Genomic DNA, 55,914 nt, shown 5'->3' with positions numbered 1-55,914 from the left:
TGGCAGTGGGCCGGCTGGCGGGTCACCCTCCACCGACCCGCGGTGGTGGTGATGCTGGCCGGCTCGGCCCTGGCGACCCTCGCGGTGCCGCTGTTCAGCTACCTCGCCCCGACCGGTCTGGCGGTCGCGACCACCCTCTTCGTCGTGGTGCCGCTGGCCTGCGCAATCCTGTTGTGCGCCACCACCGTGCGCGCCCATTGGGCTGCCGGCGTGGTGGCCGTGACCGGGTATGCCGCGTGTGCGGCGATCGCGATCACGTCGTCACCGCGGCCGCGCATCGACGTCTGGGTCACCCTGCAGCAGGCCGCCGACGGCCTCGGCCGGGGCGAGAACTTCTACGCGATGAACTGGACCGGTTCCCCCGGCATCCAGGACGCGTTCACCTACCTGCCCTGGACCGCGGTGCTGCTCGCCCCGGGGCGCTGGCTGTTCGGCGACGTGCGCTGGGCGCTGGCGTTCTGGACGCTGGTCGCGGTCGCGGGGGTCTGGATGCTCGCCCGCGGCGCGGCCGTGCGGCATACCGGGGCGGGCTGGGTCTGGACCGCTGCGGCGGTCACCGGCCTGCTCGTCCTCGCCCCCGGCACCCTCACCCAGCTCGACCAGGCCTGGACCGAGCCGCTGCTGCTCGCTGGCCTGGTCTGGTGGGCCGTCCTGGTCCAGCGCGACCGGGCGTGGTGGTCGGTCATCCCGCTCGCGCTCGCCTGCGCCAGCAAGCAGCACCTGGCCCTGCTGCTGCCCGTGCTGCTGCTGTGGCGACCGTTCGGGTGGCGCCGGGCCGTGGCGACCGGTGCGCTGACCGGGGTGCTGATCGCCCCGTGGTTCCTCGCGAGCCCGCCGGACTTCGTCCACGACACGATCAGCCTGCTGGTCGGGTTCCACCCCATCAAGTTCGCGAACACGCTCTACCTGCTGGCACTCAACACCTTCGGGGTGACCTTGCCGTTCGCCGTGACCGGTGTCGCGGTGCTGGGCACCCTCGCCGCCGTGTGCTGGACCGTCTGGCGCCGCCAGCCCACCCTCGCCGAGGTACTGCGCTGGCTGGCGCTGGTGCTGCTGGTGGCCAACCTCGTCAACAAGCAGGCCTTCTACAACCAGTTCTGGCTGGTCGGGTCGCTGGTCGTCGTCTCGCTGGCCCTCGCCCCTCGGACGGCCCGGACGAGCTCCTCGAGCAGCACCGGGTAGACCGCTTCGCCGCGGGCGCGGTGCTCGGCCGGGTCGATCCACGCCATCCGGATGGTGGAGCGGACCTCCAGCTCGGCGAAGCCGGCGGGGTCGGCGTCGAAGCGCTCGGTGACCCAGCCGTAGAACACCTGCTGCTGGACGATCGTGCGCCCCTCGAAGGAGAAGGCGTCCTCGTCGTGGTGGACCGGCCCGACGAGCTCGTCGACGGTGACGGTGCGACCGGTCTCCTCCCAGACCTCGCGGACCGCCGCCTCGGGGTCGGTCTCCCCCGGCTCGACACCGCCGCCGATCGTGTACCAGTAGGGGTCGTCCGGGTGGTGCGGGTCGAAACCCTCGATCATCAGGACGTGGCCGTCGGGGTCGACCACGACCACCCGCGCGGCCCGGCGGCGCAGCGGCTCCTCGTCCGTCATCGGGGCAGCGTCCGTCTTCGGGGCAGGGTCCGGGACCGACGCACGGTCGGTCATCCGGCCAGGCCCCGCAGGTAGCCGAGCCACTCCTTGGTGAACGCGCCCTGGCTGGTGCCCAGCACGGTCCGGAAGGCGGCCGCCGCTGCCTGGTCGGGGGTCGCCGAGGACGACCCGGAGGGCTTCGTGGCGACGGTCAGGTAGTAGCGCACCAGGGCCTTGCGGCCGTAGCGGTCGACGATGCGGGTCACGGCCAGCCACGCGGCGTTGTAGCTCGGCGCGATCGTCGTCCGGGAGGGGTCGAAGTCGCCCGCGGTGGGCAGCGACTTCGGACCGTTGCCGGCGCGGACCTTCGCCAGCAGCGCCGCCGCCACCTGCCGGCGAGTGGCCCCGACGTCGCGGTAGCCGACGTAGTCGGCCATCCCCTCGGACAGCCACAGCGGGACCGGTCGGTCGGTCGTGGCCCGGATGGCGACGTGGGTCGCCTCGTGGGTCACGACGACCTGCTGCCCCCGGCTCTCCAGGGTGGCGAACGCCCCGGGGTTCACCACGACCCGGTCGGCCCCGGCCCGGCCCGTGGTGTCGAACGGCCCGTCGGTGACGGCGGCGACCTGGGCCACGGAGTCCTTGTCCTGGCCGACCTGCTCGGCCATCTGGGCCGCCGTGCGTGGCACGACGAGCACCAGGCGGCTGTTCCAGGGGGCGGTCCAGACCGCGTCGACCCGTTTGACGGCGAGGTTGCCGAGGGCGAGGTAGGGGCGCAGCCGGCGCGCCGGACCGGACCCCATGACCAGCGTCGTCGAGCTCCGCACGACCGTGAACGAGGGCAGGTCCCAGGCCTGCACCTGGGTGCCCCCGTCGGTGTCGTCGACCAGCCGCCACCCGGCGTCGCGACGCACCACGGTGAAGTACGACTCGAACTCCCGGGACGCCGTGTCGTAGCCGGCCAGGCTGTAGTGCCCGGCGACGCGGGAGACCCACGCCTGCGGGCCGAGCTGGGCGACGCGGTCGGCCCCGAGCTCCGGGGCGGGCTCGGGGGTGCCGTAGCCGAAGCTGCCCAGGGGGAGCTTGGCGAGGGCGTCGTACTGCGCCAGCTGGCGCAGCCCGAACCCCGACTTCGGGTCGTCGAGGGTTCCGGCGAAGGCGGCCCGGTCGTGGTCCCGCACGGCGGCGGCCCGCGCGGACAGCAACGCGGTGAGGGCGTCCTCGCGGGCCGTGGCGGGATCGGGGGCGTTCTGCTGGGTGGTGGCCGTCTGCGACGCGCGGGCGGTGCCCGACGAGCGCCCGGTCCCGGTCCCGTCGTCGGAGCACCCCGCCAGCAGCCCGACGACCAGGACGGTCGTCGCCGCGACCGCGACCCGGGCCGGCCGGACGCCGCGTCGTCGAGGGGTGGCCCGGGTCATCCGGCCATCGTAGGGACGGCTCAGCCGACGGCGCGGACGTGGGCGGCCCACGGCTCGCGGCGCGCCCTGGCCGAGGAGGCCTCGTGCGCGCTGACCAGCCCGGCCTCGGCGAACCGCGCCACGGCGGAACGCTCGACGGCGTCGAGGGGCAGCTCGGCGCCCTGGGGCACGAGCATGGCCGTCACCATGCAGTCGGCGCAGTGCAGGTCGCGCACGGGGCAGCTCTGGCAGTCGATGATCATCGCGATCACCTCGCTCTCTGTCGGGGAGTCCTTCTGTCGTGTGACCTGTCCACGACGCTAGGTGAGGGCACTGACAACGCCGGCGCCACGGCATACCCGGGACGTCGGCGACGGCCCACCCGCGCGGGCTGCCGACCACGGAACCCGGTGCGGGACAGGCGCGCCTGCCACGGGCTGTCACACCCGCGGCCTACCGTCAGGACCATGCAGACGGCCGGCGACCAGATGGTGCAAGGCACCTTCGACGACCTGGGCACGGCACTGGCCGAGGTCACGTTCGTCGTCGTCGACCTCGAGACCACCGGCGGCAGCCCGGCCGACTCGGCCATCACCGAGATCGGCGCCGTCAAGGTCCGGGCCGGCGAGGTCCTCGGCGAGTTCCAGACCCTGGTCAACCCCCACCTGCCGATCCCGCCGTTCATCCAGTCGCTCACCGGCATCACCACCGCCATGGTCGCCGACGCCCCGCGGATCGAGGCTGCTCTCCCCGCGTTCCTCGAGTTCGCCCGGGGCGCGGTGCTGGTCGCCCACAACGCTGGCTTCGACATCGGCTTCCTCAAGATGGCGGCCCGCCAGCAGGGCATCGAGTGGCCGCGCCACGCGGTGCTCGACACGGTCCACCTGGCCCGCCAGCTGGTCAGCCGCGACGAGGCCCGCAACCACAAGCTCTCCACCCTGGCCGCTCTCTTCGGGGCCACCACGACGCCCGACCACCGCGCCCTGCACGACGCGCAGGCGACCGTCGACGTGCTGCACGCCCTCATCGGGCGGGTGGGCAGCCTCGGCGTCCACACACTCGAGGAGCTCTCCAGCTACACCTCGCGGGTCAGCCCAGCCCAGCGCCGCAAGCGCTGGCTCGCCGACGGCCTGCCCGAGCTGCCGGGGGTCTACCTCTTCAAGGACGGCGACGGCCGGGTCCTCTACGTCGGCACCTCGATCAACATCCGCACGCGGGTCCGCAGCTACTTCACGGCCTCCGAGCAGCGCACCCGGATGGCCGAGATGGTGCGGTTGGCCGAGTCCGTCACCCCGGTCGTGTGCGCCACCACCCTGGAGGCCGAGGTGCGCGAGCTGCGCCTGATCGCCGAGCACAAGCCGCGCTACAACCGGCGGTCCAAGACCCCTGAGCGGGCCACCTGGGTCAAGCTCACGGTCGAGGCCTTCCCCCGCTTGTCGATCGTCCGCGAGGTCCGGGGCGACGGGGCCCGCTACATCGGTCCGTTCGGCAGCCGCGGCTCGGCCGAGGCCGCCGTGGCTGCGGTCCACGAGGTGATCCCGCTGCGCCAGTGCGTGCAGCGGTTGTCGCCCACGCGACGGGTGGGGTCGTGCGCGCTCGCCGACATGGGCCGGTGTGGCGCGCCGTGCACCGGCGCCCAGAGCGTCGAGGAGTATGCCGCGGTCGTGCAGGACGCCGTACACGCCCTCGCGGGCGACTCGCGCGACGTGGTGACCGCCCTGCGCACCCGGATGGGGTCGCTGGCCGACCAGGAGCGGTTCGAGGACGCCGGCACCCTGCGCGACCGGATGCTCGCGCTGGTGCGCGGCATGGCGCGGGCCCAGCGCATCGCCCCACTGGCAGCCAGCCGCGAGATCGTGGCGGCCCGGTCTGCCCCGGCCGGAGGCTGGGAGGTCATCGTCGTCCGGCACGGGCGGCTCGCTGCCAGCACCGTCTCGCCGCGCGGCGCCGACCCGATGCCCTACGTCGACGCGGTCCGCACCAGCGCCGAGGTGGTGCTCCCCGCGCCGTGGCCTTCGCCCGCGGCGATCCCCGAGGAGACCGAGAAGATCCTGCGCTGGCTGGAGACCCCCGGCGTCCGGATCGTCGACCTCGACGGCGAGTGGACCTGCCCGGTCGGCGGCGCCGGCGGGGCGCGGGCCGAGCTCGAGCCGCAGGTGGTGGCCCGCCACGCGGTGGCCGGTTTCGTCGCAGCGTCCTAGCCCTCCGGGGACCCGCCCGCAAACGCCGGGGGCGCGGATAGAGTGGGCTCGTGATCTCCGCCATCGTGCTCATCAACGCCAAGGTCGACCGCATCCCCGAGGTGGCCCAGGCCATCGCCGAGCTCGAGGGCGTGTCCGAGGTCTACTCGGTCGCCGGCGATGCCGACCTCATCGCGATGATCCGGGTCCGCGAGCACGAGCAGCTCAACGACGTCATCGCCGACCGCCTCAACAAGGTGGAGGGCGTCACGGGCACCAACACCCACATCGCGTTCCGCACCTACTCCACGCACGACCTCGAGGCCGCCTTCAGCCTCGGCCTCGACGGCGACTGACCCGGCGACCCCGGATCACCACTGCCTCGGCCGCACGGCCGATCTGAGTAGCAACACGCATCCGCGCAACCCTCCTGACCTGCAGACTCGGGCCATCGAGCGCTGAGCTCCTGCACCCCCCGGAGGACCGATGTCGCCCATCCCCTGCCCCGCCTGCAGCCGCTTCCTGCCCGATTCGCCCACGTCGTGCCCGGGCTGCCACCTCCCCCTGACCGGCCCGGACGCCCTGCGCCTCTGGCGGGTCGACCAGAGCCTGGCGGCGCTCCAGCGCGAACGCACCGAGCTGATCGCGGCGCTGCGAGCGCAGGGCGTCAGCGCACCATCGGTTCCCGCCCCCGCCGACGAGGCTGAGCAGACCATCGCGCCCGCCGGCGAGCCCTTCCCCGGCGCAACGACAGCCGCTCGCCGCACCTGGACCACCCAGCAGACCCTGCTCGCCATCGGCGTGCTCCTGGTCCTGGTGGCCGGGTCGATCGCGCTGGCGATCGCCTGGTTCCGCATCGGCATCGTCGGTCAGCTGCTGGTCATGGGTGGTTTCACCGCCGCCGCGACAGTGGCCTCGCTGGTCCTGTCCCGGCGCCGGCTGCCCAGCAGCGCCGAGGCCCTGTCCCTGGTGGCGGGCGGCCTGCTCCTCCTCGACGTGGCAGCCGCTCGGCGGTTCGGGCTGGCCGGCCTCGACTCCTTCGACGGACGCAGCTACGGCGCGGTCACCGGACTGCTCGCCGCCATCGTCCTCGCCGCCCTGCACCGCAGCGACCGCAGGATCGCCGGCTTCGCCCTCCTCTCGCTGACCGCCGCCTCGCTCGGGTGGGCCGGCGTCGTGGCCTTCGCCGACCACGCCTCCGGGGTCGCCGCCCTCGCCCTGGGCGGCGCGGTGCTGTTCGGCACCCTGCACCTGGTCGTCCCCGCGTCGTTCGGGCTGACCCGGCGCGCCGCCACGGGGCCGGCGGCCGGGTGGACCGCGTTCTCAGCCGTCACCGCCGCCGTCGGCGCGCTGGGCGCCGGGCTCGATGCGCTGTCCTCCTCGACCACTGCGGACCTCGCCGGCCCCGTGGTCCACGGGCTCACCGCCGACGGCCTGGTCAGCGTGGCGATCCTGTCGACCCTCGCAGTGGCGGGTGCCGTCGTCGTGCGACGCGTCGTCGCGGTCCGCGCCGCGCGCCTCGGCACCCGGGCCGCCGTCCGCGCCGACTGGACTGCGCGGGCGTTGACCGGTGACTGGCGCGCGCTCGGGGTGGTCGCCGTCGTCGCCTCGGTGGCCGGCCCCACCGCGGTGCTGGGCCTCGCCCTGCAGCTCGGTGCCTTCTGGGCCGCGGTGCTCGCGGTCGTCGCCGCCGTGGCAGGCACCGCTCTCGTGGTCGCCCGCTCACGCACCACCTCGCTCGGGGTCGCGTGGGTCGAGGCCCAGGCCGGCGCGACGCTGGGTGTCCTCGTGGTCGTCTGCGCGGTCGAGGCCTCCCGGCCGGCGACGACCATCGCCCTGACCGCGACCGCGCTCGTGGCCGCCACGGCCGCAGTGCACCGGCCGACCTGGCGCGCGGCCGCGAGTGCCGTCGGCGCGGTCGCCTCCGTGGGCGCCGCCGCCCTCACCGGCTCGATGTTCTCCGACACCGCCTCGGTGCTCGCGGCCGCCACTGCGGGTGCGGCCTTCGTCGCCGTCGCCCTGCTGCGTCGCGCCGAACCCGAGGAAGCGCCCCTGGCCGTCGTCGGCCACCTCGCCGTGTTCGGCGCGCTGGGCGCAGCCCTGGGGGCAGCTCTCGGTGACGGGGTGGTGATCGCCGTCCTCGCGGTCATCGCGCTCACCGGAGCCGCCACCGCCGTGCTGCGCCCGCACCTGCGCCCCCTCGCCACCGCGACGACGACCCTCGCGTCGGTCTCGGCGCTCTGGTTGGGCGGTGGCCTGGTCGGCCCGCGCTCCCAGTGGGTGCTGCTGGCCGCGGCGGCGCTCGGCCTCGCCGGGCTGGCGCAGTGGCGTCGCCACCGCACCGAGGAGCTGGTCCTCGGTGGCCTGGCCGTCCTCGTCGCGGTCACCGCTGTGGTCGTCGCGGTCGACCGCTCCTGGCCGCACGCCGCCGCACTGGCTGCCGCTGCATACGGGCTTGTCGCCGTTGGGTATGCCGCCCTGCCGCACCGTCGCGCCGTGGTCACCGTCGCCGTGGTCGCACTGACGGCGGCGGTGTGGGTGGAGCTCTGGGACGGCGACGTGACGACCCTGGAGGCGTGGACGCTGCCGCTGGCTGCCTTCCTGCTCGCCGCCGGGTTGTGGTCGCACCGCGAGCTCGGTGACCACTCGTGGCTCACCGCTGGACCGGGTCTGGCCGTCGCGCTCCTGCCCTCGACCCTCTTCACCACGGTCGACGACGGTCTCGCCCGCCCGCTCGTCACGGTCGTCGCTGCCGTCGCCGTCCTGGTGCTCGGCGCGCTGCGCCGCTGGCAGGCGCTCGTCGTGCTGGGTGCCGCCTCGGCCGTCGTGGTCACCCTCACCCAGCTGCTTCCGTATGCCGTGCTGCTGCCCCGCTACCTCACCCTCGGGGCGCTCGGGGTCCTGCTCCTGGCCGTCGGGGCGCGGTACGAGCAGCGCCGGGCCGACGCCCGGCAAGCCGTCAGCTGGCTGGCCTCCATGTCCTGACCCGGCGCGCTCGTGCATCAGGTGCGGGCGTTGGGCCGGGAGGCGGGCGTACCTTCGCGTCATGGACGACCTCACCACCTTGTTCGACCGGGCTGCCCGCGTGGCAGCCGACCACCGCGCGGCGGTGGCCGCTGCCCCGGTTGCGGCCCGGCTGTCCGCGCAGGCGCTGCGTGGGTCCGCGGACGTGGCCCTGCGTGACCGGCCGACCCCCGCCGGGGAGGTCCTGGACGAGCTGGTCGAGACCTTCGGGCCGGGCTTGGTCGGCACCCCGGGTCCCCGCTTCTTCGGCTTCGTCATCGGCGGAGCGCTGCCCGCGGCGAGCGCGGCCGACCTGGTCGCGGTGGGGTGGGACCAGTGCGCGTTCAACGCGACCCTCTCCCCCGCCGCGGCCGTGGCCGAGGACCTCGCGGGCGGCTGGCTCAAGGACCTGCTCGGGCTGCCGGCCGGAGCCACCGTGGGGTTCGTCACCGGGGCCCAGGGGGCCAACACCGTCAGCCTCGCCACCGCCCGCCACCACGTCCTCGGGTCGGTGGGTTGGGACGTCGAGAAGGACGGCCTCCTCGGAGCGCCCCGGGTGCGCGTGGTGGCGAGCGCCGAGCGCCACGCGACGATCGACCGGGCGCTGCGGCTGATCGGGTTCGGGACGGCCGTCGTCGAGGAGGTGGCGACGGACGCCAACGGCGCCATCGAGGTGGCCGACCTGGCGGCCGTCCTGGCGCGCTCCGAACCCGGACCGACGATCGTGTGCCTCCAGTCCGGCAACGTCAACACCGGCGCCTGCGACGACCTGCGGGCGGCGAGCGCGGTGGCGCGGCGGCACGGAGCGTGGGTGCACGTCGACGGCGCGTTCGGCCTCTGGGCGGGGGCCAGCCCCGCGAGGGCACACCTGGTCGACGGGGTCGACCTCGCGGACTCGTGGTCGTGCGACGCACACAAGTGGCTCAACGTGCCCTACGACTGCGGCTTCGCCATCTGCGCGCACCCCCAGGTGCACGCCGGGTCGTTGTCCTACACCGCGGCGTACCTCACCGGACAGGGCGGCCCGATGCCGGCCCTGGGCGACCTGGTGCCCGAGTCCTCACGGCGGGCCAGGGGTTTCGCCGTGTGGGCTGCCCTGCGCGAGCTGGGACGCGACGGCGTCGCCGACCTGGTCGAGCGCTGCTGCACCCTGGCCCAGCGCTTCGCCGACGGCCTCGAAGCCGGTGGGGCCGACGTGGTCAACGACGTCGTCCTCAACCAGGTGCTGGTCGGCTTCGGCAGCGACGAGCGCACCGACCGGATCGTCGAGGGCGTCCAGCGCGAGGGGACCTGCTGGCTCGGCGCGACGACCTGGCACGGGCGCCGGCTGATGCGGGTCTCGGTCTCGAACTGGTCGACCACCGAGCAGGACGTCGACCGCTCGGTCGCCGCCATCCTGCGGGTGGCCGCCGAGGAGGTCGACGGCTGAGCCGCCGGTGGGGGTCAGGCGGAGGTGAGGCGCTGCGTCGCAGCGGCCCACTGCTCGAGCCGGGCAGCGGCGGCGCCCGAGTCGAGGGTGGCCTCGGCGCGGTCCATGCCGAGGCGCACGCTGGCGGCGAACGCCTCGTCGGTGGCGTCGTGCGTGGCCGGCTCCGCACCGCCCTCGAGGTCCCGACCGGCGAGGGCGAGCGCCATCCCGGCGTTGAGCACCACCGCGTCACGCACTGCGCCACGCTGGCCGCCGAAGAGGTCGCGGGCCACCTGGGCGTTGTGCGCGGCGTCCGCGCCGCGCAGGGCCTCCACGGGCTGCCGCTCGAGGCCGACGTGGAGCGGGTCGAAGACGCGCTGGCTGACCACGCCGTCGCGCACCCACCACACGGTCGACGTCGTGCTGAGTGTCAGCTCGTCGAGCCCGTCGTCGCCGCGGAAGACGGCGGCCGCGGAGCCGCGCCCCGCGAAGACGCCAGCGATGAGGGGCGCCATCCGCGGGTCGGCCACCCCCACGGCGGCGTAGGTGGGACGGGCCGGGTTGGTCAGCGGACCGAGGACGTTGAAGGCGGTGCCGACGCCGAGCCCGCTGCGGGCCGCGGCGGCGTGCCGCATGGCCGGGTGGAACGCCTGGGCGAAGCAGAAGGTGATGCCGGCCTCGGCGGCCACCTCGGCCACCTGGGCCGGGGTGAGCGTGAGGTTGACGCCGAGCGCCTCGAGGACGTCGGCCGAGCCCGAGGCAGACGACGCGGCGCGGTTGCCGTGCTTGACCACCTTGACCCCACTGGCCGCGATGACGACCGAGGCCATCGTGGAGATGTTGACCGTGTTCGAGCGGTCCGCACCGGTGCCGACGATGTCGAGGCTCGGCCCCGGCACCTCGATCTGGTTGGCGTGGGCGAGCATGACGTCGGCCAGCCCGCGGAGCTCCTCGACCGTCTCGCCCTTGGACCGCAGCGCGACGAGGAAGCCGGCGACCCGGACCGGTGAGGCCTCGCCGCCCATGATCTCGTTCATCGCCCAGGCGGCCTGGTCGGTGCTCAGGTGCTCACCGGCGATGAGCAGGGTGAGCAGGTCCGGCCAGGTGTGACCGGCCGGCTCGCGTGCGGTCACCGGCTCAGGAGGCGCTGGGACGCCCGCGGCGACCCAGCTCGGCCACGGCCGAGGCCAGGGCGATCGGGTCGAGCGGGTGCGGGACGGCCAGGTCGGCGAGCGACCAGGTGGCCAGCCAGCCGTCCTGCGGGCGACCGGTCAGCACCAGCACCGGGGGGCAGGCGAAGATCTCGCTCTTGAGCTGCCGGCAGAGGCCGAGCCCACCGGTCGGGGCCGCCTCGCCGTCGAGGATGAGGACGTCGAACGAGGCGTTCTCGACGGCCTCGATCACCGCCGCCGCGGTGGCACACTCCCGCCACGAGGAGACCTCGACGTCGCGGGCCGGCCGACGGCCCACGGTGACGCGGACAGCGTCCCGGGTGGTCTTGTCGTCGCTGTACAAGAGCACCGAGATCTGACGGGTCTGAGCCGCTGCTGGTGACCCCGACGAGGTCGGGACGTCAGCGGCGGTCGCGTGCGAAGCGGTCATGGCGCTGATGCTACCGGTGCGGCGTTTCGGCGCGGTCACGCGCCCATCGGGGGGTCGACGGTGTGCCGGACTGGGAATGTGGCTAATCTGGCGCACGTGGCGACCGCATCTCCAGTGACCTCTGAACCCGCTCGCTCGGCCGGCAGCATCCCCGGCCACGGGCCGGTGTCCCGACCCAACATGGTGTCGGTCGGCACCATCGTCTGGCTCTCCAGCGAGCTGATGTTCTTCGCTGGCCTGTTCGCGATGTACTTCACGATCCGCTCGGTCGAGCCGGACCTGTGGCACACCTCGACCGAGGTGCTCAACGTGCCCTTCGCCACCATCAACACGATCGTCCTCGTGGTGTCCTCGGTGTGGTGCCAGCTCGGCGTCCACGCGGCGGAGCACGGCAAGCCGCATCGCGGCGACGCCAGCCTCCTCGCGGTCAAGAACTGGGGCATGCGCGAGTGGTACGTGCTGACCTACATCTTCGGCGCGATCTTCGTGTCCGGGCAGGTGCTCGAGTACTCCGAGCTGGTCCACGAGGGCATCACCCTCTCGTCCACCGCGTACGGCTCGGTCTTCTACCTGACGACCGGCTTCCATGCCATGCACGTGACCGGCGGCCTCCTCGCCTTCCTGCTCATCATCGGCCGCACCTTCACGACCCGGCACTACAGCCATGCGCAGGCCGCGGGTGCTGTCGTGACCTCCTACTACTGGCACTTCGTCGACGTCGTGTGGATCGCGCTGTTCGCGACGATCTACCTGTTGAAGTGACCGGCACGATGCTCCACCCGCACCCCCAGCCAGCCCTGCCCACCTCCGTCGACAGGACCGCACCGTGAACGCCTTGGCCGCCCGCCGCCGACACCCGGCCGCGATCGCCCTGCTCCTGCTCCTGGGTCTGATCCTCACCGGGGTCGCGTACTCGACCTTCGCCCCCAAGCAGGCCGACGCCGCCACTGCCGCGGCCAGCTCGGTCGAGGAGGGCAAGAAGCTCTTCCTGGCCAACTGCGCGACCTGCCACGGCCTGCAGGCCCAGGGCACGAAGGCCGGCCCCGCCCTCCCGGGCGTCGGCGCCGCGGCCGTGGACTTCCAGATGGGCACCGGACGGATGCCGATGGCAGCCCCGAACGTCCAGGCGCCCCGCGCCGACGAGGTCCGGTTCACCCAGGAACAGATCTCGGCCGTCGCCGCCTACATCGCCTCGCTGGCCCCCGGCCCCGCCGTGCCCGACGCGGAGTACACCACTGGTGAGGGTGGCGACGTCGCCCTCGGCGCCGAGCTGTTCCGCGTCAACTGCGCCATGTGCCACAACTTCGCCGGCTCGGGTGGCGCGCTCACCCGGGGCAAGTACGCCCCGGCCCTGCGCGACATCGAGGGCAAGCACATCTACGAGGCGATGGTGACCGGCCCGCAGTCGATGCCCGTCTTCAACGACGACAACATCTCCCCCGAGGCCAAGAACGACATCGTCGCCTACCTCCACGAGGTCGACAAGCAGGAGAACGTCGGCGGCATGGCCCTGGGCAACCTCGGCCCCGTCTCCGAGGGCCTGTTCGTCTGGATCTTCGGGCTCGGCATCATGGTCGGCTTCGCCGTCTGGCTCGGCCGGAAGGCCGCGTGATGACTGCGTCACCATGTCTGGCCACATCCGCCCCGTGCGGCGACACTGGAACTGACCACCGCGACTCGACAGGATCGACGACACGATGAGCGAACACGACACGCCGCACGGCGAGGTCGTCGGCACTGGCGACGGCTACGGCTCGACGGCGGTCCGCCTCGACCAGGGCCACGTCGAGGGCACCGGCGGTCTGCCGGCCCGCTTCGAGGACCCGGGCCTTCCCCCGCACGTCGCGCGGATGGCCGACCTGGACGAGAAGGGCGCCAAGCGCGCCGAGAAGCAGGTCGCGGCGCTCTTCGGGCTCTCCAGCCTCGGCACCATCCTCTTCATCGTGGCCTACTTCGCCATCGACCCCGAGAAGTCGGGCTTCATCCCCGGCATTGGCAACGCCAGCATCTACAACGTGGTCCTCGGGATCACCATGGCGCTGGCCCTGCTCGGGTGCGGCGTCGGCGCCGTGCACTGGGCCAAGACCCTGATGCCCGACTCCGAGTCGGTCGAGTACCGCCACACCCAGCGAGCGAGTGACGAGGACCGCCAGCGGGTCGTCACCAACCTCATGGACGGGGGCGAGAAGGCCCAGCTCGGGCGCCGCCCCCTCATCAAGTTCTCACTCGCCGGCGCGCTGGCACTGCCGCCGCTCGCGATCCTGCTGCCGCTGGTCGGTGGACTGGGCCCGCTCCCGAAGGACCAGCTGTCCACGACCATGTGGAAGAAGGGCGACCGGCTCGTCCGCGACCCCGAGCGCACGCCGATCCGCGCCGACCAGGTCACCATCGGCTCGGTCTTCCACGTGCTCCCCGAGTCGATCAAGGACTCCGAGCACGTCCTCGAGGACAAGGCCAAGGCGGCAGTGCTCCTGATGCGCCTCAACCCCGAGGACATCAAGCCCCAGAAGGAACGCGACTGGGGCCACGAGGGCATCGTCGCCTACTCCAAGATCTGCACCCACGTCGGTTGCCCCGTGGGTCTGTACGAGCAGCAGACGCACCACCTGCTCTGCCCCTGCCACCAGTCGACGTTCGACGTGACGCAGGACTGCAAGGTCATCTTCGGCCCGGCCAAGCGCCCCTTGCCGCAGCTGAAGATCACCGTCGATTCCGAGGGTTACCTGGTGGCCGACGCCCCGTTCCGTGAGGCTGTCGGTCCGAGTTTCTGGGAGCGTGGTTCCGCATGAGCAGCAACGGACGCAGCGGGTCGGCCGACCCCATCGATCGCCTGCGCAAGGACGACGCCACGCCCGAGGCACCCACCGCCCCCGCCCTGAAGGCCGTCGGTGGAGTGGCCGGCTGGCTCGACGACCGCACCGGCGCCGCCAAGCCCGTGGGCTACCTCATGAAGAAGGTCTTCCCCGAGCACTGGTCGTTCATGCTCGGCGAAGTCGCCATGTACTCCATGATCATCTGCCTGCTGTCGGGCACCTTCCTCACCTTCTGGTTCGTCCCGAGCGCCGGTCAGGTCGTCTACGACGGCTCCTACCTGCCGTTGCGTGGCATCACGATGTCCGAGGCGTTCCGCTCCACCGTCGACATCTCGTTCGACATCCGCGGTGGCCTGCTGATCCGCCAGATCCACCACTGGGCCGCGCTGATGTTCATCGTGGCGCTGTCGGTCCACATGCTCCGCGTCTTCTTCACCGGCGCGTTCCGCAAGCCGCGCGAGATCAACTGGGTGATCGGCTGCATCCTGTCGATGCTGGCCCTGGTCGAGGGCTTCGCGGGCTACTCGCTCCCCGACGACCTGCTGTCCGGCACCGGCCTGCGCGCCGCCGAGGGCTTCATGCGCTCGGTGCCCGTGCTCGGCTCCTACCTGTCGTTCGCGCTGTTCGACGGCCCGTTCCCGGGCGAGGCGATCATCCCCCGCCTGTTCTCGATCCACGTGCTGCTGCTCCCGGCGATCCTGGTCGGCCTGTTCACGGCGCACATCGGGCTGGTGTTCGTGCACAAGCACACCCAGTTCCCCGGGCCGGGTCGCACCAACGACAACGTCGTCGGCTTCCCGGTGATGCCGGTCTACGCGGCTAAGGCCGGTGGCTTCTTCTTCATCGTCTTCGGTGTCATCTCGCTCATCTCGGGCCTGGTCACGATCAACCCGATCTGGGCCTACGGGCCGTACGACCCGTCGCCCGTGACGGCGGGGTCCCAACCGGACTGGTACATGGGCTTCGCCGACGGAGCGCTGCGCCTGCTGCCGGGCTGGCTGGAGTTCACCGCGTTCGGGTTCACCTTCTCGTTCAACGTCATGATCGGCGCGATCCTGCTGATCCCCGTGATGTACGGGCTGATGGCCGTCTACCCGTTCCTCGAGCGGTGGGTGACCGGCGACACCCGCGAGCACCACCTGCTCGACCGGCCGCGCAACAACCCCACCCGCACGGGGCTGGGCATGGCAGCGCTGACGGCCTACGGCGTGCTCATGTTCGCCGCCGGCAACGACCTGATGGCGATCAAGCTGCACCTGTCCATCAACGACATCACCCACATCCTGCGGGCGGCGTTCTTCATCGCTCCCCCACTGGTGTTCTGGGTGACCAAGCGGATCTGCCTGTCGCTGCAGCGCAAGGACCGCGACCTGGTCCTGCACGGCCGCGAGACCGGTCGCATCATCCGCACCGCCGACGGGAAGTTCTTCGAGCAGCACGAGCCGCTCGACGAGTTCACCCGCTGGAACCTCGTGCAGCACGACCCCCACGAGGTCCTCACCCTGGAGCGGGCGACCGACGAGCACGGCGTGGTCTCGCCCACCGCGCGCAAGGACAAGGCCCGCTCGGCACTGTCCCGGTTCTACTTCAGCGACTCGATCAACCCGGTCACGCCGGCTGAGCTCGCCGCCGCCCACCACGACGGCCACGGCCACGAGTCGATCGGTGCCATCGAGGCCAGCGACGACGAGACCCGCCCCGCCCTCGAGAGCGCCCGCAGGGAGCCCCCCAAGCGCCCCTGACCGCTCACGACGCCGTATGCCGCCCGCTCAGCTCGAGCGGGCGGCATACCGCTGTCTGCGGTGCGGCCCGCTCGTGGCAGGCTGGGTCCGTGGTCGAGATGGACGCGGCGGAGTTCGAGCTGGCGGTCGGGGATGCGTTGGACGCGGTGCCGCCGGAGCTGATGCGGCTGCTCGACAACGTGGTCTTCTTCGTCGAGGACGAGCCGCCCGCCGACGACCCGGACCTGCTCGGCGTCTACGACGGGACACCCCTGACCGAGCGCGGCGACGCGTGGGCGGGCGCACTCCCCGACCGGATCACCATCTTTCGCGGGCCGCTGACCCGGATGTGCGAGGACCGTGACGACCTGCTCGACGAGATCGCCGTGACCGTGGTGCACGAGATCGCCCACCACTTCGGCATCGACGACGAGCGGCTCCACGCCCTCGGCTGGGACTGAGCATCGACGCGGCGTGCCGCCCGTCAGCGCAGCGGCAGGTGGAAGCTCGTGGCCATCGAGGTGGCGGTCTTCGCGCGGCCGAGCGGCTCGGTGCCGGTGACCTCGGCGTAGAGCCGGGCCAGCGAGTAGTGGTCGAGCCGGGCCGTCACCACCCGGTGTCGTTGGCTGGGGTGCGCCACGACCGTGAGCACCCGGTTGCCGGCGGTCTTGTCGTCCTCGTCGGCGGTGAGCACGACGGCGAGCCGACCGGCCTTCCAGTCCGGGCCGGCCTGGATCCTGGTCATCCACCCCTGGAACCACCGGTCGGCCGTGGCGAGGCTGCAGTCGTGCGCGTCGTGGCACAGGTCGGGGACGACCATCGCGGCGTTCGGCAGGGAGCCTCCGTCGACGGCGGGCCCGAGCGCCGAGACCGGCAGGTCGTACTTGCGGCAGAGCGCCCGCTCGTCGACGAAGTAGGGCCACGGGTTGTGCTTCACGGCGTACCGCCCGCTGGACACCAGGGCGCAGTTGCCGGGCATGGCGTCCACGTAGACCGCGGCCTTGAGCCCCGCCGAGATCGTCCGGCCGAAGACCGAGGGTCCGTGCACGGGGACGTTGTCGGCCGGGGCCTTGTTCGTGGTGACGAGGTGGGTGCTGCCCGACGCGATGGCGATGTAGTTGGGCAGGGACGGGTGGCGCACCCCGAAGTAGCTGGTCGCGTAGCCGTAGGTCTGCGCGAGCTTGTAGGTGTAGGGCATCTGCGCGCGCATCTGCGCGAGCGAGTGGTTCTCGACGACGAAGACGATCAGCTTGCTGACCGGGACGACCGCAGTCGCGGACGAGGCCGCGGACACGGTGGTCGTGGTGGTCGTCGTCGTGGTGCGGGCGCTGGTCGGGCTCGTCGTGGTGGTGGCGGCGCTGCCGACCGCGTCGGCGCCCGACGAGTCGGCACACCCGGCGAGCCCGAGCACGGCCAGCACCGAGCAGGTCACGAGCAGGCGGGTCCGGTGCACCCTTGAACCATGACACACCCGGCGCCGACTCACCGGGCGACACTCGAGGGTCGCCGCCTCACCGGGCGATGACTCGCAGCGCCCCGGGCTCCCCTCGCGCCCTCGGCGGGCAAGGCTCAGGCGAGGGCGCTCTGCGCCTTCCACTTCGCGAACGAGTACTGCCAGACACCGATGCCCTCGGTCGGCAGGAACGGGCGGTTGGACCCCTTGAAGGTCACCACGTCACCGACCTTGGAGTTCTCGAACATCCACTTGGCGTTGGCCGGCGACATGTTCACGCAGCCGTGGCTGACGTTGGCGTTGCCCTGGGCACCCACCGACCACGGGGCGGAGTGGAGGTACTCACCGGTCCAGGTGACCCGCAGATTCCAGTCCGTCTCCTCCTTGTAGTAGCCGGGCTTGCCCTTGGGGATGCCGATGGTCGTCGAGTCCATCGTGACGTGACCCTCCTTGCGGATGATCACCTTGGTCCCCGACCGGGTCTCGGTGGTGGCGCCGGGGCGACCGGTGCTGACCGGGATCACCTTGATGACCTGGCCGCCACGACGGACCGTCATGTGGTGACCCTTGATGTCGACCGTGGAGACCATCGACGAGCCCACCGTGAAGCTGGCGCTGTCGTCGTTGCCGACCCACTTGCCCTCGCCCGTCTGGACGCCGGTCAGCGGTGCGGTGATGGTGACCTTGGTGCCGGGCTTCCAGTAGTACGCCGGACGCCACATCAGCTGGCGGTTGTCGAGCCAGCCCCACGCCCCGGCCTGCTTGGGCGAGGTGGTGACCGTGACCCGCTTCTCGACCTCGGCGCGCATCTTCGCGGTGGTGACGGCCGAGTCGAACTGGATGCTGGCCGGCATACCGACGCCGACGGTCTCACCGGAGTTGAGGATGCCGTAGGTCGCGGTGACCTTGGGCTTCAGGGTCTTGAAGGTCGAGGTCGTGGTGGACGGCGTGCCGTCCTCGCCGGTGGCGGTCGCGCTGACCGTGTATGCCGCGCTGGGAGCCAGCAGCCCGCTGGAGGTCCACGTGCCGTCGTCGCCCAGCTCGCCCGCGACCTTGCGGCCCGTGGCGTCGGTGACGGTGACCTCACCGAGGGTGCCGCTGGTGGCCGTGACCACCACGGGCTCGGTCGGGAGCACGCCCGTGGCGCCCTTGGCCGGCGTGATGGTCAGCTCGGCCGGCGTGGCAGTCGCCGACGACGAGGAGGAGGACGACGAGGAGCTGGAGCCGGCCACGTCGTCGGTCGCCGGGCTGTCGACGCCGCCCGAACACCCAGCGACCAGGGCCAGCCCCGCGACCATGGTCGCGGCCACGGCCAGTCGTGCCCCTCGAGTCCTACCCACCACGTGTACTCCTGTGCTCTGCGCCGTCGTGGCGCCCTGTGCGTGATCTGAACAGCGTGTCGTGTCGCGTCCTCGGCCACAGCCGCAGGACCCGCCCGACGATGGCCGTCATCCCGACAGACGCCGGACAGGCCTGAATGGTTGGCTATGCAACTGTGTCTGGCCGGGCGATCACGAGTTCGCGCCAGGCCCCCTGAGCCCCAGCCCCCGGAGAGACCGACGGCCCGCCCCTGCGCGGACCGGAGGTCAGTCTACCTGCTCGACGGCGATGCCCCTGACACCACGACGATGCCCCTCATCCATGGCAACTACAGGCAACCGCCTGCACTACCGCGCAACCGGCCCCTCGGAGTGGGCACGAGAACGGCCGGGGGTGACCCCTGCGGGTCACACCCGGCCGATCGGCCACGCAAGCGTGCTCAGACGGCGTGCGGGCCCTTGAAGTACTCGAAGGTCCAGCCCACCAGGGCGACCACGCCGAAGGTGGCTCCGATGATGAACAGCCACCAGCCGACCGCCAGACCCAGGAAGCAGATCGCCGCCGCGCCGGCCAGGGGCAGCGGCCACCAGGAGTGCGGGCTGAAGAAGCCGTACTCACCCTCGTGCTCGGCGATCTCCCCACCGGGGTTGTCCTCGGGGCGCTCGGGGAGCCGGCGGGCGGTGGCCCACAGGTAGAACGCGATCATCGCGCCCAGCCCCGCGGACAGGAACAGACCGGCCGGTCCGACCGGCTCCTTCCAGTCGGTGAAGATGCCGTAGGCGAGGCCGACGGGGGCGAAGAAGGCCGCCAGGACGATGAAGAGCTTGTACTCGATCTTCACGGGTCAGTCACGCTCCTCGTGGTACCGCGGGTGCTTGTCGTGGTCGTACTCGCCCGTGACGTGCTCCTCGCCCGTGCGGGTCTCGGCCATGATCCGGGTCAGCGTGTCGGGGTCGGCGTGCACACCGGACAGCGGGGCCGCCTCGGGGTGGTGCAGGTCGAAGGCCGGCCGCTCGGAGCGGATCCGCGGGATCGTGTCGAAGTTGTGCCGCGGCGGCGGGCACGAAGTGGCCCACTCCAGCGATGCGCCGTAGCCCCACGGGTCGTCGGTCTCGACCAGCGGCGCGGTGCGCCAGGTCTTCCAGACGTTGTAGAGGAACGGGAGCGTCGACGCCGCGAGCAGGAACGCGCCGAAGGTGGACAGCTGGTTCATCCACGTGAAGCCGTCCTCGGGCAGGTAGTCGGCGTAGCGACGCGGCATGCCGTCGACGCCCAGCACGTGCTGGATGAGGAAGGTGGTGTGGAAGCCGATGAACAGCATCCAGAAGTGGATCTTGCCCAGCGTCTCGTCGAGCATCCGCCCGGTGAACTTGGGCCACCAGAAGTAGAAGCCGGCGAACATCGCGAAGACCACGGTGCCGAACACCACGTAGTGGAAGTGCGCCACCACGAAGTAGCTGTCGGACAGGTGGAAGTCGAGGGCCGGGCTGGACAGGATGATGCCGGTCAGGCCGCCGAAGAGGAACGTGACGAGGAAGCCGATCGCCCAGAGCATCGGCGTCTCGAAGGAGAGCTTGCCGCCCCACATCGTGCCGATCCAGTTGAAGAACTTCACGCCGGTGGGCACGGCGATGAGCATCGTCATGACCGCGAAGAACGGGAGCAGGACCTGGCCGGTCGCGTACATGTGGTGCGCCCAGACGGTGACCGACAGGGCCGCGATGCCGATGGTCGCGAAGACCAGGGTCTTGTAGCCGAAGATCGGCTTGCGCGAGAACACCGGGAGGATCTCGGAGATGATCCCGAAGAACGGCAGCGCGATGATGTAGACCTCGGGGTGGCCGAAGAACCAGAACAGGTGTTGCCACAGCATCGGGCCGCCGTTGTCGGCCTCGAAGATCTGCGCCCCGAACTTGCGGTCGGCGCCGAGGGCCAGCAGGGCGGAGGCCAGCACCGGGAACGCCATCAGCACGAGCAGGCTGGTGACCAGGATCGTCCAGGTGAAGATCGGCATCCGGAACATCGTCATGCCCGGAGCGCGCATGCAGATGATCGTGGTGATGAAGTTGACCGCACCGAGGATGGTGCCGAAACCACCGAGCGCGAGGCCGAAGACCCACAGGTCGCCACCGAGACCGGGGGTGTTGGAGGCGTCCGACAGCGGCGAGTAGGCGAACCAGCCGAACGACGCCGCACCCGATGGCGTGAGGAAGCCCGCGGAGGCGATCAGGCCACCGAAGAGGTAGAGCCAGTAGGCGAACATGTTGAGCCGCGGGAACGCGACGTCGGGCGCACCGATCTGGATCGGCATCAGCGCGTTGGCGAACCCGGCGAACAGCGGCGTCGCGAACAGCAGCAGCATGATCGTGCCGTGCATCGTGAACAGCTGGTTGAACTGGTCGGGGTTGTCGACGACCTGCAGCCCGGGCTGGAACAGCTCGGCCCGGATCAGCAGGGCGAGCACGCCACCGAAGATGAAGAAGATGAACGAGGTGATGAAGTAGAGGTTGCCGATCACCTTGTGGTCGGTGGTCGACGCCCACTTGACGACGGTCTGGCCCTTGGTGAGCCGGCGGGTCGCGGTGGCCTCGGTGGACCGGTAGTAGGTCCCGGCGGTCGACTCGGTTGCCGCTGCCATCAGTTGCTCCCTGCGCTCGGGATGAGGTGCGTGTCCTCGTCCATGACCTTGGACGGGTTCAGGCTGTTGTCGAGCTGACCGGTGTTGCCCTGGGCCTTGAGGTCGGCGATGTGCGCGTCGTAGGTGGCCTGGTCGACGACCTTGACGTTGAACAGCATCCGCGAGTGGTAGGCGCCGCAGAGCTCGGCACACTTGCCCTTGAAGTCACCGGTCTCGGTCGGGAAGACCTGGAACTTGTTGACCCGACCGGGGATCATGTCGAGCTTCTGCAGGAAGGCCGGCACCCAGAACGAGTGGATGACGTCGCGCGAGGTCAGGACGAACTCGGTGCGCTTGTCGACCGGCAGGTAGAGGGTCGGGAGGTTCTCCTCGGTGCCGGGCTCCCCCGTGAGCTCGGCCTGGGTGCCGCTCTCGTAGGTCTGCTCGTTCACGTAGTTGAAGTCCCAGCTCCACTTCTTGCCCACCACGTTGACGACGACGTCGGGGTGCTTGGAGGTGTCGAGCAGGGCTGCCTCGTCACGGGCGGTGTAGTAGAAGAGCACCGCGATCATGAAGACCGGGACGATCGTGTAGAGGATCTCCATCGGCACGTTGTAGCGCAGCTGCACCGGCAGGGCGGTGTCGTCCTTCTTGCGGCGGTAGGCGACCACGCACCAGCCGATCAGGCCCCAGACGAGGACGCCCACGAGCAGCGCCGCGATCCAGGCGCCGTTCCAGAGCGAGGTGACGCGTTCGCCACCCTCGGTCACGGCGCGCGGCAGGAAGCCGTCCTGGACGCGCCCGGCGCAGCCGGAGAGGGCGAGGGCGAGGGCGACGAGCGACAGCCCGAGAGCCGTGGTCGTTCTCCTCTGAGCAGTCCGCCGCCGCTGTGGGCGCGGCGCAGAGACGTCGTGCTGACGCAACGGTGCACCTTCTTCGAGACAGTGATGGGCCATCGCGCCAAACCCTACTCCAGCCGGTGCGTCCCGTCCGGTCAGGGTGCGGCTAACGTCAGGGTGTGGCGAACCCCTCCCCGGACGACGCTCCCAGCGGCGAATCCGACCGTCTCCCCGGGCGCGCAGTCCTTGACGCGGCACCCGGGCCGATGCACCCGCGAGCCAGGGAGACGATGCTCGCCGCGCTCGACGCCGGGTGGGCCGATCCGCGCCGCCTGCACCGCGAAGGACGGGCCGCGAGACGGCTGCTCGACCAGGCCCGCGAGGTGCTCGCCACCGGGCTCTCGGTCAGCCCGTCGGAGGTCGCCTTCGCGCCCGACGGCCCGACCGCGGTCCGCTGGATGACCGACGGCCTCCGGTATGCCGCGCGGCGCCGCGGAGCGCGCGTGGTCGCGTCCGCCGTCGAGCACTCTGCGGTCCTCGTGCCGGGCCGCCATGCGGCCGACGCCGCTGGCGACCCGGCGGCCTTCGACGCGGTGGCCGTCGACCACGCCGGGCGGGTGGACCTCGCCACGTGGCGACAGGCCGTCGCCGCACCGGGGACGGTGGCCGCCGTCCTCCAGCACGCCAACGGCGAGGTGGGCACGGTCCAGCCCCTCGAGGCGGCCCGCGCGGCCTGCCAGTCCGTCGGGGTGCCGCTCGGGGTCGACGCGCAGGCGTCCCTGGGGCGGACCTCGTCGCCCGAGGCCTACGACGTCCTGGCCGGCGACGCCGCCTCCTGGGGTGGCCCTGGCGGCCTCGGGGTCCTGTTCGTGCCGGGGCGCACGCGGTGGTTGCTCCCGGGGCCGGCCGACCCGGATGCCGCCATCAGCGGGCCCTCGGGCCACACGCCGTGGGTCCCGCTGGCGCTGGCGGCGGCCGAGGCGTGGCAGCAGACCGCGGCCGAGGCCGAGGCCGAGCACGCCGAGGCGTTCGCGCTCGTCGACCTCATCCGGGTCGCCGCCGCAGCGGTCGCCGACGTCGAGGTCGTGGGCGACCCGGTGGGTCGCCTCCCCCACGTCGTGACCTTCTCGGCGCTCTATGCCGACGGGGAGGCACTGGTGCGCGAGTTCGACCGACGGGGCTTCGCGGTCGGCTCGGGCTCCGCCTGCACGGCCAGCACCCTCGAGCCGAGCCACGTCCTGGCGGCGATGGGTGCCCTGACCCACGGCAACGTGCGCATCACGCTGCCCCTGGCCGCCGTGGCACCCGACCGGGCGGCCCAGGTGGGTGCCTTCTGCGCCGTCATCGCCGAGGTGGTCGAGTCGGTGCGGACCGAGCTCGGGGCCAGGCGACTGTGACCGGCCCGCAGCGCCCGGCCGGCGACCAGGAAGCGGCGGCCACCGCGGAGCCCCAGGTCGTCGTGGACGCCCGCGGCCTGCGGTGCCCGTTGCCCGTCATCGAGCTCGCCCGGGCCGCCCAGGGCTCGCCCGCCGGCACCGTCGTCGAGGTGTGGGCGACCGACCCGGCGGCACGGGCCGACATCCCGGCGTGGTGCCGGATGCGCGGCCAGGACTACCTCGGCGAGGTGGCCACGGACGGCGAGCACGCGGCATACCGGGTGCGCACCGTGGGGTGAGCCCCGGGACCCCTAGGCGGAGAACGCCGGCGGCTCGAGCGCCACGGCCTCGCGGAGTCGCGCGAGGTAGTCGCGACGGGACACCGTGACCACGCCGAGGGTGCGCAGGTGGTCGGTCGCCCACTGCACGTCGATGAGGCGGCGGGGGTCGCCGTCGGCGAAGACGTAGCCGGCGGTGGCCACGACCGCGGCCTTGGACGCATCGGTGACGCGGTGGAACATCGACTCCCCGGCGAAGAGCCCGCCGACGTTGATGCCGTACAGCCCTCCGACGAGCCGGCCGTCCTGCCAGGTCTCGACGCTGTGGGCCCAGCCGAGCGCGTGCAGCTCGGTGTAGGCGTCGATGATCTCGTCGGTGATCCAGCGGCCCTCGCGATTTGGGTCGGCACACGCCTCGACCACCTCGCGGAAGGCCGTGTCGACCCGCATCTCGAAGTGCCGCAACGACTTCTGGAGCGATCGGCTGGCGTGCACTCCCCCGGGCAGCAGGACCCCGCGCGGGTCCGGTGACCACCAGCCGAGCGGCCGCGCGCCGAGCTCACCGAGCCCCATCGGGAAGACGCCGCTGCGGTAGGCCTCGATCAGCGTCCCCGCCCGCAGGTCACCCCCGACGGCGACCATGTCCTCGCCGTCGTCCACCTCGCTGAGGTCGAAGACCCAGCTGGTGGGCAGGGGTTCGACCGGCTCGGCGGTCACCACCGGTGCACCGGTCCCTACGGGGCGATGCAGGCGATGTGGGGTTCGATGGCGTCCGCCGACTCCTGGCCGTAGGCGTCCGCCAGCCGCTGGAGGAAGCTCGCCTTGCCCAGCGTGTACTCCTGGGTGCCCACGGTCTCGATGACGTACGTCGCCAGCATCGACCCGAGCTCGGCGGAGTGCCGCAGCCCCAGGTCGGCCGCCAGGCCGGTGAGGAAGCCGGCCCGGAACGCGTCACCGACACCGGTCGGGTCGGCTCGGCGCACCTCGCGGGCGACCGAGACCTCGATGGTCTCCTCGCCCTTGCGCTCGATGGACACGCCGTCCTTGCCCCGCGTGATGACCCGGGTGTGCACCCGGTCGGCGATCTCGTCGGCATCCCAGCCGGTCTTCTGCTCGGTCAACGCCGCCTCGTACTCGTTGGTGAGCAGGAAGTCCGCGCCGTCGATGAGCTGGCGGATGGTCTGGCCGTCCGCGAAGGCGAGCTGCTGGCTCGGGTCGGCCGCGAACGGTATGCCGCGGGACCGGCACTCGCGCGTGTGGCGCAGCATCGCCTCGGGGTCGTTGGCGCCGACCAGGACGAGGTCGAGCCCGCCCACGCGGTGGGCGATGGGGTCGAGCTCGATGGCCCGTGCCTCGCTCATCGCGCCGGCGTAGAAGGTGGCGATCTGGGCCATGTCCTCGTCCGTGGTGCAGACGAAGCGGGCGGTGTGCTTGGACTCGGACACGTGCACCGAGTGGCAGTCGACGCCGTGGCGCTCGAGCCAGCTGCGGTAGTCGGCGAAGTCCTCCCCCACCGCCCCCACGAGGATCGGTCGCTGGCCGAGGTTGGCCATGCCGAACGCGATGTTCGCGGCCACCCCGCCCCGGCGGACCTCGAGGTCGTCCGCGAGGAACGACAGCGAGACCTTGTCGAGCTGCTCGACGACGAGGCTGTCGCGGAACCTGCCCTTGAAGGTCATCAGGTGGTCGGTGGCGATGGAACCCGTGATGGCTATCTGCACGGGACGAAAACCTACCTGTTGTGGAGGTTCACCGCGCGCAGCGACCTCTGAGCATTGCCGTGACCGGCCAGCAGGGGGCACAGTCGGTCCATGACCGAGCCCGAGATCGCCGCGTTCGACTTCACCGGCCTGCGCGCCACCTTCGTCAACTGCACCCTCAAGCGCTCGCCCGAGACCAGCAACACCCAGGCGCTGGTCGACATCAGTGCGGGCATCATGCGCAAGCACGGCGTCGACGTCGAGCTGATCCGGGCCGTCGACCACGACATCGCCACGGGTGTCTACGTCGACATGACCGAGCACGGGTGGGACCGCGACGAGTGGCCGACGCTGTTCGCGCGGATCCTCGACTCCGACATCCTCGTGGTCGCCGGGCCGATCTGGCTGGGCGACAACTCCAGCATCACCAAGCAGGTGATCGAGCGCCTCTACGCCGGCTCGTCGATGACCAACGCGGCTGGTCAGTACGTCTACTACGGCAAGGTCGGCGGCGCGATCATCACCGGCAACGAGGACGGCATCAAGCACTGCTCGTCCAACATCCTCTACAGCCTGCAGCACATCGGCTACTCGATCCCACCGGCTGCGGACGCCGGGTGGATCGGCGAGGCGGGACCCGGTCCGTCGTACCTCGACCCGGGCAGCGGCGGCCCCGAGAACGAGTTCACCCAGCGGAACACCACGTTCATGACCTGGAACCTCATGCACCTCGCGGCGCTGCTGAAGGCCGCGGGCGGCTTCCCGGTCGGGGGCAACCAGCGCACCGAGTGGGACGCGGGTGCCCGGTTCGACTACCCGAACCCCGAGTACCGCTAGCGCTGGTCCGGTGCCGACAGACGAGCGAAGGGCCCGGCACCAGTGGTGACGGGCCCTTCGACGGTGCTCAGCCGATGCTTGCTCAGCTGCAGTGCTCGATCAGCTGCTGTGCTCGATCAGCTGAAGGAGTCGCCGCAGGCGCAGGAGCTGCCGGCGTTGGGGTTGTCGATGGTGAAGCCCTGCTTCTCGATCGTGTCGGCGAAGTCGATGCTCGCGTTCTCGAGGTAGGGCGCGCTCATCCGGTCGACGACGACCTCGACACCGTCGAAGTCGCGGACGAGGTCACCGTCGAGGGTGCGCTCGTCGAAGTACAGCTGGTAGATGAGGCCGGAGCAGCCGCCGGGCTGGACTCCGACGCGCAGGCGCAGGTCGTCACGACCCTCCTGCTCGAGCAGGGACTTCACCTTGGCGGCAGCGACATCAGTGAGGAGCACGCCGTGCGTGGCCTCGGCGGGCGCCTCGGTGGCGTCGACGGTGGTCGCCGCAGCGGTCTGGTCCTGAACACTCATGGTGATGCGTCCTTCATGTCGGTGGAGGTCGGCCACTGGTGCCAACCCACGGTTCGCGCGAAATGTTCCCCGCGCCACTCCACTGTACGACGCGCTCAGGCGCGAGGGGACCAGGTGGCCGCCACTCGGGCGGTTCGCGCCGCGAGGGTGCCGACCGGATCGGTCATGGCCGCCTCCACCTGGGCGGGCGTCTCGGCCACCGCATAGCTCCCGGACAACCCCAGCGTCATGGCCTCCCGGCGACCCACGAGCGCCTGGCCGGCGATCACGACGCTGGGGGTGGCCGTCTCGAGGGCAAGCCCCGCGACCCCCGCCACGACCTTGCCCTGCAGGCTCTGCCAGTCGAAGGAGCCCTCCCCCGTGACCACGAGGTCGGCCGCCCGCAGCAGCTCGCGCAGCCCGACCGCCTCGAGGACCTCCCCCACGCCACTGACCCGGGTGCCGCCGAGCAGCAGCAGCGCGTAGCCCAGCCCGCCTGCGGCTCCGGCGCCGGGCGTCTTGTCCAGCCGCCTGGCCGTGCCGGTCAGCAGGTCGGTCTGCTCGGGCACCGTGCGCCGCACGACCTCGACGAACCGCCCCAGCGCACCCTCCAGGGCCTGGGCCACCTCCGGCGAAGCCCCCTTCTGGGGACTGAACACCGCACTGGCCCCCTGGAGCCCGAGCAGCGGCGACTCGACGTCGGTGGCGAGGACGAGCTCGACGTCGCGGAACCGCTCGCGGGCCTCGACCAGCCCCGGCAGGGCCGTGTCGGAGATCTCCGAGAGCGCCAGCCCACCGCGCGCCAGGTCGTGGGCCGCGCCGGCGCCCAGGGCCGCCAGCAGGCCGGCACCCGCGTCGTTGGTGGCGCTGCCACCGAGACCGACGACGATGCGGCTCACGCCTTCGGCGAGGGCTGCTTCGAGCAGGCGTCCCACGCCCCACGTGCTCGTGAGGGCAGGGTTGCGTTCGTCGGCCGCGAGCAGGTGGAGGCCGGCCGCCTGCGCCGACTCGAGGTATGCCGTGCGGCGGCCACCGTCGTCGACCACCAGCAGCGCTGCGGGCACCTCACGGCCGAGCGGGTCGGTCACGGTCACCGCGAGGGTCTGCGCCTCGGGCCGGGCCCCCGCGAGGACGTCGAGGAACCCCGGTCCACCGTCGGACAGTGGCCGCAGCGTCAGGAGGTCGTGCGGTGCGCTGGAGGCCCACCCCTGGGCCATCGCCTCCGCGGCCTGCTGGGCGGTGAGGGTGCCGGTGAAGCAGTCCGGGGCGATGACGACGTGCACGGTCCCATCCTTCCAGTCCGGGTGCGGGTGACAGCGGCGGGACAAATTTGCCCCCGTTGAGCACGGATTGAGCGCAAATGCCCAGCGCGGTGGAGGCGGCTGGCGGCAAACAGGTCCACACTAGACAGATGCGCCCCCGTCAGCCCGCCAAGAAGCCCCACCTGCCCAACAGCCCCTTCCGCGCCGCAGAGGTCCCCGTCATCCCGGACTTCGCCGTCAACGACCGGGTCACCCACGACCGGCACGGACTCGGCTCGGTCGTGCGGGTGACCGGCGACCGGATCCACGTGCGCTTCGGTGAGAACACCGTCAGCGTCGCGATGTCCAGCAGCAAGATCCACCCGCTCTAGGTCAGCCCACCTACGGCACCAGGGCGGCAGCGAGCAGCCGGCGGGCGGCTGCCTCGTCGCCGTCCGCCGAGAGCTCGGCAGCATCGGCGCGGTGCCAGAGCGAGAGGTAGAGCTGGGTCGCGGGTCCACTGACCCGGGCGACCGCTCCCTCCGCCACCCCGTCGACGAGCACGACGGCTCCCTCGACCACCCGAACGGTCCACGACGCCTCGATGTCGGTGCAACACAAGGCGATCGGCTCAGGCGCGGGGATCACCTCCAGGGGCGCGCGGTCCGCGTGACGGACCAGGCTGCGAGGAGCCATCACCTCGAACACCTCCGCCACGCCATCGGCCGCCTCCTGTGGAGTGAGGCCGGGGACCTGCCCCACCGGACCGGACACCGGCACGCGACCAGCGGCCTGCAACGCGTCGACGTGGTGCACCGTGGTCTCGTGGAACTGGCGGCGACGCCAGAACCCCGCCGTCCCGTGGGCCGGGTCCGCCGAGAAGCTCCACGAGGGGTGGTCCGGAGGCAGCCCGGCCAGGGTGGACACGATCGATTCGGCGCACGCGGCATACCAGTCCGCGAGTGGCTGGTCGCGGTCGCGCCGCGGGTAGGGGTCGGGAGGGGCGCCCTCGCGCGCGCTGTGGGCGGCCCAGAGGTGGACCCGGCCGAGGTGGTCGACGAGGTCGGTCACGGACCAGCCGGGGCAGGACGGCACCGCCGCTGCCAGGTCAGCGGCGCGCACCGTGGCGAGCATCGCCGAGGTCGCCGTCCCCAGGGCGGCCAGCGCGTGGTCGTCGTCCATGGGCGCGACCCTAGCCCGGCGGCCGGCGCCGGGCACGAGACCACACGGCATACGATCGGTGCGTGAGCACTCCTGTGACGCAGTCGGACTCCCGTCCCTCCCCTCTCCCGCTGCTGGTCCTCGGTCGGGGTACCGACCTGCACACCGAGCGCGGCGTCGAGTGCCCGGGCGACCTGCCTGCCCCCTCCGACCCGGGGCTCGTCGAGCGCGCCCGCGCGGCCAAGGCGGCCCTCGGCGACCAGGTGTTCGTGCTCGGGCACCACTACCAGCGCGACGAGGTCATCGAGTTCGCCGACGTCACCGGTGACTCCTTCAAGCTGGCCAAGGACGCAGCCGCGCGGCCGGACGCGCCGTACATCGTCTTCTGCGGGGTCCACTTCATGGCCGAGTCGGCCGACATCCTCACCAGCGACGAGCAGACCGTGATCCTGCCCGACCTGGCCGCGGGGTGCTCGATGGCCGACATGGCCGCGATCCGGCAGGTCGAGGACGCCTGGGACGACCTGGTCGAGGCCGGGGTGGCGGACCGGACCATCCCGGTCACCTACATGAACTCCTCCGCGGCGATCAAGGCCTTCACCGGCCGCCACGGTGGCACCATCTGCACCTCCTCCAACGCGCGCACGGCCCTCACCTGGGCCCTCGACCAGGCCGGCGAGGGCGGCAAGGTGCTCTTCCTGCCCGACCAGCACCTGGGCCGCAACACCTACGTCCGCGACCTCGGCGGCGAGCTCGACGGGTGCGTCGTCTTCGACCCGCACAAGCCGATGGGTGGCCTGACCCGGCAGGAGCTCGAGGACGCCACGATGATCCTGTGGCGCGGCCACTGCTCGGTGCACGGGCGGTTCAGCCTCGCCGCGGTCGAGCAGGCCCGGCGCGAGATCCCCGACGTCAAGGTGATCGTCCACCCGGAGTGCCAGCACGAGGTCGTGGAAGCCGCTGACGAGGTCGGCTCGACCGAGAAGATCATCAAGACCATCGCAGCCGCCCCGGCGGGCACCAAGTGGGTCGTCGGCACCGAGCTCAACCTCGTGCGGCGTCTCGCCGCGCAGTTCCCCGAGCAGCAGATCTCGTTCCTCGAGAAGAACGTCTGCTACTGCTCGACGATGAACCGGATCGACCTGCCCCACCTCGTGTGGACCCTCGAGTCACTCGTGGCCGGCCGCGTCGTCAACCCGATCCGGGTCGACCCGGACGTGGCTCACCACGCCCGGGTCGCCCTCGACCAGATGCTCGCCCTCCCCGGGGAGACCCACCGGGACTAGCGGTCCGGGTCAGTTGAGCCGCAGCCAGGTCTGCGTGCTCCCGGTCGGGAAGCAGCCGTCCGGTCCGCTCGTCGTCGTGAGCGTCGCGGTCCTGGACACCACCTTCGTGAAGACGGGCGCACACCCGTCGCCGGTGCCCGATCCGGGAACCGGTCGCACCGAGCCGTCCGAGCCGACCGTGAGCAGACCACGCAGGTCGGGGTCGACCGCGCCGTCGCCGTCGTCGTCGAGGACGTAGGTGAGCGCGGCGCCCGACTCCACCTGCCCCACGGCCAGCACCTGCTCGGTCGCCTCGTTGACCCAGGTGCCCTCGAGCTGCGACGTGACCGTCACGGTGCGGGCGGCCTCGGTGGGGAACCTCGGCTCGAGGGCGCCAGCCGCCGCAGAGCGCGGCGACACCCGCTCCAGGTGCAGGACCCATTGCTCTCCGGTCGTACACCCGGGGGTGAGAGTGGCAGCGTCCGGACCGTCGACGTGGATGCGTAGCTTGTCGCACTCGTCCTGCGAGCCGGCCTTGGTGGTCTGGGCCCAGGTGTAGAGGTCGCCCTCTCGGGTGCCGAGGGTCCTGGGAGCGCCGTCGCCTCGCGCGGTCTGTGCGCCACGCAGGTAGGCAACCGGTGTGTCGGTGTTGAAGACCCGGCCATCCGCGCTGAACTCCCAGAGCCACTCGCTGTCCGGCTGGTTCTGCCAGAGCCCGACCAGCTCGGGCGGGACCAGCGGCCAGGTCGGCGCCGGTGCGGGTGCCGGCACCGCCGGGGCCGTCTGCTCGTGGTTGACCTGCCACAGCGCCGCCCCACCCAGGACCAGCGCCGCCACGGCTGCCGCAGCCACTCCCCATTCCCAGCGACCTCGGCGGGCAACCTTGCCCTCCGACGGCCTCGTCTCCAACAGTGTCATGAGCTCGCCCTCCAGTCGGTCCATGTCGTCCTCGGTCACCAGCAGTCCGTCGGTCGCACGGTGCAGCGCCGAACGGGTCCTTGCCTCCATCGCGGTCACGTCGTCCACGTCGCTCACGGCGCCACCTCCAAGCGGTCGTGCAGGGTGGCCAGCGCCCGGCTGGCGTGCTTCTTGACCGAGCCCACGGACACCTCGAGCAGGTCGGCGGTCTGGCGTTCGGTCAGGTCGAGGTAGTAGCGGCAGACCACCACCTCGCGTTGGCGCTGCGGGAGCTCGCGCACCACGGCAGCGAGTCGCACCGACTCGTCGTGGGCGATGGCTGCCCCGTCCGCGCCCGGCAACGTGGCGACCTCGGGGGTCAGCGGCTCGGTCGCGCGGACGGTGCGGGCCCGGCTGCGGTGCACCGACCGGCACCGGTTGACCAGCGCGACCCGCAGGTAGGGCAGCGCGACCGACCGGTCCCGCAGGGTGTCCCAGTTGCGGTACAGCGAGACGAAGGCGTCCTGGACGGCCTCCTCCGCCGCGCCCCGGTCACCGGTGAGGCAGTAGCCCAACCGGACCAGGCTCACTCCGTGGGCCCGGAACAGCAGCGGCACCGCGACGTCGCGCCCGACGGCGGACGCGTTCGACCCCGAGGGAAGGATCTCCCCCGGGCCGGCGTCGCGCAGGATTGGGGTCACACCCTGAGAGTCGCACCGAGCGGCGGAATGGTTGACACCTTCGCCCGGCTGATTTTCAGGGACTGCGAACCCGGTGGCCCGGCTGCCCAGGGTGGTGGCCGGCACGCCCCGGCGAGGACTAGTCCTCCTGAGGGAGTCCAAACGCAGGCGAGCCTGCCCATACTGGGTGATCTGCAGGGATCCGCGCCCCACGCAGGAGGATCGGCCATGCTCACGATGTCACGCAGCGACTCCCCCGGGGTCGTCGTCTGCGACGCCATCGCACCGTATGGTGTGGCGATCCGCGGTCGCGATGCCTGCATCCCGACGTGCTCGGTCTGTCCGAGCGGCGGAGAGGTGTGGCGGGTCTCGCTGTAGGCAGCCGCACCCGCCGTGGGCGGGCTGACCCGACCGAGTTCAGGGGCGGTCGGGCAGCTCGTCCACGGTCATCGTGAAGTCCCGCGCGCGGAGCCGGTCGACCAGCGCGTCACCCATGGCGGTCGACGGGGTGAGCACGCCCGCGGCGGCTGGCAGCGACGGACCGTCGAGGGCCAGGCACAGCGCGGACTCACCGAGCATGACGGCTGTGGCGGCATACCCGGGGTCGCCCTGGGCGGCCACGGTGGCGAGGTAGCGGCGGCCGGTCTCCGTGGTGGTCCGGATCTTCATCGCGAACCACCCCGACGACCGGGCCTGCTCGCTCGGTCCCTCGCCGGGCGAAGGGGCGAGGCGGTCGACGATCGGCCGGGTGCGGGGGTGGGCCAGACCGGCGTAGGCCAGGCCCAGCAGCCCCGTGAAGACGGTGGCCCGGCGGCGGCCACGCAACCCCTTGCCGTACGCGCTCACCTCGCGGTAGCGGAACCGACGGCCGTAGGCGTGGTCGCGAAGGGCGTTGCTACGACGCACGATCCGGGTGTTGAAGCCGGCCATGATGAACGGCCCGACCCAGTCGCCCGTCTCTGCGTCCACGAAGACCGCGCTCGCGTCGCGCTCCTTGCCCAGGTCGGGCTCGGCGGCCCGGTCGGGGCTGAGGGCGTAGGCGTCGAAGATGACCTTGCGCAGCGACCTGTCGGCCGCCACCGCCTCGAGCTGGGCCCGGGAGGAGTCGATCGTGCCGCCGCTCAGGCCGCCCTTCGACTTGGCGTGCAGGGTCGTGTCGAGCAGGGCGCCAGCGCCATCGGCGACCGCACGCTGGTGCAGCAGGTGCACCCCGAGGTCGGACGGGATCGAGTCGTAGCCACAGGCCGTGACGATGCGCGCGCCGGTCTCCTGCGCGCGGGCGTCGACGGCGTCGATCGCGCGGCGGACGAACAGCACCTCACCGGTGAGGTCGGCGTAGTGGGTGCCTGCGTCGGCGCACGCCTCGACCAGCGGCAGGCCGTAGCGCAGGTAGGGGCCGACGGTCGACGCGACCGCGGTCGTCGACTCCGCCATGGCGCGCAGCGAGGCGGGGTCAGCGGCGTCAGCCACGACCAGTGGCCAGTCGCGGGCCGCGGCCGGCAGCCCCGACCGCACCTCCTCGAGCCGGCGCTCGGAGCGCCCGGCCAGGGCGATGCGGGTGCCCGCGGGTGCGTGCTCCGCGAGGTAGGCGGCGACCAGGCGCCCGACGAAGCCGGTGGCCCCGAAGACGACGACGTCGTGGGTGCGGGTGGTGGTGCTGGGGCTCATGACTGCGTTCCGTTCGCTCGGGTGTGCGCGATGAGGTCGCGGTACCAGTGGTAGGAGTCCTTGGGGGTGCGGACCTGGGTCCGGTAGTCGACGTGGACCAGCCCGAACCGCTCGGCGTAGCCCGCCGCCCACTCGAAGTTGTCGGTCGCCGACCAGGCGAAGTAGCCGCGCACGTCGGCGCCGTCGCGGATCTCGTCGGCCAGTGCCCGCAGGTGGGCGTCGTGGTAGGCGATCCGTCGCGGGTCGCGCACCCGACCGTCGACGGGGTCGTCGTGGAACGAGCAGCCGCTCTCGGTCACGTACAGCGGCGGCAGCTGCGCGGCATACCGGTCGCGGAAGGTACGCACGATCTGGGCCAGGCCGTCCGGGACGATCGGCCAGTCGAAGTCGGTGCGCTCGTAGCCCTCGATGCGGCGGGCCTCGAACGGCAGCCCCGGCGGCAGCTCGGCGCCGTCGAGCTGGGAGCTGTCGGGCGCCAGCCCGGGCGCACCGATGCGCGCGGGGTTGTAGTAGTTGATCCCGAACCAGTCGAGGGGCTGGGCGATGGTGGGGAGGTCGCCGTCGCGGTAGGTCGGGAAGCCCTGCTCGGTGCCCTCGACGGGGTAGCGGCCGAGCAGCACCGGGTCGGCGAACATCCAGTTCCAGAGGTTGTCGTAGAACTGGGCCGCCTCCACGTCCTGCGGCTCCGGCGAGGCCGGCCACACGGGGGCGTGGTTGCTCGCGATGCCGATCTCGCGGCAGCCGGCCGCGCGCAGCGCCTGCGTCGCGAGCCCGTGCCCGAGGAGCAGGTGGTGCACGACCGGCAGCGCCTCGAACCCGAGCGAGCGGCCCGGCGCGTGGTTGCCGATCGCGTAGCCCAGCATGGTGACGACGTTGGGCTCGTTGAGCGGCATCCACCGCGCCACCCGGTCACCGAGCCGCTCACCGACGATCCCTGCGTATGCCGCGAAGTGCTCGGTGATCTCGCGACCGGTCCATCCCCCGCGGTCCTCGAGGGACTGCGGGGTGTCCCAGTGGAAGAGCGTGGCCGTCGGCTCGATGCCGGCGTCGAGCAGCTCGTCGACCAAGCGGTCGTAGAAGTCCAGCCCGGCGGCGTTCACCGCACCGGCACCGGTGGGCAGGATGCGCGGCCACGAGATCGAGAACCGGTAGCTGTCGACGCCGAGGACCTTGAGCAGCGCCACGTCCTCGCGGTAGTGGTGGTAGTGGTCGCAGGCGACGGCTCCGCTCTCCCCACCCGCGATCGCTCCGGGCTTGTCGCAGAAGGTGTCCCAGACCGAGCGACCGCGGCCGTCCTCGTTGACGGCGCCCTCGACCTGGTAGGCCGCGGAGGCGACCCCGAAGGTGAAGTCCCGGGGCAGGACGGGGAACTCGGTCACCGGGGCATGGCCCCGAGCCGGGCCAGGAGGACGGCCTCGGCCACACAGACCTTCTCGAACTCCCCGAGGTGCAGCGACTCGTTGGCGCCGTGGGCCCGCGTGTCGGGATCCTCGACGCCGGTCACGAGGATCGCCGCGTCGGGGAACTTCGCTGCGAACGAGGCGACGAACGGGATCGACCCGCCGACGCCGATGTCGACGGGCACGACGCCCCAGGCGTCGGTGAAGGCGGCCCGCGCCTGGTCGTAGACCGGGCCGTCGGCGTGCGCGTCGAACCCCGCGCCCTGGTCGTCGAGGTGCACCTCGACCCGGGCGCCCCACGGGGTGTTCGCCTCGATGTGGCGCTGCACCGCGGCATACGCCTCGAGGGGGACCTCGTCGGGCGCAAGGCGGATGGAGACCTTCGCGCTGGCACTCGGCACCAGGGTGTTCGACGACTTCGCGACGGACGGCGCGTCGATGCCGATGACGGTGGCGGTCGGCTTCGCCCAGATCCGGTCGAGCAGGCTGCCGGTGCCGATGACCTCGACACCGTCGAGCAGCCCCGACTCCGCACGCAGGCGGGCCTCGTCGAAGTCGAGGTCGCTCGCCGTGCCCGACTTCAGCCCGGCGATGGCGACGTCGCCGGCGTCGTCGTGGAGGCTGGCGAGGATCCGCACCAGAGGGGTCAGGGCATCGGGGACGGCGCCGCCGAACATGCCCGAGTGCACCCCGTGGTCGAGGGTCGTCACGGTCACGACGACGCGGATCAGGCCACGCAGGGTGGTCGTGAGCGCGGGCTCGCCGATGGCCCAGTTGGTCGAGTCGGCCAGCACGATGGCATCGGCGCGCAGCTTCTCGCCGTGCTTCTCCAGCAGGGTCGGCAGCGAGTCGGAGCCGATCTCCTCCTCGCCCTCGACGAAGACGGTGACGCCGACCGGCAGGGCCCCGGCGTGGGCCCGCAGCGCGGCGAGGTGGGCCATGATCCCGGCCTTGTCGTCGGCGGCGCCCCGGCCGTAGAGCCGGCCGTCGCGCTCGGTCGGCTCGAAGGGCGGGCTGTCCCAGTCCTGGTCGTCGCCGGGCGGCTGCACGTCGTGGTGGGCGTAGAGCAGCACGGTCGGCGCACCCTCGGGTCCGTCGACGTGCCCGATGACGGCGGGGCGGCCCCCCTCGCGGACGATCTCGACGTCGAGCCCCTCGGCCCGCAGCAGCGCGGCGGTCGCCTCGGCGCTGGCCTCCACATGGGCCTGGTCGAACGCGTCGAGGCTCACGCTCGGGATGCGGGTGAGGTCTTCGAGGTCTGTGCGCAGGCCCGGCATGAGGCCGGCAACGGTGTCCCTGAGGGTGGAGATCTGGTCGTCGGTCAGCACGTCGTCAGTCACGGTCGGGAGCCTAACGGGTGGCTCCGACCCGCCCTCCCCCGTGCAGCTTTATCGGGTCTAGCAAGAAGGTTGACCCTCGCACGGGTACCGAAGTCGAGCGAAGCTCAAGGTTCCTGCCAGACCCGATAAAGCTGAGGCCTGGGTGGCGAGTGGATTCACGTGGCCGACGGTGCGACCTTGCGCTGGGTGCCCTGAGCCCCCCGCTGGCACGGATTCAAGGGAACCTGCTCCGACGGCATACAGTGAGCCTGTGTTTGGACGCAACAAGACCCTGAACGAGCAGCAGGCCGAGACGGTCGCGACTGCCCCCCGTGAGGGCGCCAAGAACCGGCCCACGCCCAAGCGCAAGGACCAGGAGGCCGCGAACCGTCGTCCCCTGGTCGTGACCGACCGCAAGGCGGCTCGCGGCGTCGACCGCGACAAGCGTCGTGAGGCCCAGCTGAAGCAGCGAGCGGCCATGGTGACCGGCGACGACGCCCACCTGCCGGCTCGCGACAAGGGACCGGTGCGGCGTTACATCCGCGACTACGTGGATGCCCGCTGGAACCTCGGCGAGTTCATGCTGCCGGTGATGATCGTCGTGCTGGCCCTGTCGTTCATCCGCGTCCCGGCCGTGTTCGCGGCCGTGTCGATCGGCGTCTACGGCCTCCTGCTGGCCGCCGCGGTCGACGGCTTCCTGATGTGGCGGCGGCTCAAGGCCAAGCTCGTCGCCAAGTTCGGCGAGGACAAGGTCGGCCGCGGGCTCGCGATGTACGCGGCGATGCGCGGCTTCCAGCTGCGTCGCTCGCGGATGCCGCGCCCGCTCGTCAAGCGCGGCGACTTCCCCTCCTGACGGCCGGCTGGTGGGTCGGCTACTCCGCCGCCCGCAGGCTCATCGGTCCATAGACCTGGCGACCCTCGTGGAACAGCGTGACGGCGTCAACCCCGAGCTCGGTCAGGTCGTGCCACGACTCGCCGAACCAGTTCTCGGCGTCGGACTGCGACGGGAACGCCGTCGTCACCAGCCCTTCGCCGCTCAGCTCCGCACCGTCGGCGTCGAGGTAGGTCCACGTCCACGCATCGCTCATCCCCCCACTCTAGGGTTCGCACCGTGATCGAGTTCGAGGGCGTGACCCTCGCGTATGCCGCGCGGCCGGTCCTGCGCGACGTCACCTTCGGGGTCCCCGAGGGTGAGCTGCTGCTCGTCGTCGGCCCGACCGGGTCGGGCAAGTCCTCACTCCTGCGGTGCCTCGACGCCGGCCTGGCCCGCGACCCCGACCAGTCGTCCGCCCGCCTCGCCGGCCGGGTGCTGGTCGACGGGGCCGACCTGCACGCCGCCGACCCGGTCGGTCCTCGGCCGCTCGTCGGCCTGGTGCCCCAGGACCCCGCCGGCGCCCTCGGCGCCGGGACGGTGGAGTCCGTCATCGCCGCGGGAGTGCGCGCTCGGGACGCCGATGCTCACGCCGGTCAGCGCCAGGTGGAGGAGACCCTCGACCTGCTCGGCATCGCCGACCTGAGGTCGCGACCGGTCGCCGACCTGTCCGGGGGCCAGCAGCAGCGGGTGGCGATCGCAGTGGCCCTCGTCGCGGGACCGCGGGTGCTGGTGCTCGACGAGCCCACCTCGGCCCTGGACCCGGTCGCCGCGGAGGACGTGCTGGCGATCCTGCACCGCCTGGTGCACGACGTCGGCACCACCGTGGTGGTGGCCGAGCACCGGCTCGAGCGCGTCGTGCACCACGCCGATGCCGTGCTGCTGGTGGAGTCCGGGCGGGTGCGCGGACCGCTCGACCCGGCTGCGGCCATGGCGGACTCGCCCCTCCGCCCGCCCGTGGTCGAGCTCGGGCTCCGGCTGGGCTGGCACCGGCTTGCCCTGTCCGTGCGCGAGGCCCGGCGGTCGGCCCGCACCCTCAGGTCCACGCTCGACCTCTCCGCTGCGGCACCGGCCCCCCACACCGGCGCGGCGACCCGCGCGGTGGCCGGCTCGGCCCTCCCCGCGGCGACCGGCGCGGCGACGACCGCGTCCTCAACCCCCTCCGCTCGCACCACCACCGCAGCCACCCCCGCCCCACTCGTCGACGCGCGGCGGCTCAGCGTCGTGCGCGACACCGTCATCGCGCTGCGCACGGTCGACCTGCGCGTCGCGCCCGGCGAGGTCGTCGCGCTGATGGGTCGCAACGGCTCCGGCAAGTCCACCCTTCTCGCCACCCTCGACGGATCGCTGTCGCCGACGTCCGGTCGGGTGGTCGCGACCGAGCCCGCTGCCCTGGCACCCCAGGACCCAGGGGACCTCCTGGCCGACGCGACCGTGTCGAAGCAGCTGGCGGCGCACGACGCCGCCCAGGGCCTGGCGTCCGGGACGACCCACGCCGTGCTCGACCGGCTCGCGCCCGGCCTCGACGGCCTCCGCGGGCACCGCACGGCAGACCTGTCGGAGGGGCAGCGGATGTCCGTCGCCCTGAGCCTGGTCCTCGCCCGCGGCACCGCGCTGCTCCTGCTCGACGAGCCCACCCGTGGTCTCGACTACGCCGCCAAGGACCGCCTCACCACGATCCTCGCCGAGCGGGCCGCCGCGGGCTGCGCCGTGGTGGTCGCCACCCACGACGTGGAGCTCGCGGCCGAGGTCGCCACCCGGGTCGTGCTCCTCGCCGAGGGTGAGGTCATCGCGGACGGACCTGCGCGGCAGGTGCTGGCCGACTCCCCCGCGTTCGCACCGCAGGTGGCCAAGGTGATGCACCCGTTGCCCTTCCTGCGCGTCACCGACGTCCTGGCCGCGGTCGAGGCGCACGCCTCCCGGTGACGGCCCCTAGACCGGTGGGCCGGCCTGGACCCGGCGCCGGATCTCGGCCAGCCCGTCGGCGCCCGGCTCCACGCTCCACCAGCTCTCGACCCACCAGGTCGCGCCGATGCCCGCCCACTGCGCCGGGGTGCCCGCCGACTTCACGAACTCACCGGTGCTGTCGCCCTCGATGACGACGTCGTAGCCGTCCCAGGACAGACCCGACTCCTCGCGCAGGCCGCGCAGGACGCCCAGCGCCTCGCCGACCGAGCCGAGGGTGAGGTGCGGGCTGCCCGGCTTCGCGTCGGGCACCGCGACCGTCGGCAGGACGCCCTGCCACCGGGCCGCGCGCTCCAGCGAGGGCTGCCGCTCCCGGCCCGGCAGGTAGGCTCCGACCACCCACACCGGTGGGTGCGGGCGCTGGGGCGGGGGCGCCGGCGTCGGTGGGGCGTCGGCCCCCTCCGGCCCCACCGGGTAGTAGGTGCCGTCGAACGTGAACGGCGCACCCGAGAGCAACCCGCGGTAGACCGTCAGCGACTCGTCGAGCTTGCGGGCCCGCACGGCACGGCCCTCGTCGGGCTCGAACCGGGTCCAGCCCGAGTGCAGCGCGCCGAGCCCGACCGACATCACGACGCGTCCGCCGCTGAGCCGGTCCACGGAGCCGGCCATCGAGGCGAGGTCCCAGGGCCGGTGCCGTGAGGCCGGGGTCAGGAGGGTGCCTAGCCGGATGCGGGAGGTCTGCACCGCCGCTGCGGCCAGGGTCACCCAGGCGTGCTCGCCGTAGAGGCTCTCCCAGGTGAAGATGGCGTCCCAGCCGTGCTGCTCCCCGAGGACTGCCACCTCCGCGAACTCGCGCGAATCGGCGAACGGGACCACGAAGCCGTACTTCATGCTCCGAACGTAGGGGCAGGCACCGACAGCCGGTCGTCAGCGGCGAGCGACCTCGATGCGCGGCTCGACGACGACCTCGGTGGTCAGTGAGTTGGCGATGTAGCACTGCTCGTGGGCCTCGTGCAGCATCCGCTCGACGGTCGCGGTGTCGACCGGTCCCGCGTCGGGGCCCGCGGGTCCGTGCGGCGCCACCCGGACCCGCGGCCGGAGCACGATGCGGGTGATCCGTTGCGGCACCAGGTCGTCGGGCATCTCACCGGTTGCGTCGTCCTCGTAGGAGACCACGTCCACACCCCCTCGGGCGGCCACCGCGAGGAAGGACAACAGCTGGCACGAGGACGCCGCCAGCACCAGCAGCTGCTCGGGGTTGGGCAGGTCGGGGTCACCGCGGAAGTGCGGGTCGGCACTCAGGTCGAAACCTTCGGTCGCCGGTGGCATCCACGCCGTGTGGGCCCGCGGGTACGCGCGGTAGCCCGCGCCGGTCGAGCCGCTCCACTCCACCCGTGCGAGGTAGGTGTGGCCGCGGAAGTCCGCACCCGGCATACCCACTCCTCCTGCTGTCTCGAGTCCCCGGCGGGTGGCGCTCGCGGCGCTCAGGCCTCGCGGACGTCGACCTCGACGAACGGCGGCTTCACGACGGTCGCGGCGACCTCGCGCCCACGCACGTCGATGACGACCTCGTCGCCCGCGGCGACCGACGGTGCCAGCAGCGCGAGGGCGATGCCGTTCTTGAGGGTGGGGCTGAACGTGCCGGAGGTGACCTCACCCACGACCTCGTCGCCGACCTTCACCGCACAGTGCGCGCGGGGGATCCCTCGACCCGTGGCCAGCAGACCCCAGGCGACCCGCGAGGGACCGGCGGCCTTCTCGGCGACCAGCGCGTCCTTGCCCCAGAACGACTCCTTCTTCCAGCCGACCGCCCAGCCGACCCGCGCCTGCACCGGGGTGATGTCGACGGAGAGCTCGTTGCCGTGCAGCGCGTAGCCCATCTCGGTGCGCAGGGTGTCGCGCGCGCCGAGACCACAGGGCAGCCCGCCGAACGGCGCGGCGGCCTCGAGGAGGGCGTCCCACAGCTGGGCCGACACCTCCCAGGCCGGCACCAGCTCGTAGCCGCGCTCCCCGGTGTAGCCGGTGCGACAGACGATGACGGGGTGGCCGTTCCAGTCGGTCTCGACGAAGGACATGTACTCGTGCCCGGTCGGCAGGCCCAGCGCGTCGAGCACCTCGTCGCTCTTGGTGCCCTGGACGGCGATGACGCCGTAGCCCTCGTGCAGGTTCTCGACCGTCAGCCCCTCGGGTGCGGCCGCGGCGAGCAGCTCGACGACCTGGGCGGTGTTGGCCGCGTTGGGGATGAGGAAGACGTCCTCGTCACTGCGCAGGTAGGCGATCAGGTCGTCGACGACGCCGCCGGACTCGGTGCAGCACAAGGTGTACTGCGCTTTGCCCTCGTGGATCCGGCCGAGGTCGTTGGCCAGGCAGGAGTTCACGAACTCGCGCGCGCCGGGCCCCGAGACCCGCGCCTTGCCGAGGTGGGAGACGTCGAAGATGCCGACGGACGAACGCACTGCCGTGTGCTCACGGACGACACCGCCTCCGGGGTACTCGATCGGCATCTCCCACCCGCCGAAGTCAGCCATCTTGGCGCCGAGGGCCACGTGCCGGTCGTGCAGGGGCGAGGTCTTGAGGGCTGCGTCGCTCATGCGTCGAACGCTACCGCCCCCCGCCGTCGGCTCCACCAGCACGGCTATCCTGCGCTTGCAGGTGCCACCGCCCCCAGCCCGAAGGATGACTACGTGACCACCGTCAACGTGTCCGACCGCCCCGCCCACGACCTCAAGGCGGACGCCCTCGTCCTCGCCACGGTCGAGACCGCCGGCAAGGCCGCCCTGGCCGCCGGCCACGGTCTGCCGCGGGGAGCCGCGACCCACGTCGCCGCCCAGCTCGCCGCACTGCAGGCGACCGGCTCCGCCGAGGAGGTCCTGACCATCGCCGGGGTGCCCGGTGTGGCCGCGGCACGCGTGGTCCTGACCGGGCTCGGCAAGGGCACGTCCCGCACCACCTCCTTCGACCACGAGGTGCTGCGTCGCGCCGCCGGTGCCGCCGTGCGCTCGCTCAAGAACGCCGCCCGGGTCGCGCTCGCCCTCCCGACCACCGGTGCCGAGTCCGTCGCCGCCGTGGCCGAGGGCGCCGCCCTCGGCGCCTACCGGTATGCCGGTGTGCGGGGTCCCAGCGCCAAGGCCGGCAAGGGCGTCACCGCCATCACGGTCCTCACCTCCGACGCCCGCCTGAAGCCGGTCAAGGCCGCCGCCACCCGCGCCGCGGTCCTCGCCGACGCGAAGGCCTACGCCCGCGACCTGGTCAACACCCCGCCGAACAAGCTCTTCCCGCAGTCGTTCGCGGACTCGGTCAAGGCGCGCAACACCGCGGCCAGCGCCAAGGTCACCGTCAAGGTGCTCGACGAGGTGGCCCTCGAGAAGGGTGGCTTCGGCGGCATCGTCGGTGTCGGCCAGGGTTCGGTGAACCCGCCGCGCATGGTCACCCTCACGTGGAACCCGCCGAAGGCCAAGGGGTCCGTGGCCCTGGTGGGGAAGGGCATCACGTTCGACTCCGGCGGCCTCAACCTCAAGCCGGCCACCGGCATGCTCACGATGAAGTCCGACATGGCCGGCGCTGCTGCCGTCGCCGCGACCGTGTTCGCCGCCGCCGAGCTCGGGCTGCCGGTCAAGGTCACCGGCTACCTCTGCCTCGCCGAGAACATGCCGAGCGGGACCGCCCAGCGCCCCAGCGACGTCGTGACGATGCGCAACGGCACGACCGTCGAGATCCTGGACACCGATGCCGAGGGCCGGATGGTCCTCGGTGACGGCATCTGCCTCGCCGGCGAGGGCAATCCCGACGCGATCGTCGACATCGCCACCCTCACGGGCGCGCAGATGGTTGCCCTGGGCGCTCGCGTCGCCGGCATCATGGCCAACGACGACGCCTTCCGCGACCGCGTTCGTGCTGCCGCCGACGTGGCCGGTGAGGCCTCCTGGCCGATGCCGCTGCCGACCGACCTGCGCAGCCAGCTCGACTCCGGTGTCGCCGACCTCGCCCACAAGGGCGAGCGCTGGGGCGGGATGCTGACCGCCGGCCTGTTCCTGCAGGAGTTCGTCACCGAGGGCACCCCGTGGGCCCACGTCGACATCGCCGGTCCGTCGTACAACGACGGGTCGGCCTGGGGGTACACCCCGAAGGGCGCCACCGGCTACGGCGTGGGCACCCTGTTGTCCCTCGTCGAGGACTACGCCGGCTGACGCGGCGACACCCGACCCGCCCACTTCGGGCCTCCGGTGTCGCACCGGGACTGCGTCATGGCGGTTTCGTGCGGCACCAGCGGCCATAAGTGCTCAGCAGCAACGCCAGAGGGGCCCGTCCGATCCGGACGGGCCCCTCTGGCAGATATATCTCGAGGGCTGGGTGGGCGGCTCAGCCACCGCTCTTGCGACGGAACATCTGCTGCGTCGCGTTCGTGGCCGCGCCCTGGGCGTGGTCGACCTTGCCGTGCTCGGAGTCGTCCGACACGTCCCGTCCCGCATGCGCCTGCTTCTTCTCGAGGGCCTCGCGGAACTTGCGCTTCACGTCCTCGCTGGGTCCCTGCCCTCCGGCCTTCTGTTCTCGAGACTTCCGCGCGTCACCGGACTTGGCCATGGTGCCTCCTGCTCCTCGCTGTGGACGAGCCGTTCGGCCCGCAGGTCTGTGTCCCCACCCTCGCACCCCGCACCGCCGGGCACCACCGCAGAACCCGGTGGGTCGGCACGCGGCATACGGTCAGGGCTTCTTGCGCTGGCGCGAGTTCCACTCGCGCATCCGGTTGGGGTAACCGGTCTGGAGCACGTCGTAGACGGGCACCTCGAGGCTGCGCGCGAGGTCGAACGCGGAGTCGCGCGAGCCGGCCGCGCGACGGGTCCACTCGCCGTCGTGGGCGATGAGGATGACGGTGGTCGCGGTGACGTTGGTGGGCGGCTCGACGTAGGCCTCGACGCCGCGACGGCTCCGCGCGAACTCCGTGAGGTGCTTGCGGACCGCCTGCTGGTCGACCGCCATGTTGGGCCCGTCGGAGGGTCCCTTGATGGAGCGCTTGCCGCCCCGCTTCCACCACGCCATGGTCCAACGATACGGGGACCACCGCCGTGGTCCGGCACCATCGCGGCCACCGGGGTGGCGGCGACTCCCGCGCCGGCTTCCTCCGGGCGGACCAACGGCCGACCTGCTTGCGCCTCGCTGTGCAAACAGTGACAAGATGCTCTGTGTCGATCCCGGACCGGCCACGACCTGACCGCGACCCCTGGGTGACGCGCAAGTCCGATGCACACGACGCAAGGGAGCGAGCATGTCGGCTGACGCCGAGACCACCGAAGAGACCACGTATGACGTGGTGATCCTCGGAGGAGGAAGTGGCGGCTACGCATGTGCGTTCCGTGCTGCCGAGCTCGGGCTCACGGTGGCCCTCGTCGAGAAGGGCAAGCTCGGGGGCACCTGCCTGCACGTCGGGTGCATCCCGACCAAGGCGCTGCTGCACGCCGCCGAGGTCGCCGACACCGCCCGCGAGGGTGCGCAGTTCGGGGTGAAGTCGACCTTCGAGTCGATCGACATGTCGGGCGTCAACGCCTACAAGGACGGCGTGATCGCCCGCCTCTACAAGGGACTGCAGGGTCTGGCGAAGGCCCACAAGGTCGAGCTGGTCGAGGGCGCCGGACGCCTGGTCGACCGCTCCACCGTCGAGGTCGGCGGCCGACTGGTGCGCGGGCGCAACGTCGTCCTGGCCACCGGCTCCTACCCCAAGTCGCTCCCCGGCCTCGAGATCGGCGGGCGGGTGATGACGTCCGAGCAGGCACTGGCCCTCGACTTCGTCCCGCCGCGCGTCGTGGTCCTCGGCGGTGGCGTCATCGGCGTCGAGTTCGCCTCGGTCTTCAAGTCGTTCGGCTCGGAGGTGACCATCGTCGAGGCCCTGCCGCGGCTGGTCGCGGCCGAGGACGAGGCCATCTCCAAGACCCTCGAGCGGTCCTTCCGCAAGCGCAAGATCGCCTTCAGGACCGGCGTGAAGTTCGCCGGGGCGACCCAGTCCGGTGACACCGTCTCCGTGTCCCTCGAGGACGGCAGCACCATCGAGGCCGACCTCCTGCTCGTGGCCGTCGGTCGTGGTCCGGTCACCGAGGGCCTCGGCTACGCCGAGGCCGGGGTGACCCTCGACCGGGGCTTCGTGACCACCGACGAGCGACTGCGCACCGGCGTCGACGGGGTGTATGCCGTGGGCGACATCGTGCCCGGCCTCCAGCTGGCGCACCGCGGGTTCGCGCAGGGCATCTTCGTGGCCGAAGAGATCGCGGGCCTGGCCCCGGCCGTGATCGACGAGACCGGCATCCCCCGGGTCACCTACTGCGACCCCGAGATCGCGTCGGTCGGCCTCACCGAGGCGCAGGCCGGTGAGAAGTACGGCGAGGTCGAGACCTACGAGTACAACCTCGGCGGCAACGGCAAGTCGCAGATCCTGCAGACCCAGGGCTTCGTCAAGCTGGTCCGCGAGAAGGACGGCCCCGTGGTCGGGGTCCACATGATCGGCGCCCGGATGGGCGAGCAGGTCGGCGAGGCCCAGCTGATCTACAACTGGGAGGCCCTGCCCTCCGACGTGGCGAGCCTGATCCACGCCCACCCCACCCAGAACGAGTCCCTCGGCGAGGCCCACCTGGCCCTGGCCGGCAAGCCACTCCACGCGCACGGCTGACCCGAGCGCACCGCACCACCGCACCACCGCACCACCGCACTGCCCGCACTGCCGCACCATCCGCACCGCAGCAGCACCCGCACCCTCGCAGCACCGCCAGCGAACACGAGTACAAGGAGAGACAGGCACATGTCTGAACGCGTGACCATGCCAGCCCTGGGTGAGTCCGTCACCGAAGGCACCGTGACGCGCTGGCTGAAGAACGTCGGCGACACCGTGGCGGTTGACGAGCCGCTCCTCGAGGTCTCGACCGACAAGGTCGACACCGAGATCCCCTCCCCCGTGGCCGGTGTGCTGCAGGAGATCCTCGCCCAGGAGGACGACACCGTCCCGGTGGGCGCCGACCTCGCCGTCATCGGCGACGGCTCCGAGGGCTCCGGGAGCGACGACCAGCCCGCTCAGCAGGAGGGCGGTCAGGACGAGCCGGCGCAGCCGGACGACAGCCAGGGCGAGCAGGACCAGCAGCAGCAGTCGGAGCAGCAGGGGGAGGCTCCTGCCCCGGAGGCACCCTCGACCGACCAGGAGCCGCAGGCCGCGACGTCCGAGCCCGAGCAGGCCCAGTCCTCCGACGACCAGGGCCAGTCCGCTCCTGCGGCCGCCGACTCGGGCGCCGACTCCGGCGCCTCCGGTGGCGAGACCGTGACGATGCCGGCCCTGGGCGAGTCCGTCACCGAGGGCACCGTCACCCGGTGGCTCAAGGCCGAGGGTGACCACGTCGACGTGGACGAGCCGCTCCTCGAGGTCTCGACCGACAAGGTCGACACCGAGATCCCGTCGCCGGTCGCGGGCACGCTGACCAAGATCCTCGTCCAGGAGGACGACACCGTCCCCGTCGGTGGCGACCTGGCCGTGATCGGCGGCTCCGGTGGGGGTTCGGCCCCCGCGCAGGAGGCCCCGGCCCAGCAGGAGGCCCCCTCCCAGGAGGCACCCGCGCAGGAGGCACCCACCCAGGAGGCGCCCACTGAGCAGCCCGCCGCCGAGCAGGCCCCCGCGCAGGAGGCGCCGGCACCGCAGGCGGCACCTGCTCCGGCCGCACCAGCCGCACCAGCCGCTCCGGCTGCTCCAGCCGCTCCGGCTGCCCCAGCCGCTCCGGCTGCACCCGCCGCCAGCTCCGCTCCCGCCTCGTCCTCGGACGAGACCGATGCCTCGGCCTACGTCACGCCGCTCGTGCGCAAGCTCGCCGCGGACAACAAGGTCGACCTCGGGTCGCTCAAGGGCACCGGGGTGGGTGGCCGGATCCGCAAGCAGGACGTCCTCGACGCCGCCAAGGCAGCGCAGGAGGCTGCGGCCGCCCCGGCTGCCGCACCCGCTGCCGCGGCGCCCGCCGCTGCTCCTGCAGCGGCCTCGTCGTCGTCCGGCGGCAGCGCCCCCGCCGTCTCACCGAAGCGTGGGACGACCGAGAAGATGTCGCGGCTGCGCCAGACCATCGCCAAGCGCATGGTCGAGTCGCTGCAGGTGTCCGCCCAGCTCACCACGGTGGTCGAGGTCGACGTCACCAAGATCGCCCGCCTGCGGGCCAAGGCCAAGTCCGAGTTCGAGCAGCGCGAGGGCACCAAGCTCAGCTTCCTGCCGTTCTTCGCGCTGGCTGCCGTCGAGGCGCTCAAGGCCCACCCGTCGGTCAACTCCAGCGTCGAGGGCACCGAGGTGACCTACCACGGCACCGAGAACCTCGGCGTCGCGGTCGACACCGAACGCGGCCTCCTCGTCCCCGTGATCAAGGACGCCGGCGACCTCAACATCGCCGGGCTGGCCCGCAAGATCGCCGACCTCGCCGAGCGCACCCGCACCAACAAGATCGGGCCCGACGAGCTCGGCGGCGGCACCTTCACGCTGACCAACACCGGCAGCCGCGGGGCATTGTTCGACACCCCGATCATCAACCAGCCCAACGTCGCCATCCTCGGCACCGGCGCGGTCGTCAAGCGCCCGGTCGTGGTCTCCGACGGTGACGGTGGCGAGACCATCGCGGTCCGCTCGATGGTCTACCTGGCCCTGTCGTACGACCACCGCGTCGTCGACGGAGCCGATGCGGCCCGCTTCCTCACGACGATGAAGAACCGGCTCGAGGACGGCAACTTCGACTCCGACCTCGGTCTCTGAGGAGCCGAATCCAGCAGGACCAGCTCGTGCCACAGCGCGTTGCCATCACCGGTGCGTCCGGACTGATCGGCGGCGCGCTGTCGGCGTTCCTGCGCGACCGCGGCGACGAGGTCGTCCGGCTGGTCCGTCGGGCCCCCACCGCCCCGGACGAGGTGCAGTGGGACCCCACCGCTCGCCGGCTCGACCCGGCTGACCTCGCGGGGGTCACCGCAGTGGTCCACCTGGCCGGGGCGGGCGTCGGCGACAAGCGCTGGACGCCCTCCTACCAGCAGGAGATCCTCGCCTCCCGCGTGGACGGCACCACCACCGTCGCGACCACCCTGGCGACGCTCGCCGCCGGAGGCCAGTCGGTGCGGCTGGTCAGCGCCGCCGCCGTCGGCGTCTACGGCGACCGCGGCGACGAGGTGCTCACCGAGGCGTCGGCTCCGGGCACCGGGTTCCTGAGCGAGGTCGTGCGGGCCTGGGAGGCCGCGGCCGACCCGGCCCGCGACGCCGGGCTGTCCGTGGCCCACCCGCGCACCGGCCTGGTGTTCGCACCGGACGGTGGGGCGATGGCGCGCATGCTCCCGCTGGCCAAGGTCGGGATCAACGGCCCGCTCGGCAGCGGGCATCAGTGGTGGCCGTGGATCTCGTTGCGCGACACCGTCGCCGGGCTCGCCCACCTCGTCGACCATCCCGAGCTCGAGGGACCGGTCAACCTGGTGGGACCGCACCCCGACCACCAGGTCGACATCGCTCGCGAGCTGGGTCGGCAGATCCACCGCCCAGCGCTCCTGCCGGCCCCGGCGTTCGGGATCAAGCTGGTGCTGGGTGGGTTCTCCGACGAGGTGCTGACCAGCAAGCGTGCCCTCCCGACGCGGCTGCTCGAGTCAGGGTTCGTCCACCAGGACCAGACCGTCGAGTCGGCGCTGCGCTGGGTGCTCGCGCAGCAGTCGCGGCCCGAACCGTCCTAGCCCGCGGCCGCCGACACCTCCCCCACCCGCCAGCGCCCGCCGGACCAGACCAGGGCGAAGCGCAACGGCGTGCCCGGCACCGCCGCGCGCGTCGTCACCTCCCCGGTCGCCGCCACGACCCGGTATGCCGCCGTGCCCACCACCGCGTCGACCGTCGCCGCGGCCTCGTGCCAGGTGACCGTGCGGGCATTGGTCACCTCGAAGCGCACACCCTGCCAGGACGTGCCGGACGCGGCGAGATCCGTGAGCAGCGCGGTGTCCTGTGCCAGCGCCCCCGACCCGGGCGCGTCGAGCTGGGCCACGACGGTGGTCGACCGCCTGTTCATCGCCTCGGCACGCAGGGCCGCCAACGCGACCATCAGCGTGAGCGGGTCACGGGTCGGCGCGGTGCGATCGACCACCGGGCTCGGCAGGGCCGACGAGGTCATCGGCGTGGCCCGCGCCGGGCTGGTCCGGGTCGAGGTGGTCCGCGCCGGAGTGCCTGCCGGGGTCGTCGCCGCGGGAACCGGGGCCGAGCTCGTCGTGGCCGCCGCTCGCGTGGCGCCCGGGTCCGGGCTGTCGAGGCCGAGCCACGCGGGTGCGCGCAGGACTCCGGCGGCCACGAGTCCCGCGACGACCAGGACCGCCACGAGAGCGGCGAGCGTGGCGAGGGCCCCGGCCCGGCCGCGGAGCAGAGAGGCGGCCAGCTCCCGTCGCCCGCGCGCCACAGGGTCGGCCGGTGGCACCGACTGGCGCCGCAACCGCTGGGTGAGCAACGACGTCTCGTCCTTCCCGACCACGAGTCGCAGCGGCTCGCACGGCGCGGAGTCGAAGTAGGCCAGGGCCAGCTCCGCGGCTGTCGGCCGCAGGGCCGGGTCACCCAGCAACGCCTGCGTGGTCACCTCGGACCAGGCCGTCGGCAAGCCCGGCGCGACCTCGGTCAGGGGAGGGCGCAGCGCCCCGGGCGCGGGAGCGCTGCCGGTGACGCACCACCAGGCCAGTGCGCCCACGGCATACACATCAGCGGCCGGCGTTGCGGCACCACCCTCGAGCACTTCCGGAGCGACGAAACCCGCTGTGCCCCAGAGATATCCGCCCTCGCTTCCAGGCGCCTCACCGGCCAGTCGAGCGACGCCGAGGTCGGTCAGGAAGGGGCGCCCCGAGAGCTCGAGGACCACGTTGGCCGGGGTGACGTCGCCGTGCACCACCCCGAGCGCGTGGAGGCCGGCGAGCGCCCGCGCCACCGGGACCAGCACCGTGACCGACTCCCCCACGCTCAGGTGACCACGCGCTCGCACGGCTCGCTCGAGGGAGCCACCGTCGAGGAGGTCGAGGACGAGCGCCACCGCGGGGGGCTCCACATCCAGCCCCACCGCCTCGTGGAACCCCACGAGGCCGTCGACCTCGACCCGGCCCAGCACGGCGAGCTCGCGCGCCACGGCGTGCGTCTGCTCCGGGTGGGCCACCGGCACGACCTTGACGGCGACCTGCCGCCCATCGCTCACCCGGCTGGCAGCCCAGACCGCGCCGACCGCGCCACGGCCGACCAGCTCCCCCACCACGTAGCCGGGCACCCGGGGCGAAGTCGGCGTGGTGCCATCCGGGGCGAGGGGGTCCAGGCTCACCGCGCCAGTCTGCCCAGCCTCGACGGACCACCCTGCGCGTTGTCCACAGGGCCCTCCTAGAGTCGGGCCATGCCTGCTGACCAGCCCACGATCCTGGCCACCTCCGGCGGTTACCGTCGCGCCCAGCGCACCTCGTTCGAGTTCAACGCGCTGATCCACCACGCGGTCGAGCTGTCCGGCACGACCGGGCGCCCCCGCGTAACGCACCTGCCCACGGCCAGCGGCGACCAGCGCTGGCTCGGTGACGACATGGTCGAGGCGGCTCGGGTGGCCGGCTTCGACTTCAGCAACCTCTACCTCTTCCCGATGCCCAACCTCGACGACCTCGAGGGTCACCTGCTCGAGCAGGACGTCGTGTGGGTGAACGGCGGCTCGGTCGCCAACCTGCTGGCGGTCTGGCGGGTGCACGAGCTCGACGGCGTCTTCCGCCGGGTCTGGGAGGCCGGTGTGGTCCTGGCCGGCGTCTCGGCCGGCTCGATCTGCTGGTACACCGGGGGCACGACCGACTCGTTCGGCCCCGAGCTGCGCGCCGTGACCAACGGGCTCGGCTTCCTGCCCTACGGCAACGGCGTGCACTACGACTCCGAGGCGCGACGACGCCCCCTCGTGCACCAGCTCGTCGCCGACGGCACGCTGCCGACCACCCACTGCACCGACGACGGGGTCGGCCTCGTCTACCGCGGGACCGAGCTCGTCGAGGCAGTCAGCGAGCAGGACGGCAAGGGGGCGTTCGTCGTCTCGCGGGAGGGCGACCGGGCCGTCGAGGAGCGGATCGAACCGCGCCGGCTCCGAACCCCCTGACCGCTCGGCGTACGCTGGCTCCCATGCGCTTCGAACACGTGGGATTCGCCCCCGAGCTCGTCGACTACTTGGCGGCGTGGGCGCACCAGCGCGAGGTGCACGCAGCGGTGGTCGACGGCGCGGAGGACACCGTCCTGCTGCTCGAGCACGCCGCGGTGTACACCGCTGGCAAGCGCACCGAGCCGCACCAGCGTCCCTTCGACGGCACCCCCGTCATCGACGTCGACCGGGGTGGGCTGATCACGTGGCACGGTCCCGGACAGCTCGTCGGCTACCCGATCGTCCGCCTGCACGGCGTGCCGATCGACGTGGTGGCCCACGTGCGTCGCCTCGAGGAGGTGATGATCCGCACCTGCCGCGAGTTCGACGTGGAGGTGACCCGGGTCGACGGGCGCAGCGGCGTGTGGGTGCTCGCGGACGACCGTGGCCCCGACCGCAAGCTCGGGGCGATCGGGGTGCGGGTCAGCCGCCAGGTCACCATGCACGGCTTCGCGCTCAACTGCGACGCCGACCTGTCGTGGGCCGACAACATCATCGCGTGCGGGATCGACGACGCCGGGGTCAGCTCGATCACCCGCGAGGCCGGCCGCGTGGTCACCGTGCAGGACGTGCTCCCGTATGCCGAGAAGCACCTGGGCGACGTCCTCGCCTCCGGTGCCTGACCAGCCCGCGGACGCCGGGGCCGTCGAGAGCCGGGCCGAGTCGAGGCGTCCGGTCGACGACCCGGTCGACGAGGACCCGGCCGACGAGGACCCGGCCGCGCACGCGTCGCTCACCCGACGGCTCGTCCAGCTCGTGCTGTCCTGTGCCGTCCTCGGGGTCGGCGTCGCCGTCCTCCTCGACGCCGCCCTGGGCTCCGACGGCTACTCCACGCTCATCTCGGGCCTCACCTCGACCTCGGGGCTGCCGTTCGTGGTCGTCAACCTCGGGGTCGGGATCCTGCTCATCGCGCTGGCATGGAGCCGGGGCACCCGGCCCGGGGTCGGCACCCTCGTGCAGACCGTCGTCGTGGGCGGCACCGTGAGCGCCGTCTCGCCGCTGCTGCCCACCCCGGAAGCCTTGGGGTCGAGGTTCGTCGAGCTCGCCGTCGCGTTCGTCCTGCTCGCGCTGGGGGTGGCCGGCTACCTCGCCTCGCACACCGGCGCAGGTCCGGCCGAGGGCGCCGCGATCGCCTTCGACCCACCCCTGCCGTTCAAGTGGAGCTACACCGTCCTGCAGGCGGTGAGCGCGCTCGGCGGCTGGGCCCTCGGAGCCGCCGTCGGCCCGGGCACCCTCCTCGTGTCGCTGTTCGTCGGCCCCACCGTCGACCTGCTGACCCGGGTGCGCCCTGTTGGAAGCGAAACTTCCGGATATCCGGAAGTTTCGCTTCCAACAGGGCGGGAGGGGGGCGGGGCGGCCGGGGGGTGAGGCGCGGGAATAGTCCTTCGCGGGCAGGCGTAGTCTTGATGGACGCCCGGTGACCTCCGGGCGCACCCGTGCCCCGCGGCATACCTGCTGCTGGCGGCGCACCGAACGGAAGGCAAGGGAGTCTTCGTGACCATCGCACCCGAGGGCCGCCGACTGCTGCGCGTCGAGGCGCGCAACGCCGAGACGCCGATCGAGCGCAAGCCCGAGTGGATCCGGACGACCGCGAAGATGGGTCCCGAGTACACCAAGCTCCACTCGATGGTGAAGACCGAGGGACTGCACACGGTCTGCCAGGAAGCCGGCTGCCCCAACATCTTCGAGTGCTGGGAGGACCGCGAGGCCACCTTCCTCATCGGCGGTGACGTCTGCACCCGCCGCTGCGACTTCTGCGACATCGCCACCGGTCGCCCCGAGGCACTCGACCGCGACGAGCCCCGCCGGGTCGCCGAGTCGGTCGCCCAGATGGGGCTGCGCTACTCCACCGTGACCGGGGTGGCGCGCGACGACCAGCCCGACGGCGCCGCCTGGCTCTACGCCGAGACGATCCGCCAGATCCACGCCAAGAACCCCAACACCGGCGTCGAGATCCTGCCGCCCGACTTCGGCGCCAAGCCCGAGCTCGTGGGCCAGGTCTTCGACGCCCGGCCCGAGGTCTTCGCGCACAACCTCGAGACCGTGCCCCGCATCTTCAAGCAGATCCGTCCCGCGTTCACCTACGACAAGTCGCTCAAGGTCCTGTCGATGGCGCGCGAGGCCGAGCTCGTCACCAAGTCCAACCTCATCCTGGGCATGGGCGAGGAGGACCACGAGGTGGAGCAGGCGATCCGCGACCTGCACGACGCCGGCTGCGACATCCTCACCATCACGCAGTACCTCCGGCCGTCCAAGCTGCACCACCCGATCGACCGGTGGGTCAAGCCCGAGGAGTTCGTGCACTGGAGCGACGTCGCCCAGGAGATGGGCTTCAAGGGCGTCATGGCCGGGCCGCTGGTCCGGTCGTCCTACCGCGCCGGACGCCTGTGGGCCACGGCCATGCGCAAGTGGGGTCGCGACATCCCGGAGCACCTCCAGCACCTCGCTGACGCAGCCGGTGACCCCGCCCGCCAGGAGGCGTCGTCCCTCCTGGCCGCACGCCAGCCGGGCGTGTTGGGCGCCCCCGCCTGACACCCGTATCCTGACCCTCATGGCCCGCAAGGAAACGCAGCAGTCAGACACGCCCAAGAAGCCGGGCCGGTTCGCCCAGATCCGTCAGGTCTTCACGGCCTCGCGCAAGGCTGACCCCACGATCCCGTGGTGGATGCTGCTGGCGTTCCTCGCGGTGATCGCCGTCGGCGTGAGCATCGGCGCGCTGCTGGGCCACTGGAAGTACGCCCTGTTCCTCTCGGTGCCGGTCGGTCTGCTCGCCGCCACCCTCGTGCTGTCCCGGATGGCGGAGCGGGCGGCCTACCGCTCGCTCGAGGGCCAGCCCGGTGCGGCCGGCGCGGCGCTCGGTGCCCTGCGTCGCGGCTGGTTCTACGACCAGCAGCCGGTGGCCGTTGACGGCGCCCGCGGCACCCGCCCGGAGGACGTCGCCGGTGCTGCCTTCGTCTACCGCGCGCTGGGACGTCCCGGCATCGTGCTCATCGGCGAGGGCCCCGACGCGCGCCGCACCAAGCTGCTCACCCAGGAGCGCAAGAAGGTCGAGCGGGTCGCCCCCGGTGTGCCCGTGACCTCGGTCGTCGTCGGCGACGGCGCCGACCAGGTGCCGATCCGCAAGCTGGGCAGCAAGATCACCCGCATGAAGCCGGTCCTCACCAAGGAGGAGGTGTCGGCGGTCAACAAGCGGCTCAAGTCGCTCGGTGGCCTGCGTCCGCCGATCCCCGCGGGCATGGACCCGAACAAGGCGCGGGTCGACCGCAAGGCGATGCGCGGCCGCTGACCGTCAAGCGCAACCTGAGCCCCCTGGAGGGCGCCCAGGTTGCGAAGGGTCGCTAGCCGGAGGCGCGCTCGACCAGTGACGTGTCCAGGACCAGCTGCTCGGGGACGGACACTCCCCCGGCGCTGATCTGGGCGAGCAGCATCGTCGCCATCTCGCGGCCGAGCTGCTCCATCGGCTGGTGCACCGTCGTCAGCGGAGGGTTCGCGACCGCTGCGAGCGGGCCGTCGTCGAACCCGACCAGCGCCACGTCCTGCGGCACGCTGCGGCCCGCCTCGCGCAGGACGCGCAGGGCGCCCAGCGCCATCAGGTCGCTGGCCGCGAACACCGCGTCGATGTCAGGTCGTCGCTCCAGCAGCGCGGTCATCGCCGAGGCACCGCTGACCTCGCTGAAGTCGCCGACCTCGATCAGGGACTCGTCGACCTCCCGGCCCGCCGCGGCCAGCGCCTGGCGGTAGCCGTCGAGGCGGTCGCGACCGGCGATCATGTCCTGCGGTCCCGCGATGAGGGCGACCACCTCGCGGCCGCTCGACACCAGGTGCCGCACGGCGTCCCGCGCGCCGCCGGTGTTGTCGACGTCGACGTAGCTCATCTCCCCGGCCTGTCCGGGTCGGCCACAGAAGACGATCGGCAGGCCGCGGCCCTGGATCCGGCTGGGGAGCGTGTCGGCGTCGTGGGCCGAGAGCATCAGCACCCCGTCGACGTGCTGGGGGGTGAGGTAGGTGTCGAGACGGTCGACCTGCTCGCGGGTCTGCACGAGAGCGAGCACGAGCTGCCGGGACGCCTCCCCCACCACGGTGGTGATGCCGCGGACCACGCCGGCGAAGAACGGCTCCCCGAAGATCCGCTCCTCGGGCTCGCTGATCACCAGGGCGATGGCGCCGGTCCGGCGGGTCACCAGGGCGCGGGCCGCCATGTTGGGCACGTAGCCGAGCTCGTCGACCGCTCGCATCACCCTGACGCGGGTGCGCTCGGAGACCTGCGGCGACCCGTTCACCACCCGCGAGACGGTGCCGCGACCCACGCCTGCGCGGGCCGCCACCTCCTCGAGGGTCGGCTGGCCGCCGGTGCCGCTGCTCACGAGCTGTGCCTCATGGGGTCAGTATTGCCTGCGGTCACCGGCGAGGAACGCGGCATACCAGCGTCCGCTGTCCTTGACCGTCCGCTCCTGGGTCTCGAAGTCCACGTGCACGATGCCGAACCGCTTGGCATAGCCCTCGGCCCACTCGAAGTTGTCCATCAGCGACCACGCGAAGTACCCGGCGAGCGGGACCCCCGCGGCCACGGCACGCGACGCCGCCTCGAGGTGCGCGGCGAGGAAGTCGATCCGGCGCAGGTCGTGGATCCCCCCGTCCGGCCCCACCTCGTCGTCGAAGGCCGCGCCGTTCTCGGTCATCACCAGCGGCAGGTCGCCGTAGTCGCGGGTCACCCGCGTGAGGATGTCGAACAGGCCGTCGGCGTCCACC

The 55,914-nt window shown here is 72.2% G+C and carries 56 protein-coding genes (2 of these 56 running past the window's edge); 27 read left to right on the top strand and 29 right to left on the bottom strand.

What is annotated here, in order from left to right:
- Positions 1 to 1,182 carry the 3' portion of a DUF2029 domain-containing protein gene (locus ASG91_RS01000; protein WP_056920756.1) on the top strand. Its footprint begins 159 nt before the window's first position, so 1,182 of the gene's 1,341 nt are visible here — the last part of the coding sequence; its start codon lies off the left edge, out of view; the stop codon is at positions 1,180 to 1,182.
- On the opposite strand, the gene ASG91_RS00995 is transcribed toward ASG91_RS01000, so the two are convergent.
- From ASG91_RS00995 to ASG91_RS00985, 3 genes are read right to left on the bottom strand one after another with little or no spacing between them, the layout of a single operon-like run.
- Positions 1,086 to 1,595 carry an NUDIX hydrolase gene (locus ASG91_RS00995; RefSeq protein WP_162257487.1) on the bottom strand — a complete coding sequence of 170 codons (510 nt, stop codon included), beginning with the start codon at positions 1,593 to 1,595 and terminating at the stop codon, positions 1,086 to 1,088. The genes ASG91_RS01000 and ASG91_RS00995 overlap by 97 nt on opposite strands.
- Positions 1,596 to 1,645: 50 nt before the next feature.
- Complete coding sequence (locus ASG91_RS00990) at positions 1,646 to 2,992, bottom strand: hypothetical protein (protein WP_056920754.1); 1,347 nt, start codon at positions 2,990 to 2,992, stop codon at positions 1,646 to 1,648.
- A gap of 20 nt (positions 2,993 to 3,012) precedes the next feature.
- A complete protein-coding gene (locus tag ASG91_RS00985; RefSeq protein WP_056921199.1) occupies positions 3,013 to 3,234 on the bottom strand; it encodes a hypothetical protein in 222 nt (73 codons plus the stop codon).
- Between the two features lie 204 nt (positions 3,235 to 3,438).
- On the opposite strand from ASG91_RS00985, the gene ASG91_RS00980 reads away from it, so the two are divergent.
- The 4 genes from ASG91_RS00980 to ASG91_RS00965 all read left to right on the top strand — a co-directional run bounded on the left by ASG91_RS00980 (position 3,439) and on the right by ASG91_RS00965 (position 9,583).
- A complete protein-coding gene (locus ASG91_RS00980; RefSeq protein WP_056920753.1) occupies positions 3,439 to 5,172 on the top strand; it encodes a DEDD exonuclease domain-containing protein in 1,734 nt (577 codons plus the stop codon).
- 50 nt (positions 5,173 to 5,222) lie between these two features.
- The gene (locus ASG91_RS00975; RefSeq protein ID WP_056920752.1) at positions 5,223 to 5,507 is read left to right on the top strand and encodes an Lrp/AsnC family transcriptional regulator; all 285 of its coding nucleotides are present in this window, start codon (positions 5,223 to 5,225) and stop codon (positions 5,505 to 5,507) included.
- A gap of 130 nt (positions 5,508 to 5,637) precedes the next feature.
- Positions 5,638 to 8,136 (top strand): SCO7613 C-terminal domain-containing membrane protein, encoded by a 2,499-nt coding sequence (locus ASG91_RS00970; protein ID WP_056920751.1) that lies wholly within the window; start codon positions 5,638 to 5,640, stop codon positions 8,134 to 8,136.
- Between the two features lie 61 nt (positions 8,137 to 8,197).
- On the top strand, positions 8,198 to 9,583 hold the full coding sequence (locus ASG91_RS00965) for an aminotransferase class V-fold PLP-dependent enzyme (protein ID WP_056920750.1): 1,386 nt from the start codon (positions 8,198 to 8,200) through the stop codon (positions 9,581 to 9,583).
- Between the two features lie 14 nt (positions 9,584 to 9,597).
- Here ASG91_RS00965 and trpD read toward each other — a convergent pair whose 3' ends face one another.
- Both trpD and ASG91_RS00955 read right to left on the bottom strand, forming a co-directional pair.
- Positions 9,598 to 10,695, bottom strand: a complete 1,098-nt coding sequence (gene trpD / locus ASG91_RS00960) for an anthranilate phosphoribosyltransferase (RefSeq protein WP_056920749.1) — start codon at positions 10,693 to 10,695, stop codon at positions 9,598 to 9,600.
- A 4-nt stretch (positions 10,696 to 10,699) separates the two neighbouring features.
- Complete coding sequence (locus ASG91_RS00955) at positions 10,700 to 11,164, bottom strand: response regulator transcription factor (protein ID WP_056920748.1); 465 nt, start codon at positions 11,162 to 11,164, stop codon at positions 10,700 to 10,702.
- A 180-nt stretch (positions 11,165 to 11,344) separates the two neighbouring features.
- On the opposite strand from ASG91_RS00955, the gene ASG91_RS00950 reads away from it, so the two are divergent.
- From ASG91_RS00950 to ASG91_RS00930, 5 genes are all read left to right on the top strand, one after another.
- Positions 11,345 to 11,926, top strand: a complete 582-nt coding sequence (locus ASG91_RS00950) for a heme-copper oxidase subunit III (RefSeq protein WP_082593188.1) — start codon at positions 11,345 to 11,347, stop codon at positions 11,924 to 11,926.
- Positions 11,927 to 11,990: 64 nt separating this feature from the next.
- Complete coding sequence (locus ASG91_RS00945) at positions 11,991 to 12,776, top strand: c-type cytochrome (RefSeq protein ID WP_056920747.1); 786 nt, start codon at positions 11,991 to 11,993, stop codon at positions 12,774 to 12,776.
- 85 nt (positions 12,777 to 12,861) lie between these two features.
- Positions 12,862 to 13,953 (top strand): ubiquinol-cytochrome c reductase iron-sulfur subunit, encoded by a 1,092-nt coding sequence (locus ASG91_RS00940; protein ID WP_056920746.1) that lies wholly within the window; start codon positions 12,862 to 12,864, stop codon positions 13,951 to 13,953.
- Positions 13,950 to 15,719: a ubiquinol-cytochrome c reductase cytochrome b subunit gene (locus tag ASG91_RS00935; RefSeq protein ID WP_056920745.1), complete on the top strand. Its 1,770-nt coding sequence runs from the start codon at positions 13,950 to 13,952 to the stop codon at positions 15,717 to 15,719. The genes ASG91_RS00940 and ASG91_RS00935 overlap by 4 nt, the downstream gene beginning before the upstream one ends.
- A gap of 98 nt (positions 15,720 to 15,817) precedes the next feature.
- Entirely contained in the window at positions 15,818 to 16,159 is a 342-nt protein-coding gene (locus ASG91_RS00930; protein WP_200961210.1) for a metallopeptidase family protein, read from the top strand.
- Positions 16,160 to 16,182: 23 nt separating this feature from the next.
- Here ASG91_RS00930 and ASG91_RS00925 read toward each other — a convergent pair whose 3' ends face one another.
- The 5 genes from ASG91_RS00925 to coxB all read right to left on the bottom strand — a co-directional run bounded on the left by ASG91_RS00925 (position 16,183) and on the right by coxB (position 22,011).
- Complete coding sequence (locus ASG91_RS00925) at positions 16,183 to 17,151, bottom strand: alkaline phosphatase family protein (RefSeq protein WP_056920743.1); 969 nt, start codon at positions 17,149 to 17,151, stop codon at positions 16,183 to 16,185.
- Positions 17,152 to 17,267: 116 nt separating this feature from the next.
- A complete protein-coding gene (locus tag ASG91_RS00920; RefSeq protein ID WP_235545300.1) occupies positions 17,268 to 18,461 on the bottom strand; it encodes an Ig-like domain-containing protein in 1,194 nt (397 codons plus the stop codon).
- A gap of 449 nt (positions 18,462 to 18,910) precedes the next feature.
- Positions 18,911 to 19,312, bottom strand: coding sequence for a cytochrome c oxidase subunit 4 (locus ASG91_RS00915; protein WP_056920742.1), 402 nt, complete (start codon positions 19,310 to 19,312; stop codon positions 18,911 to 18,913).
- 3 nt (positions 19,313 to 19,315) lie between these two features.
- Entirely contained in the window at positions 19,316 to 21,109 is a 1,794-nt protein-coding gene (gene ctaD, locus ASG91_RS00910; RefSeq protein WP_056920741.1) for a cytochrome c oxidase subunit I, read from the bottom strand.
- Positions 21,109 to 22,011 carry a cytochrome c oxidase subunit II gene (gene coxB, locus ASG91_RS00905; protein ID WP_235545298.1) on the bottom strand — a complete coding sequence of 301 codons (903 nt, stop codon included), beginning with the start codon at positions 22,009 to 22,011 and terminating at the stop codon, positions 21,109 to 21,111. Before coxB ends, ctaD begins: the two co-directional genes overlap by 1 nt.
- A gap of 95 nt (positions 22,012 to 22,106) precedes the next feature.
- Here coxB and ASG91_RS00900 point away from each other — a divergent pair, with 95 nt between their 5' ends.
- Complete coding sequence (locus tag ASG91_RS00900) at positions 22,107 to 23,324, top strand: aminotransferase class V-fold PLP-dependent enzyme (RefSeq protein WP_235545296.1); 1,218 nt, start codon at positions 22,107 to 22,109, stop codon at positions 23,322 to 23,324.
- Entirely contained in the window at positions 23,321 to 23,602 is a 282-nt protein-coding gene (locus tag ASG91_RS00895; protein ID WP_056920739.1) for a sulfurtransferase TusA family protein, read from the top strand. The genes ASG91_RS00900 and ASG91_RS00895 overlap by 4 nt, the downstream gene beginning before the upstream one ends.
- 12 nt (positions 23,603 to 23,614) lie before the next feature.
- On the opposite strand, the gene aat is transcribed toward ASG91_RS00895, so the two are convergent.
- Together aat and ASG91_RS00885 are read right to left on the bottom strand one after the other, a co-directional pair.
- Positions 23,615 to 24,298: a leucyl/phenylalanyl-tRNA--protein transferase gene (gene aat / locus ASG91_RS00890; protein ID WP_056921195.1), complete on the bottom strand. Its 684-nt coding sequence runs from the start codon at positions 24,296 to 24,298 to the stop codon at positions 23,615 to 23,617.
- Positions 24,299 to 24,315: 17 nt separating this feature from the next.
- Complete coding sequence (locus ASG91_RS00885; RefSeq protein ID WP_056920738.1) at positions 24,316 to 25,302, bottom strand: carbohydrate kinase family protein; 987 nt, start codon at positions 25,300 to 25,302, stop codon at positions 24,316 to 24,318.
- Between the two features lie 90 nt (positions 25,303 to 25,392).
- On the opposite strand from ASG91_RS00885, the gene ASG91_RS00880 reads away from it, so the two are divergent.
- Positions 25,393 to 26,118 carry a flavodoxin family protein gene (locus tag ASG91_RS00880; RefSeq protein ID WP_056920737.1) on the top strand — a complete coding sequence of 242 codons (726 nt, stop codon included), beginning with the start codon at positions 25,393 to 25,395 and terminating at the stop codon, positions 26,116 to 26,118.
- A gap of 116 nt (positions 26,119 to 26,234) precedes the next feature.
- Here ASG91_RS00880 and ASG91_RS00875 read toward each other — a convergent pair whose 3' ends face one another.
- Positions 26,235 to 26,627, bottom strand: a complete 393-nt coding sequence (locus ASG91_RS00875; protein ID WP_056920736.1) for an iron-sulfur cluster assembly accessory protein — start codon at positions 26,625 to 26,627, stop codon at positions 26,235 to 26,237.
- 95 nt (positions 26,628 to 26,722) lie between these two features.
- Positions 26,723 to 27,889, bottom strand: a complete 1,167-nt coding sequence (locus ASG91_RS00870; protein WP_056920735.1) for a glycerate kinase — start codon at positions 27,887 to 27,889, stop codon at positions 26,723 to 26,725.
- A 128-nt stretch (positions 27,890 to 28,017) separates the two neighbouring features.
- Here ASG91_RS00870 and ASG91_RS00865 point away from each other — a divergent pair, with 128 nt between their 5' ends.
- On the top strand, positions 28,018 to 28,239 hold the full coding sequence (locus ASG91_RS00865) for a hypothetical protein (RefSeq protein WP_056920734.1): 222 nt from the start codon (positions 28,018 to 28,020) through the stop codon (positions 28,237 to 28,239).
- Positions 28,240 to 28,249: 10 nt separating this feature from the next.
- Here ASG91_RS00865 and ASG91_RS00860 read toward each other — a convergent pair whose 3' ends face one another.
- The gene (locus tag ASG91_RS00860; protein ID WP_056920733.1) at positions 28,250 to 29,029 is read right to left on the bottom strand and encodes a maleylpyruvate isomerase N-terminal domain-containing protein; all 780 of its coding nucleotides are present in this window, start codon (positions 29,027 to 29,029) and stop codon (positions 28,250 to 28,252) included.
- Positions 29,030 to 29,091: 62 nt separating this feature from the next.
- Here ASG91_RS00860 and nadA point away from each other — a divergent pair, with 62 nt between their 5' ends.
- Complete coding sequence (nadA, locus tag ASG91_RS00855; protein WP_235543842.1) at positions 29,092 to 30,294, top strand: quinolinate synthase NadA; 1,203 nt, start codon at positions 29,092 to 29,094, stop codon at positions 30,292 to 30,294.
- Positions 30,295 to 30,303: 9 nt separating this feature from the next.
- On the opposite strand, the gene ASG91_RS00850 is transcribed toward nadA, so the two are convergent.
- Both ASG91_RS00850 and ASG91_RS00845 read right to left on the bottom strand, forming a co-directional pair.
- Positions 30,304 to 31,308 carry a hypothetical protein gene (locus ASG91_RS00850; protein ID WP_056920731.1) on the bottom strand — a complete coding sequence of 335 codons (1,005 nt, stop codon included), beginning with the start codon at positions 31,306 to 31,308 and terminating at the stop codon, positions 30,304 to 30,306.
- Positions 31,305 to 31,871 carry an RNA polymerase sigma factor gene (locus ASG91_RS00845; RefSeq protein WP_162257486.1) on the bottom strand — a complete coding sequence of 189 codons (567 nt, stop codon included), beginning with the start codon at positions 31,869 to 31,871 and terminating at the stop codon, positions 31,305 to 31,307. Before ASG91_RS00845 ends, ASG91_RS00850 begins: the two co-directional genes overlap by 4 nt.
- A 207-nt stretch (positions 31,872 to 32,078) precedes the next feature.
- Between ASG91_RS00845 and ASG91_RS20475 the strand changes: the two genes are divergently transcribed.
- The gene (locus tag ASG91_RS20475) at positions 32,079 to 32,228 is read left to right on the top strand and encodes a hypothetical protein (RefSeq protein WP_157582025.1); all 150 of its coding nucleotides are present in this window, start codon (positions 32,079 to 32,081) and stop codon (positions 32,226 to 32,228) included.
- 39 nt (positions 32,229 to 32,267) lie between these two features.
- On the opposite strand, the gene ASG91_RS00840 is transcribed toward ASG91_RS20475, so the two are convergent.
- Genes ASG91_RS00840 through ASG91_RS00830 form a run of 3 tightly spaced genes read right to left on the bottom strand, consistent with a single transcriptional unit; the run spans position 32,268 to position 36,258 of the window.
- Positions 32,268 to 33,518, bottom strand: a complete 1,251-nt coding sequence (locus ASG91_RS00840) for a trans-acting enoyl reductase family protein (RefSeq protein WP_056920730.1) — start codon at positions 33,516 to 33,518, stop codon at positions 32,268 to 32,270.
- Positions 33,515 to 34,897, bottom strand: a complete 1,383-nt coding sequence (locus tag ASG91_RS00835; protein ID WP_056920729.1) for a GH1 family beta-glucosidase — start codon at positions 34,895 to 34,897, stop codon at positions 33,515 to 33,517. Before ASG91_RS00835 ends, ASG91_RS00840 begins: the two co-directional genes overlap by 4 nt.
- The gene (locus tag ASG91_RS00830; RefSeq protein ID WP_056920728.1) at positions 34,894 to 36,258 is read right to left on the bottom strand and encodes a dipeptidase; all 1,365 of its coding nucleotides are present in this window, start codon (positions 36,256 to 36,258) and stop codon (positions 34,894 to 34,896) included. Before ASG91_RS00830 ends, ASG91_RS00835 begins: the two co-directional genes overlap by 4 nt.
- A 250-nt stretch (positions 36,259 to 36,508) precedes the next feature.
- On the opposite strand from ASG91_RS00830, the gene ASG91_RS00825 reads away from it, so the two are divergent.
- Positions 36,509 to 37,090, top strand: coding sequence for a DUF3043 domain-containing protein (locus tag ASG91_RS00825; protein WP_056920727.1), 582 nt, complete (start codon positions 36,509 to 36,511; stop codon positions 37,088 to 37,090).
- Between the two features lie 19 nt (positions 37,091 to 37,109).
- On the opposite strand, the gene ASG91_RS00820 is transcribed toward ASG91_RS00825, so the two are convergent.
- A complete protein-coding gene (locus ASG91_RS00820; protein ID WP_056920726.1) occupies positions 37,110 to 37,325 on the bottom strand; it encodes a hypothetical protein in 216 nt (71 codons plus the stop codon).
- A 23-nt stretch (positions 37,326 to 37,348) separates the two neighbouring features.
- Here ASG91_RS00820 and ASG91_RS00815 point away from each other — a divergent pair, with 23 nt between their 5' ends.
- Complete coding sequence (locus ASG91_RS00815) at positions 37,349 to 39,034, top strand: ATP-binding cassette domain-containing protein (RefSeq protein ID WP_056920725.1); 1,686 nt, start codon at positions 37,349 to 37,351, stop codon at positions 39,032 to 39,034.
- A gap of 6 nt (positions 39,035 to 39,040) precedes the next feature.
- On the opposite strand, the gene ASG91_RS00810 is transcribed toward ASG91_RS00815, so the two are convergent.
- From ASG91_RS00810 to gcvT, 3 genes are read right to left on the bottom strand one after another with little or no spacing between them, the layout of a single operon-like run.
- The gene (locus tag ASG91_RS00810) at positions 39,041 to 39,904 is read right to left on the bottom strand and encodes an LLM class flavin-dependent oxidoreductase (RefSeq protein WP_056920724.1); all 864 of its coding nucleotides are present in this window, start codon (positions 39,902 to 39,904) and stop codon (positions 39,041 to 39,043) included.
- 36 nt (positions 39,905 to 39,940) lie between these two features.
- Positions 39,941 to 40,447 (bottom strand): OsmC family protein, encoded by a 507-nt coding sequence (locus ASG91_RS00805; RefSeq protein ID WP_056920723.1) that lies wholly within the window; start codon positions 40,445 to 40,447, stop codon positions 39,941 to 39,943.
- A 50-nt stretch (positions 40,448 to 40,497) separates the two neighbouring features.
- Entirely contained in the window at positions 40,498 to 41,604 is a 1,107-nt protein-coding gene (gcvT, locus tag ASG91_RS00800; protein ID WP_056920722.1) for a glycine cleavage system aminomethyltransferase GcvT, read from the bottom strand.
- 93 nt (positions 41,605 to 41,697) lie between these two features.
- Here gcvT and ASG91_RS00795 point away from each other — a divergent pair, with 93 nt between their 5' ends.
- Positions 41,698 to 43,200 (top strand): leucyl aminopeptidase, encoded by a 1,503-nt coding sequence (locus tag ASG91_RS00795; protein ID WP_056920721.1) that lies wholly within the window; start codon positions 41,698 to 41,700, stop codon positions 43,198 to 43,200.
- 172 nt (positions 43,201 to 43,372) lie between these two features.
- Here ASG91_RS00795 and ASG91_RS00790 read toward each other — a convergent pair whose 3' ends face one another.
- A complete protein-coding gene (locus ASG91_RS00790) occupies positions 43,373 to 43,594 on the bottom strand; it encodes a DUF5302 domain-containing protein (protein WP_056920720.1) in 222 nt (73 codons plus the stop codon).
- 120 nt (positions 43,595 to 43,714) lie between these two features.
- Positions 43,715 to 44,050, bottom strand: coding sequence for a hypothetical protein (locus ASG91_RS00785; protein ID WP_056920719.1), 336 nt, complete (start codon positions 44,048 to 44,050; stop codon positions 43,715 to 43,717).
- A 226-nt stretch (positions 44,051 to 44,276) separates the two neighbouring features.
- Here ASG91_RS00785 and lpdA point away from each other — a divergent pair, with 226 nt between their 5' ends.
- From lpdA to ASG91_RS00770, 3 genes are all read left to right on the top strand, one after another.
- Complete coding sequence (gene lpdA / locus ASG91_RS00780; RefSeq protein ID WP_056920718.1) at positions 44,277 to 45,668, top strand: dihydrolipoyl dehydrogenase; 1,392 nt, start codon at positions 44,277 to 44,279, stop codon at positions 45,666 to 45,668.
- A gap of 129 nt (positions 45,669 to 45,797) precedes the next feature.
- Positions 45,798 to 47,768 (top strand): 2-oxoglutarate dehydrogenase, E2 component, dihydrolipoamide succinyltransferase, encoded by a 1,971-nt coding sequence (sucB, locus tag ASG91_RS00775; protein WP_056920717.1) that lies wholly within the window; start codon positions 45,798 to 45,800, stop codon positions 47,766 to 47,768.
- A gap of 26 nt (positions 47,769 to 47,794) precedes the next feature.
- Positions 47,795 to 48,721: a TIGR01777 family oxidoreductase gene (locus ASG91_RS00770; protein ID WP_056920716.1), complete on the top strand. Its 927-nt coding sequence runs from the start codon at positions 47,795 to 47,797 to the stop codon at positions 48,719 to 48,721.
- Here the strand turns inward: ASG91_RS00770 and ASG91_RS20470 are convergent.
- Positions 48,718 to 50,325, bottom strand: a complete 1,608-nt coding sequence (locus tag ASG91_RS20470) for a serine/threonine-protein kinase (RefSeq protein ID WP_162257485.1) — start codon at positions 50,323 to 50,325, stop codon at positions 48,718 to 48,720. The two genes, ASG91_RS00770 and ASG91_RS20470, sit on opposite strands and share 4 nt — an antisense overlap.
- 69 nt (positions 50,326 to 50,394) lie before the next feature.
- On the opposite strand from ASG91_RS20470, the gene ASG91_RS00760 reads away from it, so the two are divergent.
- The 5 genes from ASG91_RS00760 (at position 50,395) to ASG91_RS00740 (ending at position 54,451) form a co-directional block, all read left to right on the top strand.
- Entirely contained in the window at positions 50,395 to 51,126 is a 732-nt protein-coding gene (locus tag ASG91_RS00760; RefSeq protein WP_056920714.1) for a peptidase E, read from the top strand.
- Positions 51,123 to 51,788 carry a lipoyl(octanoyl) transferase LipB gene (gene lipB, locus ASG91_RS00755; RefSeq protein WP_256363712.1) on the top strand — a complete coding sequence of 222 codons (666 nt, stop codon included), beginning with the start codon at positions 51,123 to 51,125 and terminating at the stop codon, positions 51,786 to 51,788. The genes ASG91_RS00760 and lipB overlap by 4 nt, the downstream gene beginning before the upstream one ends.
- Positions 51,781 to 52,533 carry a YitT family protein gene (locus tag ASG91_RS00750; RefSeq protein WP_056920712.1) on the top strand — a complete coding sequence of 251 codons (753 nt, stop codon included), beginning with the start codon at positions 51,781 to 51,783 and terminating at the stop codon, positions 52,531 to 52,533. The genes lipB and ASG91_RS00750 overlap by 8 nt, the downstream gene beginning before the upstream one ends.
- 126 nt (positions 52,534 to 52,659) lie before the next feature.
- Positions 52,660 to 53,697: a lipoyl synthase gene (lipA, locus tag ASG91_RS00745; RefSeq protein WP_056920711.1), complete on the top strand. Its 1,038-nt coding sequence runs from the start codon at positions 52,660 to 52,662 to the stop codon at positions 53,695 to 53,697.
- Between the two features lie 19 nt (positions 53,698 to 53,716).
- The gene (locus tag ASG91_RS00740) at positions 53,717 to 54,451 is read left to right on the top strand and encodes a DUF4191 domain-containing protein (protein ID WP_056920710.1); all 735 of its coding nucleotides are present in this window, start codon (positions 53,717 to 53,719) and stop codon (positions 54,449 to 54,451) included.
- A 52-nt stretch (positions 54,452 to 54,503) separates the two neighbouring features.
- Here the strand turns inward: ASG91_RS00740 and ASG91_RS00735 are convergent, their stop codons facing one another.
- Positions 54,504 to 55,529 (bottom strand): LacI family DNA-binding transcriptional regulator, encoded by a 1,026-nt coding sequence (locus ASG91_RS00735; protein WP_056920709.1) that lies wholly within the window; start codon positions 55,527 to 55,529, stop codon positions 54,504 to 54,506.
- 18 nt (positions 55,530 to 55,547) lie between these two features.
- On the bottom strand, positions 55,548 to 55,914 hold the final stretch of the coding sequence (locus ASG91_RS00730) for a GH1 family beta-glucosidase (protein ID WP_056920708.1). The gene runs 998 nt beyond the window's last position; the window shows 367 of its 1,365 coding nt (coding positions 999-1,365); the start codon falls outside the window, past its right edge — the gene reads right to left on this strand; it ends in the stop codon at positions 55,548 to 55,550.

Source organism: Phycicoccus sp. Soil802 (assembly GCF_001429605.1).
In the GTDB taxonomy this organism is placed as follows: domain Bacteria; phylum Actinomycetota; class Actinomycetes; order Actinomycetales; family Dermatophilaceae; genus Pedococcus.
This window is presented reverse-complemented; position numbering and strand designations above follow the sequence as displayed.

Bases quoted from the DNA above. Each gene is read 5' to 3' on its own strand.
- ASG91_RS00985 (WP_056921199.1), bottom strand. From the start codon at position 3,234: ATGATCATCGACTGCCAGAGCTGCCCCGTGCGCGACCTGCACTGCGCC.
- ASG91_RS00840 (WP_056920730.1), bottom strand. From the start codon at position 33,518: ATGAGCCCCAGCACCACCACCCGCACCCACGACGTCGTCGTCTTCGGG.
- ASG91_RS00860 (WP_056920733.1), bottom strand. From the start codon at position 29,029: ATGGACGACGACCACGCGCTGGCCGCCCTGGGGACGGCGACCTCGGCG.
- ASG91_RS00940 (WP_056920746.1), top strand. From the start codon at position 12,862: ATGAGCGAACACGACACGCCGCACGGCGAGGTCGTCGGCACTGGCGAC.
- ASG91_RS00785 (WP_056920719.1), bottom strand. From the start codon at position 44,050: ATGGCGTGGTGGAAGCGGGGCGGCAAGCGCTCCATCAAGGGACCCTCC.
- ASG91_RS00955 (WP_056920748.1), bottom strand. From the start codon at position 11,164: ATGACCGCTTCGCACGCGACCGCCGCTGACGTCCCGACCTCGTCGGGG.
- lpdA (WP_056920718.1), top strand. From the start codon at position 44,277: ATGTCGGCTGACGCCGAGACCACCGAAGAGACCACGTATGACGTGGTG.
- ASG91_RS00865 (WP_056920734.1), top strand. From the start codon at position 28,018: ATGCGCCCCCGTCAGCCCGCCAAGAAGCCCCACCTGCCCAACAGCCCC.
- ASG91_RS00790 (WP_056920720.1), bottom strand. From the start codon at position 43,594: ATGGCCAAGTCCGGTGACGCGCGGAAGTCTCGAGAACAGAAGGCCGGA.
- ASG91_RS00760 (WP_056920714.1), top strand. From the start codon at position 50,395: ATGCCTGCTGACCAGCCCACGATCCTGGCCACCTCCGGCGGTTACCGT.
- ASG91_RS00880 (WP_056920737.1), top strand. From the start codon at position 25,393: ATGACCGAGCCCGAGATCGCCGCGTTCGACTTCACCGGCCTGCGCGCC.
- ASG91_RS20475 (WP_157582025.1), top strand. From the start codon at position 32,079: ATGCTCACGATGTCACGCAGCGACTCCCCCGGGGTCGTCGTCTGCGAC.
- ASG91_RS00990 (WP_056920754.1), bottom strand. From the start codon at position 2,992: ATGACCCGGGCCACCCCTCGACGACGCGGCGTCCGGCCGGCCCGGGTC.
- ASG91_RS00935 (WP_056920745.1), top strand. From the start codon at position 13,950: ATGAGCAGCAACGGACGCAGCGGGTCGGCCGACCCCATCGATCGCCTG.
- ASG91_RS00950 (WP_082593188.1), top strand. From the start codon at position 11,345: ATGGTGTCGGTCGGCACCATCGTCTGGCTCTCCAGCGAGCTGATGTTC.
- ASG91_RS00740 (WP_056920710.1), top strand. From the start codon at position 53,717: ATGGCCCGCAAGGAAACGCAGCAGTCAGACACGCCCAAGAAGCCGGGC.
- ASG91_RS00980 (WP_056920753.1), top strand. From the start codon at position 3,439: ATGCAGACGGCCGGCGACCAGATGGTGCAAGGCACCTTCGACGACCTG.
- ASG91_RS00995 (WP_162257487.1), bottom strand. From the start codon at position 1,595: ATGACGGACGAGGAGCCGCTGCGCCGCCGGGCCGCGCGGGTGGTCGTG.
- ASG91_RS00970 (WP_056920751.1), top strand. From the start codon at position 5,638: ATGTCGCCCATCCCCTGCCCCGCCTGCAGCCGCTTCCTGCCCGATTCG.
- ASG91_RS00805 (WP_056920723.1), bottom strand. From the start codon at position 40,447: ATGCCGGGTGCGGACTTCCGCGGCCACACCTACCTCGCACGGGTGGAG.
- ASG91_RS00810 (WP_056920724.1), bottom strand. From the start codon at position 39,904: ATGAAGTACGGCTTCGTGGTCCCGTTCGCCGATTCGCGCGAGTTCGCG.
- ctaD (WP_056920741.1), bottom strand. From the start codon at position 21,109: ATGGCAGCGGCAACCGAGTCGACCGCCGGGACCTACTACCGGTCCACC.
- gcvT (WP_056920722.1), bottom strand. From the start codon at position 41,604: ATGAGCGACGCAGCCCTCAAGACCTCGCCCCTGCACGACCGGCACGTG.
- ASG91_RS00875 (WP_056920736.1), bottom strand. From the start codon at position 26,627: ATGAGTGTTCAGGACCAGACCGCTGCGGCGACCACCGTCGACGCCACC.
- sucB (WP_056920717.1), top strand. From the start codon at position 45,798: ATGTCTGAACGCGTGACCATGCCAGCCCTGGGTGAGTCCGTCACCGAA.
- ASG91_RS00820 (WP_056920726.1), bottom strand. From the start codon at position 37,325: ATGAGCGATGCGTGGACGTGGACCTACCTCGACGCCGACGGTGCGGAG.
- ASG91_RS00930 (WP_200961210.1), top strand. From the start codon at position 15,818: ATGGACGCGGCGGAGTTCGAGCTGGCGGTCGGGGATGCGTTGGACGCG.
- ASG91_RS00965 (WP_056920750.1), top strand. From the start codon at position 8,198: ATGGACGACCTCACCACCTTGTTCGACCGGGCTGCCCGCGTGGCAGCC.